Genomic DNA, 55,854 nt, shown 5'->3' with positions numbered 1-55,854 from the left:
CGTCGATCGTGCGATCGACGCGCTGGAAGCGGTGGCGCGCAGCCCCGTGCCGTTGACGCTGGCGCAGCTGGTCGAGACCCTGGAGGTGCCGAAGAGCACGACCCTCAACATCGCGCGCACGCTCGTGCGCCGCCGGCTGCTCGACTTCGATGGTTCGTCGAAGACCTACCGTATCGGGTACTTCCTCGCCGGCCTCGCGTCCGCCATGCCGCAGGGCGGCGATCTGCGCAGCCTCGCCAAGCCGTACCTCGAACGCCTGGCGCTGGACACGCGGGAGGTCGTGTACCTCGGCATGCTCGAGGGCAACGAGATCGTTTTTATCGAGAAGATCGAGTCGTCACAGCCCATCCGCTACATCGCGCAGGTCGGCACCCGGCGTCCCCTGCACTGTACGGCGGGCGGCAAGATGTGCCTGGCGATGCAGCCGGATACCTACATACAGCGGTACATCGCCGAGGTCGGTCTCGAGAAGTACACCGCCCACACAATTACGACGCCCGCGGCGCTACGGCGCAACCTGCAGGAGATCCGCCGGCGCGGCTACGCGGTCAGCAACGGCGAGTTCCTCGAGGATCTCACGGGCCTCTCCGTGCCGATCCTTCACCCTGGGCAGGCAGCCGCCGATCGGCACGCGCTTGTGGTGGCCGGTCCATCCTTCCGCGTTCGCAAGCGCGCCCGAAACATCCTTGCGCTCATGAAGAAGGCCGCCGCCGGGGTGGCCGAGGAAGCCGGCCTATTCGGCGCGACGGTGACGAAAGGAGCCGCACAGTGACGATTCGAGTGTTCGATCCTTCGGTCGAAATGAAAGTCGAGCGGACGGTTCGGAAGACCGTCTCGCACTCGCTCGAGGGCATGCGCGTGGCCGTCCTCAACAACGGTTGGCGCAGCATGGACCTCATGTCGCGCACGTTCGCGAAGTACTTCCCCGAGCGTTACGGCGTGGCGGCGGTGCGCGAGTGGCGCATCCCGACCTCGAACGAGACGCCGGCGGCGCTGCTCGAGGAGGTCGTCGCGACGAGCGACGTCGCGATCGTCGGCCTCGCCAATTGAGGGGCCTGCACAGCGTGGAGTGTCCACGACCAAACAGTGCTCTCGAAGCGCGGCATCCCGGCGGTGGTGCTGGTCACGGAACGGTTCGTGTCGCTGGCGACGGAAGTCCTGAAATCGCGCGGTGTCGATCTCGGCTGCATGGTGACGCTGCCGAAGACCGAGCTCACGGAGTACGGCGACGAGTCGGTGATGCTCGGCATCGCCGAGGCCTCGGTAGCGTTGATCCTCAAGGCGCTGAGAGGCGAATGAGGGGGCGATGACCACAGCCATCGCCTCTCGAGCGTTCGAACTCGCCGATCCCGATGCCGTCTTCGACTTCTATTACCGGCAGGGGTGGACCGACGGCCTACCGATCGTGCCGCCCACCGAGGACAAGATTCTGGCCATGCTCGCCGCGCTTCGGCGCGGACCGGACGAGATCATCGCGGTCGTCGCTCCACGGATGGCCCCGGCGACCGCGGAAAAGGTCGCGATCAACATGGTCATGGCCGGCTGCCTGCCTGCGTACGCCCCCGTTGTCGCCGCCGGTGTGGCTGCTGTGTGCGCGCCAACGTTCAACCTTCACGGTATTCAGACGACGACCAACCCCGTGGCGCCGCTGCTGCTCGTCAACGGGCCCATCCGGAGCGGCGTGGAATTGAACTGCGGCCGCAACGCGCTCGGGCCGGGGCGTCGCTCGAACGCGGCCATCGGCCGGGCGATGCGCTTCATCCTGCAGAATATCGGCGGCGGCACGCCGGGCGAGGTCGACAAGTCCACACTCGGCATGCCGGGCAAGTACACGTTCTGCTTCGGTGAGGACGAGGAGAACAGCCCGTGGACGCCGCTTCATGTCGACCGCGGCTTCGCCGTCGAGGACAGCGTGGCGACGGTCATCGGCGCGCAGGGAACACACAACATCTGTCACCTCGGCCCGCATGGCCGCGGCGCTCTCGACCTCGTTGCGGACGCGATGGCCACCAAGGGCAACAACAACGTGTTCATCGGCGCGGGCAATCCTCTGGTCGTGCTGCCGTCTGGCCACGCCCAGCGCTTGGCGGCGGAAGGGTTCTCGAAGCACGACGTGCAGGCGTACCTCTGGGAGCACTCGGGGATGCCGGAGGCGTCATACGACGCCGCCGAGATCGCGCCGATGTTCACGCCGTGCGTGCACGCAGGGATGGTGCGGGTCACCCGGCGCCCGGAGGACATCCTCGTTGTCGTCGCCGGCGGGCCCGAGCCGTACCACATCACGTATCTGCCGTCCTTCGGAGAGACCGAGGCGATCAGCTGCCGGATTGATGTCTAGGCTCATATTTCGCCAGGGCCTCGAGATGGTGCTGATCGTCTTCGGCGTCTCCACGATCCTGTTCTTCGCCATGCGCTCCACCGGCGATCCGGCCGCGGTGATCGCCGGTCCGAATGCCAGCGGCGAGCAGGTCGAGGCGATACGGCAGCAGCTCGGCCTGACCGCGCCGCTGATGACGCAGTACCGGACGTTCCTCATCGATCTCGTGCACTTCCGATTCGGCGACTCGCTGCTCCTCCAGGTGCCGGCGGTGCGCCTCGTGTTGGAGGCGTTGGTACCGTCTCTCGTGCTCGTCGGCGTGTCAATCGTCGTCACGGTGTGCGTGGCGGTGCCGCTCGGCGTGGTGGCGGCCGTGAATCGCAACTCGCCGCTCGATGGCGCTGTGCGGTTCGTCGTCCTCCTAGGCCAGTCGATGCCGCCCTACTGGCTCGGGCTGCTGCTGATCCTCGTGTTCGCGGTCAAGCTGCGCGTGACGCCGTCCTTCGGGTATGGCGACGCCCGGCATCTGATCCTGCCGGCCGTGACCCTGTCCATGTTCCTGCTCGCCAAGCTCGTGCGTCTGACGCGCGCAAACGTACTGGAGGTGCTGGGCCGCGACTTCGTGCGCACCGCGCGCGCCAAGGGCCTGTCCGAGATGTCGGTGATGTTCAAGCACGCGCTGCGCAACGCGCTCGTCCCCGTCATCATCATCATCGCGGTCGACTTCGGGCAGCTGTTCGGCGGCGCGGTCATCGTGGAGACGATCTTCTCCTGGCCCGGTCTCGGCCAGCGCCTGGTGCAGTCCGTGCTGTCCCGCGACTTCCCCGTCATCCAGGCGACCGTGTTCCTGATCGCACTCATCGTCACCGTGTCGAACACGCTGGCCGAGGTGCTCGCGCGACTCGTCGACCCGCGGTTGCGGGCGTGAGGCGGATCGGTCTTGGCGGCACCCTCGCGCTCCTCGTGCTGCTCATCGACCTCATCTTCGTCGCCGGCGGGCCGCGGCTGATGCTGCTCGATCCGCACGGGCAGAGTCTGCGCGACCGGCTGCTGCCGCCTCTGGTGACCACCGAGGCGGGCCGCCACGTGTTCGGCACCGACCAGCTCGGCCGCGACGTGTTCAGCCGCATCGTCGCCGGCGCGCGGATCACGCTCACCGTGTCCTTCCTGGCCGCGACGACGGCCGCGTCGGTCGGTGTCGTGCTCGGGTTGGTGGCGGGCTACAACGACGGCAGCCTCCGCCACATCATCACTCGGCTGGGCGACCTGCAGCTGTCGTTCCCGTTCATCGTGATCGCCGTCGCGGTGCTGTCGGTCGTCGAGCGCAGCGTGTGGAACTTCGTCATCGTGCTCGCCTCGTGGGGCTGGGCGCCCTTCGCCAAGGTCACCAGCGCGGAGGTGCAGGGCCTGCGCAACACGGAATTCGTGGTCTCGGCGCGGGCGATCGGTGGCTCCGCCGGCCGGGTGCTCTTCCGCCACATCGCGCCCAGCGTGATGCCGTCGGTCGTCGTGCTGTGGAGCTTTCAGCTCTCGCTGATGATCATTGCCGAGAGCGGGCTGAGCTTCCTCGGCCTCGGCGTGGCATTCCCACAGATCTCGTGGGGCGAGATCCTCAGCAGCGGCCGCGAATACCTGGAGCGCGCGTGGTGGCTGGCGACGTTGCCCGGGTTGGCGATCATGGCCACCGTCCTTGCCGTCAACGTGCTCGGTGACCGGTTCCGCGACTGGCTCGATCCCCGCAAAGGGCTGACCGTCTAAGGAGGCGCAAGAGTGACCAACAAGACGAAGGAATCGCCGCTGGCCGGCGTGCGCGTGCTCGACATTGGCCACGCGCTCGCGGCGCCGATGGCGGCCACGCTGCTCGGCGACTTCGGCGCGGACGTCATCAAGGTCGAGCGGCCCGACGGCGGCGACGCGATGCGGCGACTGGGTCCCTTCAAGGACGGCGTGTCGCTGTGGTGGAAGGTCTCCGCGCGCAACAAGAAGTGCGTCACGCTCAACATCCAGTCGCCGGAGGGCAAGCAGCTCCTGGAGCGCCTGGTCGAGCAGAGCGACGTGCTGGTCGAGAACTACCGCCCTGGGACGCTCGAGCGCCTGGGGCTGGGCTGGGACCGCCTGCACGCCATCAACCCGCGCCTCGTCGTGCTCCGCATCTCCGGCTATGGCCAGACGGGACCGCGCCGTAAGTCACCGGGCTTCGGCCGCGCCGGTGAGGCGATGAGCGGCGTGGTGCACGTCACGGGCTTCGCCGAGGGCGCGCCGATGCACATCGGGTTTTCGCTCGCGGACACGGTCTCGGGGCTCATGGGCGCCTACGGCGTGATGATGGCGCTCTACTGGCGCGATCAGGGCGGCGGCGAAGGCCAGGTGATCGATCTGGCGCTCTACGAGACGCTCTTCCGCCTCATCGAGTGGCAGGTGATCAGTCATCAACAGCTCGGCGTGCTGCCGATGCGCCAGGGGAACAACTTCCCGTTCCCGCTGTCCACGGTGCTGTCCAACGTCTACCGCACGCGCGACGAGCGCTGGGTCACGGTCTCCGCGGCCACGCCGCCGGTGGTGCGTCGCGTCGCGCGGATGCTCGGCGTGCCGATCGACGAATCGATCCTGCCGGACATCAAGGCGATCGATCAGATGCTGGTGGGTTGGATGGCCGAGCGCTCGCTGGAAGAGGTGCTCACCGAGTTCGAGCGCGCCGATGCGGTGGCCGCGCCCGTCTACGACATGGACATGATCGTCAAGGATCCGACCTACGAGGCGCGTGGCAACCTCATCACCGTGGACGACGACGAGCTCGGGCCGGTGCGGATGCAGAACGTCGTGCCGTCGATGTCGCGCACGGCCGGCGAGGTGCAGTGGACGGGCCCGGCGCTCGGTGCCCACAACGACGAAGTGTTTGGATCGCTGCTCGGGCTGGCCGCGCCCGCGCTTGCGGAGTTGCGCGCCCGCGGCGCGATTTGAGGGGGAGACGACCGCATGCAGCTCTACCGAACGATGCTCTTCATCCCGGCCCAGAAGGACCGGTGGATCGCCAAGGCCGGCGGGCTCGGGGCCGATTCCATCATCCTCGACCTCGAGGATGCGCTTCCGGACGATCTCAAGGCGCCGACGCGGGCGCGAATCGGCGCCGCTATCGACGCCGTCGCCGACGCCGGAGTCCCGTGCTTCGTACGGACGAATGCGATGGCGACAGGAATGCTCTTCGAGGATCTCGACGCGGTGGCCACCCCTGCGCTCACGGGCATCGTGCTCGCCAAGGTCGACACACCAGAGGAGGTGCGGATCATCGACACCTTTCTGTCCGACCTCGAGCGCCGGCGCGGTATTCCCGACCGGCGCATCGAGCTGGTGATCACCGCGGAGACGGCCAACTGCATCGAGCACGCGTACGACATCTGCGCCGCCTCGCCGCGCGTGGGGACGATCATGGGTGGGACCGCGCGCGGCGGCGACATCAACCGCGCGATCGGGTACGTGTGGACGCGTGACGGCATCGAGAGCCTCTACCTGCGCTCGCGCATCGTTGTCGGCGCGCGCGCGGCCGGTATTCAGTATCCGATCTCGGGTATCTGGACCGATATCGAAGACCTCGACGGCCTGCGCGCCCACGCGCTCCGCAACCGGCAGCTCGGATACCGCGGCGAATTCGTCATCCATCCGTCCCACGTGCCGATCGTCAATGAGGTCTACACGCCCTCGAAGGACGACATTGAGTACAGTCGCGGGGTCCTCGAGGCCATGGCCGCCGCCGAGCGTGCCGGCTCGGCCGGCGTGCGATTCCGCGGCGAGCTCATCGACTACGCCCACGTCCGGTCCGCGCGTGACACGCTCGCGCTCGTTGACCGGTTCCGCACCGTTCAACCGCTCGAAAGGAGACGCCTGTGATCCGTCGCGCCGTCACGCTTCTGTCCGTCCTGCTCATCACCGTGGGGCTGCTCTGGCCCACCGCCGCCGGTGCCGACCGCGACACCCTCTCGATCGGCCTGTCCGGCATCCCGGACACGATGGATCCGCACTTGCTCTGGAGCACCACCTGGATGCCGTCGTACTACGCGCTCTACGACGCCCTCACCGTGATCGGCGACAATAACGACGCCCAGCCCAACCTGGCCGTGTCGTGGAAGCGCCTGAATCCCACCACCTGGGAGTTCAAGCTGCGCGACAAGGTGAAGTTTCACAACGGCGAGCCGTTCACCTCGGAGTCGGTGAAGTTCACGCTGGACCGCGTCATCGACCCGGCGACCAAGGCGGCCGTGAAGAACCGGGTGCCGACGATCAAGGCCGTCGAGGCCGTGGATCCGCTCACGGTACGTATCGTCACCGCCGCGCCCGATCCGAACATCGCGAAGACGGTGTCGGTCGTGTTCATCCTGCCCGCGAAGTACGCCAAGGAGAAGGGGCCGGCCGGCTTCGCCGAGGCGCCGGTGGGGACTGGGATGTTCCGGCTGGCAGAGTTCCGGCGCAACGGGCACGTGAAGCTCGAGGCCGTGGACAACGGCTGGCGTCCGATGCCAAAGGTCAAGACCGTGATCTTCAAGCACCTGCCGGAGAACGGCACGCGGATCGCCGCGCTTCGCAGCGGCGACGTCGATTTCATCAACCCGGTGCCTCCTGACGAGGCGGCCGGTCTGGAGAAGGACGGGTTCAAGGCCGCCGCGTCCTACACGGGCTGGAGCTACGTCATTCCTCTGAAGGGCTCCACGCAGGCCGGCAGTCCGCTTGCGAATCCGAAGGTGCGACAGGCGCTCAACTACGCGGTCGACAAGGACGCCATCATCAAATACGTGCTGCACGGCTACGGCAAGCCGCTCGCTGGCCAGAACGTCGGGCAGGACGGGTTCGGCTACAACCCAGCGCTCAAGCCGTTTCCGGCCGATGCGGCGCGGGCGCGGGAGCTCCTCAAGCAGGCTGGCTACCCGAATGGCTTCGAGGCGACCTGGTTCGGCACCGTCGGTTTCTATCCCAATGACAAGCAGGTGATCGAGGCGATCGTCGGTGACCTCGCCAAGGTCGGAGTGCGCGTCAAGCTGCAGACCGTCGACCAGGGCTCCTTCGCCAAGCACCTCTATGGCGGGACACTCAGCGACCTCGTGCTGCTCCGCTGGACATACTTTCCGTCGCTCGACTTCGACTTCGTCGTCAACCTGAACCGCTGCCAGAACAGCACCAAGCTCTTCTGCGACGAGCGCGTGGACCGCATGCTCGACGAGTCGCGCCAGGCGTCGACGCCAGTTGCGCGCGAGAAGATGTTGCAGAAGATCTCGGAGCTCCTTTACGAGGGCCCGAACGCTATCTACCTGTTCCAGCCCGGCAGCGTGTCGGCGATGACCGGGTCAGTGAAGGGCTTCCGTCCCCGCTCGGAGGCGATCCTCTGGCTCGACACCGTCGAGAAGGAGAAATAGCCGTGGAGACGACCATTACCGTTCTCACGCCCGTCCCCGAGTGGCGCCAGTCGGCGGCGGCGGGGCGATCTCTGCCGGCCAGCCTGCAGGGTAAGCGCATCGGCTTTCTCGACAACACGAAGGCCAACTTCGCCGAGCTGGCGCGGCAGTTCGGCGATGTACTGGTGGAGCGGTACGGCGCCGCCAGCGTCACGGTGCGACGCAAGGCCAACGCCGCCACGCCGGCGGCGCCGGAGATCATCGAGGCACTCTCGAAGGAGTGCGACGTCGTCTTTACGGGCTCCGGGGACTGAGGGGCGTGTACGTCGTGGAGTATCCACGACGCAGCGGAGTTGCACGGCAAGGGCATCCTTGCGGCCGCCATCTGCACCCATCCCTTCGAGCCGATGGCGCGGCGGGAGCGCGAGGGCTTGGGGCTGCCCGACCTGCCGGTGCTCTTCATCGGACATCCATTGGGAGGGCTTCGCGCCGAGGAGGTCGGCACGCGGGTGGCCGAGACGGTCGAAGCCTTCGACAAGCTCATGCCGCAGAAATGAGGAGGGCAGCGTGAATCTCGTCTCGAGCCGGGTGCAGGTCAGCGACCGCTACGAGGAGTTGAACGAGTACTTCCGCTCACGCCGATGGACCGACGGCCTGCCGATCGTGCCGCCGACCGAGGAGCGGGTGGCCGCGATGCTGTCGGCCGTCGACCTGGATCCGGCGGTTTCCCTCGGCAAGATTGCACCGTCATGGGAGGAGGCAGTGCTGGAGAAGGTCGCCGTCAACGCCGTGATGGCGGGCTGCGCCCCCGCCTTCATGCCGGTGGTCGTGGCGGCAATCCAGGCGATGTGCGATCCGAAGTTCAATCTGTACAGCGTGCAGGCCACCACCCATCCCGTCGCGCCGCTGGTGATCGTCAACGGGCCGATCGCCCGCCGGCTCGGGATGAATTCCGGCTCGGGCGTGTTCGGTCCCGGCTACCACGCCAACGCCACCATCGGCCGTGCCATCCGGCTTGTGCTCCTCAACATCGGCGGTGGGTGGCCCGGCGAGGGCGACATGGCGACGCAGGGGCAGCCGTCGAAGTACTCGTACTGCATCGCCGAGAACGAAGCGGCCAATCCCTGGGAGCCGCTGCACGTCGAGCGCGGTTTCGCGCGCAATGACAGCGTGGTCACCGTGTTCGGCGGCGAGTCGCCCCACAACGTCAATGATCACGTGAGCACGACCGCGGCTGGTGTACTGGGCGTGATAGCCGACACGCTGACGTCGCTCGGCGGCAACACGAAGTGGTACTTCGCCGAGAGCGAATGCGCGGTCGTCCTCGGCCCCGAGCACGCGGCGACCATCCATCGTGACGGCCTGACGAAGGCCGACGTCCGCCGGATGCTGTACGAGACCGCCCGCCGCTCGTTGCGTGATCTCAAGCGCGGCGGTATGTGGCAGATGCACGACTGGCCGCGCTGGATGCAGGCCATTGCAGACGATGAGGCGCGGCTGCCGATCATTCCCGGCCCGGAGGCCATCCTGTTGCTCGTCGCCGGCGGTCCTGGCAAGCATTCCGCGGTGATTCCGAACATGGCCGTGGGGCTGGCCGTGAGCCGGCAGGTCGCCGCGTCTTGAAGAGGGACGCGTTTCGTCGGGACCGGCGCGAAGCGTCGCCTGGGCGGTCACAACTCGTTTTCCTCCAGCACGTGCTGCAGCAGCCGTTGGATGCCCTGCCGCGCGAACGCCTCCAGGGTCTCCCATTCGGGTCTTGACTCCGCTGCCTCCGCGATGCTCGGCCCCTTCATGGGCGGTGTCTCCTTCTCTGGCGTTCGCGCGCCGGGGGTTCGTTGGTCGCGAACCGAAGGCTACACCGCCCTCTCTGCGTTTACATACCCAATGACCTTACCTCCCGGCGAAGAAGATTCGGCCGTCCATAAGCCGGGATAACTTTCGCCCTTGACTTGTGCCGGTCGATCGCCTTACCTTCGCCGCAGACGGTCGACAAAAAGGATGACAAGACGGTTGACCAGAAAGAAGACAAAGAAGACATCGAGACTACCCGCCTCATCGCGGGCGTACGAGCTCGCGGCCCGGCTGGAGGGCGAGATCATCACCGGGAAGCGAAAGCCGCGTGAGCGGCTCGTCGAATTGGAGCTGGCCACGGCCTTCGGGGTCAGCCGGGCTCCGATCCGCGAGGCGCTGCGGATGCTGGAGCGTGAGGGACTCGTGTCCAACGGCCCTCGGGGTGTGCAGGTGGCGGCCATCACCTCCGAGGAGGTCACCGACACGTTCGAGATCCTAGCTTATCTGGAGGATCTCTACACGAGCCGGGCCGCTCCCCACATCGGGTCCGACGGCGTCGAGCGCATGCGCAGGATCCTCGAGGACATGGGGCACGCGGTCGAGGTGAACGACGTTCACCACTACTACGACCTCAATCTCCAGTTCCACCAGGTCATCCGCGATGTGTGTCCGAACCGGAAGTTGATCCACCTCCTGGAGAACTTGGGCAAACAGACGCTGCGGTACCGCCACCTCGCCATGTCGCTGCCGGGTCGGCTCCGGGTCTCGCTCGACGAGCATCGGGGCATCCTCGACGCGCTCGTCCAGGGAGATGCCGCCGCGGCCGGCCGCCAGGCGAGGCTGAGTGCGGAGCGCGCCTACCGGGCGCTGGCTGACCTTCTCAGACAGAACCCCCAGCTCGCGTGAGCCGGGGACACAAGGAGATACCATGACCGCCAAGCCTACCGACTCGACGACGAAGCCGCTCGCCCGCCCGCAGGAGACGCGCACCGAAGCGCAGTGGCTCGAGATCGCGCGCGAGTACAGCTTCCGAGGCCGCATGGACAAGGGCAGCTTCAGCGGTCCCGTCCTCGCGGAAGGCCGGGGCTCAGTGGTCCGTGATGTCAACGGCCAGGAGTACCTGGACTTCAACTCGGGGCAGATGTGCTCCGCCCTCGGCCACAGCAACCCCACGGTCGTGGACGCCATCAAGGAGAGCTGCGACACGCTGATCCACGCCAGCAGCAGCTATTTCAACGTGAAGGAGATCGAGCTGGCCCGCCGGCTCGGCGAGATTGCTCCGCCACCGCTGAAGAAATCCATGTTCCTCGGCTCGGGGAGCGATTCCAACGAGGCGGCCGTCGCCATCGCCAAGAAGTACACAGGGGGCTTCGAGGTGGCGAGCCCGCACGTGAGCTTCCACGGGATGTCGGAGGCAAGCCGATCGCTCACCTTCGCGGGCTGGCACCAGGGCTACGGACCCATGACCCCCGGCAGCTACGCCATCATGGCTCCCTACTGCTATCGCTGTCCGATCGGCCTCACCTTCCCCAAGTGCGAGATCGCCTGTCTCAAGGGGAGCATGGAGGTCCTGGACGCCCAGTCCACCGGCAGCCTGGCTGCCGTCATGACCGAGCCCCTGTTCAGCGCGGGCGGCGTCATCGAGCCCCCTTCCGGCTGGCTGGGCGCCCTCAAGCAGGCCTGCCGGGAGCGTGACATGCTCCTGATCTTCGACGAGTCGCAGACCGGGCTCGGCAAGCTCGGCAGCATGTTCGCCTGTGAGCAGGAGGGCGTGATTCCGGACCTGCTCACCATCGCCAAGCACTTCGGCGGCGGCATCGAGATCAGCGCGGTGCTCACGACCCCCGAGATCGAGGAGGTCGTGGCGGAGCGCGGGCTCGTCATCGGGCACTCGCACACCAACGACCCGCTGCCCTGCAACGCCGCCATTGCCAGCCTCGACGTGATCGTCGGCGACAACCTGCCCGAGCGCGCGCAGGAGGTCGGGAAGTACTGGCGGAGCCGGCTGGAAGAGCTGGCCGCCAAGCACGAGGTGATCGGCGACGTCCGCGGCCGGGGATTGATCCAGGGCATCGAGCTGGTGCGGGACCGCCACTCGAAGAAACCGTACTTCGAGATGGGGAAGGCTCTCTCCCGCCACTGCCTCACCGGCGGTCTCCTCTTCAGCGTGCGCCGGAACGGGAGCGTCATTCGCTTCGTGCCTCCCTTCTACTCGACCCATGGCGAGCTGGACCGGGCCGCCGACATTCTCGACCGCGGGCTCACCGCGGCCGTCGAGGAGCTGAGCCGCTCTCGGTGATCGAGTTCCACGGGGTGAGCAAGTGGTACGGCGCCCACCAGGTCCTGAGCGATATCGACCTCAAGGTCGCCGCGGGCGCGGTGGTCGTGATCTGTGGGCCCTCCGGCTCCGGCAAGAGCACCCTGCTTCGGTGCATCAACGGCCTCGGTCACGTCCAGCAGGGCGAGGTGATCGTGGACGGCCGGGTGCTGGGTGCCCCCGAGACCGACCTGGGCCGGCTCCGGGCGGAGATCGGCGTGGTATTCCAGTCCTTGAACCTCTACCCGCACATGACCGTGCTCCAGAACATCGCCCTGGCGCCGGTCATCGTGCGGCGCCAGCCGCGCGCCGAGGCCGAGCGCGCGGCCCGGGCCTTGCTCGCGCGGGTGGGCATGCCCGAGAAGGCGGAGTCCTTTCCAAGCCAGCTCTCGGGAGGCCAGCAACAGCGCGTGGCCATAGCCCGCGCGCTCGCCATGCAGCCCCGGATCATGTTGTTTGACGAGCCCACCTCCGCGCTCGATCCGGAGATGATCACCGAGGTCCTGGACGTCATGGTCGGCCTCGCGCGCGACGGGATGACCATGGTGGTGGTCACGCACGAGATGGGGTTCGCGCGGAAGGTCGCCGACCGCATCGTGTTCATGGACGAGGGCCGCATCGTCGAGGAGGGGCCGCCCGAGGCCTTCTTCGCTCGTCCGGCCAATCCCCGTACACAAGCGTTCCTCGGCAAGATCCTGGTTCATTGATGGCCCACCGCCCTGAAAGGGCATCCCACAAGGAGGGAACGACGATGCGAGTGACACGGGTGCTCACGGCGGTGTTGGTGGCGGCTCTCATGGTGGTCTGGGCGGGCTCGGCGACGGCGCAGGAGTCCACGCTCGAGGTCGTGAAGAAGCGCGGGACCCTGATCGCGGGTGTCAAGGCCGACTATCCCCCGTTCGGCTACACAGACAAGGACGGGCAGCTCGTCGGCTTCGACATCGAGATCATGAACTACGTGGCGAAGAAGCTGGGGGTCAAGCTCGACCTGCGTCCGGTCACGTCCGCGAACCGCATCCCGATGCTGTCGAGCGGCACCATCGACGTGCTGGCCGCGAGCTTCACGATCACGATCGAGCGCGAGAAGGTGGTGGACTTCACGATCCCGTACTTCCTGAGCGGCGGCAGCTTCCTTGTCAAGAAGGGCAGCGGGATCAAGGGCTACGCGAGCCTGGCCGGGAAGACCGTGACTTTCACCCAGGGCACTCCGTGGGAGAAAAAGACCCTGCAGGAGCAGCCGCGGGCCAAGACGCTCGTCTTCCAGGACAAGCCGCAGGCGGTGCTGGCGGTGAAGCAGGGCAAGGCCGATGCGTACGTGGACGACGACATTCCCCTTTACCTCTTCGCGAAGGAGCATCCCGAGCTGGAAGTGGTGAGCGGCGCGACGGCCAAGCAGCCGATGGGGATCGCCGTCCGCGAGAACGACTCCAAGTGGCGGGACTTCATCAACTTCACGCTCATCGAGATGTGGGAGGACGGGACCTACAAGGCCGTCCACCGAAAGCTCTTCGGCGTCGATCCCGATCACGACCTGCGGATCTTCCCCTGGAAGCTCTAGCGCCCTAGCGATCTCGGGCGCCCGCGAGGCGGCCCCATGGCCTACAAGTTCGACTGGGGCGTGCTCCTGGTCTACCGGCACCTGCTCTGGCAGGGGCTGCTCCTAACAGTGCAGATCTCCGCCCTGAGCATGGTACTGAGTCTCGTCCTGGGTGGGGTGCTCGGGCTCGGGCGCCGGGCGGGGGTGATGCCCGTCCGGTGGCTTTGCGGTGCTTACGTCGAGTTCTTCCGGAATATCCCGCTGATTGTCCAGCTCTTCTTCTGGTACTTCGCGGTCGGTCTGGAAGCCTTCCCCGCCGCCGTGATCGGGTTGACCGTCTACACGAGCGCGTACATCGCCGAGGTGATTCGCTCGGGCCTGCAGTCGATTCCCCGCACACAGATCGAGGCCGCGCGCTCCTTCGGCATGACGCCGTTCCAGGCCCTCCGCCATGTCGTCCTGCCGCAGGCCCTGATGCGGGTCATTCCACCTCTCGGCGTCGAGTTCATCAACGTCATCAAGAACTCGTCCATCGCCATGACCATCAGCGTGACGGAGCTGACGTTCCAGACCCAGCAGATCGAGTCCCTGACGTTCCGCGGCTTCGAGGCCGCCACCGCCATCACGATCCTCTACGTACTCCTCGCCTCCTCGATCGTGCTGCTCATGGCCGCGATCGAGCGGTTGGTGCGGCTGGACCTCCGGGTGGGTTGATCGCCGTGGATCTCCGCGTCATCGTCGAGAACCTGCCCTACATGCTCACCGGTCTTCGGTGGACGATCATCCTAGCGGCGGTCAGCATGGCGGGGAGCTTCGTGTGCGGAGCCGCGTTCGCGATGCTGCGGCTTTCCCCGTGGTGGTGGGTGCGGTGGCCGGCCATTCTCTATATCGACATTGTCCGCACCGTGCCCCTGATCATGGTGATCTTCTGGGCGTTCTTTCTCGTGCCCGTGCTCACGGGTCACGCCACGACCCCCGTGAAAGCGGCGCTCTTCGCCCTCATCCTGTTTAACACGAGCTACATGGCGGAGGTGATCCGAGCCGGGATCCAGTCGATCCCGAAGGGACAGGTGGAGGCGTCCCGCGCCATCGGGCTCACCTACCTCCAAGCCATGCGTCATGTGGTGCTGCCCCAGGCGTTGCGGCACATGAGCCCGGCCCTCGTGAGCCGGTTCATCGCGCTGTTCATGGGCACCTCGCTCGTCTACATCATCGGCGTGACGGAGTTCTTCCGCGCAGCCAACAATGTGAACAACCGCGTGTACCGTTCGTACGAAATCTATGGGTTCGTGGCCATCGTCTACTTCGTCTGCTGCTACGCACTCTCGCTCGCGAGTGCCGCGTTGGAGCGCCGCTTCGCGGTGCCCGACGGCGCGGGATCGGAGACGCGAGCGGGTGCCCTCACGGTGCGTGACCGGCCCTGGGGCGTGCGGACGGTCACCAGCGTGTTCGGCCGAGTGACAGGGTCCGACTTCCGGCGCCCGGAGTGAGTAATCGTCCAGCGGCGCCTGAGATCCGCGAGAGGATTCTGCGGTAACGTGGCCTTGATCGTCGATCTCCGAGAGCATCACGACTTGAGGCGACATTGAGCGTTTCGATATCCAGCGACGTGTCCTCCGCCGCCATTGGTCCCACTCGGACATTGCCCAACTGACCAGACGTGCTGACACGGTAGCCTCGTATCAGCCGTATCAGAGAAGACCGGGCTGCGCATCAGCTCGCTGGCAAAGCGGCCTCTCGTGACCCCTCGGATGACTCCCGGTCGCCGCCCTCCCGGTCGGCGTCCTTGCCACTCGTGGCTGTTGAGGATCTCACCCAAGCCTCAGGGCCCGAAGACGGTACGAGGCCTGCCACACCCCGGCCGGTTACGTCGGCGAACACCCTCGCGAGCCCCATCAGCAGTTCGTGTTGCACGGCCGGTGTCCCGCCAAAGCCCATCCGAACCCGGCCTTCCCTGTGGCATCGCGCGCGGATCCCGGCAGCGCGCATGGGACAAGTCAAACCCGGCCTCCAAAGAAGAAGACAGGAGCGGGTTAGTAAAGCGCGTTCCACTAGGATCTTGGAGGAAGGGGTCCGCGACGGCCTAAACCACTGACGTGCGTTGCAATGCGCTGGAGTGTGCCTGCCTTGGGCACAAATCTGGGCACAAACTCAATCCAGGGGGAATTTCGAAGCGGCCAACCTTTTGAAAAAATGGTGGGCAGTGCTCGACGACAATTACATCTGCGCTCCTCACATGTAGTTGACGTCGAGCAGGGCAGGGACGGGATTGAACCGCCGACACCAGGATTTTCAGTCGATCGGACGGGTCCAGACCATACCCGGCCATCGTCACACATCGTTGACAATCAAGCGGATAGTGGGCGGTAAGCGTCGCCCATCATAGCGTTCGCGGGGCATGGTCGCCGATAGTTTCGGCAAAGCTACTGCCGCAGAAATGTTTCGCCGATCGTTGGCAACCGCGGCCCTCGTCCCTGGCGAAAGCTATCGGTCTGACAAGCGGCGGCGCCAAAGCCTGGGTGTGGAGGGCCGCGGGCAACTGCTGTCGAACCGAGAAATCGGCGACCCGCTGATCAAGAGGCCTATCCCGGACCAGACACCGCTAGACTCGGATGGCCTAAGTTCCCAACAACTCGAACTTTGGCCGTGAGACCTTTGCTTCCTTGCTATTTGCGTCACACAGAAGCGACTGTTGTTGAGAACCACCTTCCAGGTGGGGAAGCCCTACTACCAGGCCGAAACCGCCCTCCGGGTCCTGGATCTCATCGAGGCCCCGGCTGAAACAAAAGGGCCCGCAGCGCGCTTACGCTGCGGGCCCCGAATGGTGGAGGCGGTGGGAATTGAACCCACGTCCGGAAACCCTCCGCGACAGGCATCTACATCCATAGCCGGTTGTCTTGTGCTCTCGCCACCCATCCCTCCAACCGGCTGGTTGTCAGGGCGGCCAGCTCCTAAAAGTCTCGCCCCTCACCCAAGAGCGGGGTTCGGAGCCAGTCCCCGGAATATGACGTCCGAACCCGCACCCCGTTGACCCGATGCGGAGGACGCTGGCGGGTGTTAGGCCGCCAGAGCTAGCTGGTTGTCGGCAGCTATGACCGTGCCCACAGTTTTACGAGGAGCGAGCACCTCGGGATGCCACCTGCGCTTCATTGATCCCCGTCGAAACCGGTCGCCCCCCTTTCAGGCGCGCTGCCGCGCCCGTGCTTCTTTCGCCATCTCGCGCTTCGCCTCGCGCTCGCGAAGGCTCGCGCGCTTGTCGTGGAGCTTCTTGCCGCGCGCCAGCCCCAGCTCGCACTTGGCGCGCCCACCTTTGAAGTATAGACGAAGCGGGATCAGGGTCAACCCGCGCTCGGCGACCTTCCCCAGAAGCCGCCCGATCTCCTTCTTGTGCAGCAGGAGCTTGCGCCGCCGCTCCGGGTCGTGGTTGGCGTCGGTGCCGTGGTGGTACGGCGCGATGTAGCAGCCGATCAGCCATGCTTCGCCGTTGTCGACGGCGGCGTAACAGTCCTTGAAGTTGACCTGGGACTCGCGGAGCGACTTGACCTCGGTCCCGCGCAGCACGATGCCGGCCTCGTAGGTCTCAAGGACCTCGTAGTCGTGGTAGGCCCTGCGGTTCGTGCTGATGACCTTGTCAGCGGCCATGGTGTCCCGAAACCCGCGTGCCCCTTGACTTCACGGGCTCGCTCGGTATTCTAGTGAGGCTTCCCAAGCCGAAGTGGCGGAACTGGCAGACGCGCATGGTTCAGGGCCATGTGCCCGCAAGGGTGTGGGGGTTCAAATCCCCCCTTCGGCACCAAAGATTGCTCAGCGGGCGTGCCGCTTAGTGTACTCGGTCGGCCCGAACGTCAGCGGGAGTATTTCGGGAGTACCGCAGCGGCCGCCTCCGCAGGGTTCGTGCTCGTCTCCATCCCCTCCATGCCTCGCACGGGAGCACTGCCGTCCCGCCGCGTCCGGTTCGGGATGTAGCGCGCGTACACGCTGAACGGCATCTGGGGGCTGGCATGCCCCAGCATGAGCAGCTTTCCCCGAACCGTTCCGGTTACCGTACGGCTCACGCTGAGCCGTTCAGCGGCTATCGCCCAGGAAATGCCGCCGCGCATTGCCCTCAGGATCGGCGATCGCCGGCCCGGCAATCTCCCGGTATCCCCCGGTCCCGGCCTTCTCTCGTCTCTTCGGGACGGTAGACCAGTGAGCCTCGCTCGGGTCAAGGCGCTGGCGTTCGCGATCTTCGGCACCGTCGTCGACTGGCGGTCGGGCCTCATCCGCGAGGGCGGGGCGCTCGGCCGCGCCAGGGGCCTCGGCTGCTGAGCCGTGGGTGGCGGCGCCTACTTGATCGCGCCGACCGTAAAGCCGGCGATGAAGCGGTCCACGAAGAAGTTGTAGAGGATGGCGATCGGCACGCTCGCGATGAAGCAGCCCGCCATCAGCGAGCCCCAGAAGTACACGTCGCCGTGGACCAGGAAAGTCGGCACGCCCACGCTGACCGTGTAGTTCCGGGCGGCGGTGATGAAGGTCAGCGCGTAGACGAACTCCTGCATCACCAGCGTGAGCGTGAAGATGATGACGGTGAGGATGCCCGCCATCGAGAGCGGCACGACCACCTTCACAAAGGCCCCGAGCCGGCTGTGGCCGTCGATCATGGCCGCCTCTTCGAGGTCGGGCGGGATCGCCTTGAAGAAGCCCATGAGCAGCCACGTACAGAACGGCACCGTAAACGACGGGTAGACCAGCACGAGAGACCACAGCGAGTCCTGGAGCCCGAGGTCGCCGATCACGCGCGACATCGGAATGAACAGGAGCGTCGGTGGCACCAGGTAGGTGAGGAAGATGCCGATGCCGAGAGGCTCGCCCCAGCGCCCCGCCAGCCGGGCCAGCGCGTACCCCGCGGGCAGCGCCAGGACGAGTGTGATCACGACGACCAGGAGGCCGACGAAGAGCGTATTGGCCAGCCACCGCCCGTAGAGCGTCTCCTCGAACAGGACGCGGATGTTCTCGAGCGTCGGCGGCTCGTTGTAGACGAACGGGTTGTTGGCGCGCTTGAGCAGGTCGCTCTCCCGCTTGAACATGGTGATCAGCATCCAGTAGAAGGGGAAGGCCGTGAAGACGGTGAAGAGGCCGACGATCCCGAAGTGCCCGGCCCGGAACCCCCAGCGCCGCGCCCGCTCGGCCGCCATCACATCACCTCGGTCCGGCGGGCGGCGCGGAGGAAGGCGATCGCCACCGCCACCAGCAGCGGGAACAGGAAGACCGCGATTGCCGCACCCTCGGCCATGTCGCCTCCCTGGATGCCCGTGAAAAAGGCCAGGCTTGCCAGCACCTGGGTGGTGTCGTAGGGACCGCCGCGCGTGAGCACGAAGATCACGATCATGTCGGTGAAGGCGAAGACGAGGCCGAAGAGTCCCGCCACGAGCATGATCGGGTGGATGAGCGGCATCGTGATCTGGAACAGGTGCCGGAAGAAGCCGGCACCGTCCACTTGGGCGGCGTCGTGGATGTCGTGGGGGATCGAGGTGAGTCCCGCGAGCAGGATGACGGTGGCGAGCGGGAGGATCCGCCACACCTGGATCAAGATGACAGACCCCATGGCCAGATACGGCACGCCCAGCCACATGTACCAGCCGTCGGCGCCGATGAGCCCGAGCGCCTCCAGGGTCCAGTTGATCACGCTGTAGGTGGAGTCGAGGATCCAGAGCCAGCCGATCGTCCCCAGCGAGATCGGCGCCACCCAGGGCAGCAGGATCAGCAGGCGTACGAACCACTTGCCCCGGAAGTCGCGCGAGAGCGCGAGCGCGAGCACCGTGCCCAGCACCACCACGAGGATCTGGGACACGATCGCGAAGACGAACGTGTTCTTCAGCGAGGTCTGGAACTTCGTCGTCTGGACGACGCTCGCGAAGTTCTTGAGCCCCACGAAGCCGAGCGTGCGGCTGCCCATGCTGATATCGCTGACGCTGTAGTAGAGCGCGAGCAGGAACGGCACGCCCAGGACGAGGACGATGTAGAGCACGGCCGGCCCGATCATGAAGGGCCCGAGCCACTCGTCCCGATCCAGCAGGAAGCTCAGCCTGCGCCGCCCGCTCACAGGGGCCGGGCCGCGGTTCGGAGGCCCGTCGCCTTGTCGAAGAACTTGAGATCTCGCGCCCGGACGCCGAACTCCTGCGTGCGCCCCGCCTGCACCGTCACCTCCACCGTGGTGGCGAGCCGCGCGATGACCCGCGCGCCCTCGAAGCGGCCCTCGAGGACGCCGTAGAGGAGCCGGTCGGCGCCGAGATACTCGATGCGCGTGATCCTGAACGGCAGCGCGGTGAGGCTCGCGGCATCCGTGAGGGCGGCCCGCGGCAGGAAGTGCTCGGGGCGGAAGCCCACCAGCGCGTCGGGCACCTCCACGAGGTTCATGGGCGGTGAGCCGAGGAAGCCGGCCACGAAGGTGTCGGCCGGCTCGTCGTACACGTCCGTCGGCGTCCCGATCTGCCGCACCCGGCCGCCCTGCATGACCGCGATACGGTCGCCGAGCCCCATGGCCTCGATCTGGTCGTGCGTGACGTAGATCGTGGTCGTGGCGATGCGCCGCTGGAACTGCTGCAGCTCGTCCCGCGCCGAGGCCCGGAGCTTGGCGTCAAGGTTCGAGAGCGGCTCGTCCAGCAGGAACACGGCAGGCTCGCGCACGACGGCGCGCGCCAGCGCCACCCGCTGGCGCTCACCGCCCGAGAGCTGTCGCGGCTTGCGCTCGAGCAGCCGCTCGATCCCGAAGAGCGCCGCGGCCCACTCGACCTTCTTCGGGATCTCGTCCCGCGCCAGGCCCTGGGCCTTCAGGGGAAAGGCGATGTTCTTGAACACCGACATGTGCGGGTAGAGGGCGTAGGACTGGAACACCATCGCGATCTTGCGGGCGCGCGGGGGCAGGTCGTTGACGGCCTGCCCCCCGATCAGGATCTCGCCCGCCGTCGGCCGCTCCAGTCCGGCGATGATCCGGAGCAAGGTCGTCTTCCCGCACCCCGACGGCCCCAGGAGGACGAGGAACTCGCCCTCCTTGGTGGACAGGTCCACCCCGTCCACCGCCCGAACGTCACCAAACCGCTTGCTGACCCCCCTGGCCTCGACGATCGCCACCGGCGCTTTAGACCAGCCCCTTCTCCTTCCACTTGGCGAAGATCCGCTTGCAGGCGGTGTCCGCTTCCTTGAGCGCCTCCTCCGGCGTCGCCGAGCCGCTGGCCGCCTTCGCGAACATCACGTTGAGCACCCAGGTGCCGAAGATCTCGTCGATCGCGGCGTTCGCGTAACCCGGATAGCCCACGTTCGTTGCCCACTCGAGGACGTCCTCGAGCACCTTATACTTGTCGGGCGGGTGGCCCTTGGGGTCCTTGGCGATCAGCCTGGAGAGGTCCGGAACGGTCTTGGGGAAGCACGGGAAGTCGTAGAACTCGCCGGCGACGAAGGCCTGCCGGAAGTCGGTCGTGTAGTCAACGAGGAACTTCTTGGCGCCCTCGATGTTCTCGGCGAACTTCCAGACCACGTAGCACTGCATGACGTGCTCGAGGCCGATGGCGCGCACCGGCCCGCGCAGCGCCTTCGTGAGCTGGATCTTCTTGGAGATCTCGGGGTCCTGCTTCTCCGCGGTGCGGGTGATCGAGATCGCGTTGAGCGCGAGCGAGATCTTGCCCGCGATCATCGCGCGGTTGTTCGAGGAGGCGTCCCAGGTGAACACCTCGGCGGTCATGGCCTCCTGGAAGAGGGCCTTGACGAACTTGATCGCCTCGAGCGTCTCCTTCGAGTTCAGGGTCAGATTGCCGGCCGCGTCCTGCTCGTGGGCGCCGAACGCGTACATGATCGTGCGCATGGCCATGCCGGTGTCGATCTCGTTGGCGAGGCCGATGCCCACGGGGTTGTTGAACTGCTTCTTGATCTTCGCGCCCGCCGTGCGCACCTCGTCCCAGGTCTTCGGGCCGTTGGGCAGTCCGACCTCCCCGAAGAGGTCCTGCCGGTAGTTCACCGGGTCCGGCGTGAAGGACGGCGAGAAGGCGTAGTATTTCTTCGTCTTCGGATTGTAGGTGCTCTTGACCCCGAGGTCGATGGGTTTGCCGGCCTTCCGCTCGACCTCCTGGTAGACGTCCTTCATGTCCACCGTCTGCTCTTCGAAGGTGGGCGGCGGCCAGTTGAAGAGGAAGAGGTCGTGGCCCCTCTGGGCCGAGATCTCGGCCGCCGCGCGCGGGTTGATGCCCGCGATGCCGATGTTGTCCACGGTGACCTCGGTGTCGTTCTTCTTCCCCCACTCCACCGCGTACTTCTTGTTGAACCAGTCGTCGTAGGCCGGGACGAAGTGGACCCACTGGAGGATCCGGAGCTTCTTCGCCGCGTGGGCGCGGCCGGGGATGATGATGTTGGCGCCGAGCCCGGTAGCGAGCGCCCCCGCCCCCGCGCCCGTCACCTTGAGAAACCGCCGCCTGTCGACCGTCTGCTCTGCCATGATCTTCGCCCTCCTCGAGGTTAAGGACCGCACCACGAAGGCACTGTTAGCTTCCCGCCCGGGACGATCCTAAGTCGCGGGCGGGGACCTGTCAACAGCGCGGTGCCGGCGCGCCTCATGGTCGAATGGGCGTCGAGCCATGGCCCCGCGCCCCGCCGAGACCCGCATCCTGCGCGGGATCTTCTCCATCGTCCTCGCCACCGTCTTGTTCGTGATGATATAGGCCGTGTTGGCGAAGAAGAGCAGAAGTCCCGCCACGTTGAGGACCCCTCCCCACTGGGCGAGCCGGGGGCAACGGGATGAGGTCGCCCGTCACCCGCAGAACGAGCGTGGAAAGGACGAGCGCACCGGCAGCGAGGAAGGCGTCTCGGCTCCGGAGATCGCAGGGGTGGCGGCCGCCACGTCCTCGGGAGCCATGGCTTCGGTGGCGCAGTCACCCGGCCCAGCCGCGGCGCTCCATGGCCGCGTCGACATCATCGACGTCTCCCAGGCAGGCTCCCAGACCAGCTCGACGCTCACGGACTTCACTCCAGAGCCGTTTTGCCAGATCGCCCCTTCGGCACCACCCCCAGCGAGCCCACCTCCGACAACAGCACCCGCCGGCCGAGCCTAGACGACTCGTGGGCGGCTTCCACGACCCTGAGCGCGGTGAGCCCCGCCTCGACGTCCACAGCCGGCGGCGTCCGCGTCGCCACCGACTCGAGGAACAGCGTGAGCTCGTGGCCGAGCGGCTCCTGTCCCGACGCCTTGTGGGTCTCGACGGCACCCTCCGGCGCCTGCCAGCCGCCGCCTTCCTTGATGTGGACATTCTGGAGCACGCGCACCTCGCCAGTGCCGAAATCGCCCGCCAGCGTTGCCTTCTCGCCCACGATAACGCAGTCGCGATACGTGCCGGGCGCGAAGTAGCCGGCTTCGATGAAAGTCGGGACGTGACCATACTCGACGGAGCAGAACGAGAGATCGTCCATCCCGCGGCCGAGGAAGTCCCGGAGCGTGGCGGTGACCGCCGTCGGCGCGTCGCCGAGCATATAGGCGAAGAGATCGAAGTAGTGGATGCCGTCCGTCTGGGTCACGCCCACGTCCGTGCGCGGCCGCTTGAAGCCCGCGAAGCGCCCCGTGCAGTAGCGCACGGCGCCGACCGCGCCGCTCCGAACCCGCTCGCGCATGAACTGGGTCACCGGGTGAAAGCGGAAGATGTGGCCGACCTGGAGGATGCGCGTGGTCGAGCCCACCACGTCGGCCAGCGCGCGCCCCTCGGCCACGGTCAGCGTCAGCGGTTTCTCGACGAAGCAGTCCTTGCCGGCGTGCAGGCACTCGCTCGCGAGCGCCAGATGGTTGTCGGCCGGCGTGACGAGGTCGACCGCGTCCACGTGAGGCAGCGCGGCGCGGAAATCGGCGACCGCGCGCGCCTCGGGCACGCCCGTCTTGACGGCGAAAGCCCGGCGCTCCGCCGACACGTCGGCGACCCACACCTCGCAGCCCAGTTCGCCCAGCACACGCAGGTGCTTCTCACCCCAGCGCCCCAGCCCGATCAGCAGCACCTTCACTCGCGCGTTCTCCTCTCGTCGCTCGGGCCCTCGCCGCCCAGGTCCTCGGCGATCTCGTAGCGCAGCAGGCGGTCCTTCATCCAGCGCACCGCCAGGAGATCCTTGAAGGCGCTCCAGGCGCGGTTGCCGATGCCGTACTTGGACTCGCCGAATCGGCGCGGCCGGTGGTTGACCGGCACCTCCAGCACGCGATAGCCGCGCATCTTGAGGAGCGTCGGGACGAAGCGGTGGAAGCCTTTGTAGAGGACCAGGTCGCGCAGGCACTCGCGCCTGAAGGCGCGGAAGGTGCACCCGCTGTCCTGGACCGTCTCCTCGGTGAGCGCGTTACGGACCCTGTTGGCAACGCGTGACGACGCGCGGCGGACCCACGAGTCACCGGTGCCCCGGTTGACCCGCCAGCCCGTCACCGCGTCCCACTGGTCCAGGTGCGCGAGCATGCCCGGAATATCGTGCGGGTCGTTCTGGAGGTCGGCGTCCATGACCACGACCCATCGGCCGCGCACGGATTTGAAGCCGGCGTCGGTCGCCGCGGTTTCGCCGGCGTTGGCCTTGAGCCGCACGAGGCGCGCCCGAGGATCCTGCTCGTGGAAGGCCCGCACGATCTCCGCGCTCCGGTCCCGGCTGCCGTCATCGACGAAGATGACCTCGTAGCTGAGCTTTGTCGGAGCGAGGACTTCGCGGATCTCAGGCCAGAGGAGCGGCAGGTTCTCCTCCTCGTTGTAGACCGGGACCACGATGGAGAGATCGAGCGCGGCCGCAGGCACGCGAGCGAAGCCGGAGGCGATGCCGCTCACCCGCGCTGCGGCGGGTCGATGCGCCGGTTGGTACCCTGCCACTCCGTGACCAGTTGCTGTGGCAGGCCGAGCCTGTCGAGGACACGCGCGAGCGTGTGATCCACGAGGTCCTCGATCTGCTTGGGCCGGTTGTAGAAGGCGGGCATGGGCGGCAGGATGACCACGCCCATCTCCGCGAGCGCCACCAAGACGCGCAAGTGGCCCAGATGAAGCGGCGTCTCGCGCACCACCAGGATGAGCGGGCGCCCCTCCTTGAGCGTCACGTCCGCCGCGCGCGTCAGCAGGTTGTCTGCTAAGCAGTGGGCGACGGAGGCCGCCGCTTTGACGCTGCACGGCACGATGACCATGCCGTCGGTCTTGAATGACCCCGAGGCGATGGCCGCGCCGATGTCCTTGTTGTCGTAGTGGCGCGTGGCCAAGGCTAGGACGTCCTTCACCGCCCAGTCGGTCTCTTCTACGATGGTGCGCTTGGCCGGGTCCGACACGACCAGGTGCGTCTCCACGTCGGGCAGCCCGCGCAGGAGCTCGAGGAAGCGGATGCCGTAGACGGCGCCAGAGGCCCCGCTGATCCCGACCACGATGCGCTTCACAGCCTGAGCCTCCGCTTGTAGACCTCGTCGCGCGTCTTGTTGTAGAGGACTTCCCACTCTGCGCTGCCCTCGGGCGCCGGCCGCGAGTAGCTTCCGAGCGTCTTCCGGACCTCCTGGTCCACCGTCTCCTCGAGGCGGCCCTCGTCCTCGAGCACCCGGAAGATCTCGGTTCTCAAGTGAGTGCGGACCTTTTCGTCGGCGATCTGCCGGATGACGACGCCCTCGACGGCCGCGAGGTCACTAACGATGCGCTCGGCCAAGCCGAAGAGGCGCTCGCGGCTCATCCGCATCACAGGATGAACCCCCGCTCGCGGGAGAGCTTGGTTTTGGCCAGGGTGACGAGGCGCTTGTAGTCGGAGGCCGAGTCCTTGATCAGCTTGGCGTTTTCGAGGAGCAGGGCCTTGACCTCGGCCTCGATCTTCTCCTCGGCCAGGAAGTTCTCGGCCAGGATCTGGCGGACCACTTCCCGGGCCCGGGGCTCGTCCTTGATATCGGCGAGCTTCCGGGTGACCAGCCGCTTCACGACGGCCTCCGCCATCCTTCCCGCGATCTGGTCACGCCTGGACATAGGCCCGCTTGAGACTACACGCACGCCTCGGAAGGTGTCAAGCGAACTGGCCGAAAAATCGGCCAAATCCGGGCTTTTCAGGCCGGCAGAAGCACCCGGAAGCGCGAGCCCTTCCCCGGCAGGCTCTCGACCTCGACGAGGCCCCCATGGGCGTGGGCCAAGGCCCGGACGAGACTCAAGCCGAGGCCAAGCCCGGGGGCCGCCGCGGTCTCGGGGTGGGCGATCCGCACGTAGGGCTCGAAGATGCGAGGCAAGGCCTCGGCCGGGATGCCGACGCCATCGTCCTCGACGGCCAGCTCGACCAGGCCCGGCCGATCCGCCGCGGGTCTTGCCTGCACGAGGACGCGGCCGCCGCGCGGTGAGTACTTCACGGCATTGGACAGGAGGTTCTTGAGCATCCGGTCCACCGCATCGCGGTCGGCGCAGAGCGGCGGCAGCGACGCGGCCACGCTCAAGTCGAAGCGATGGAGCGCGTGCTGGCACGCGAAGACCTCGACATTGCACTCGACGAGCTCGCGGAGATCGAACGGCTCGCGGCGCAGCGAGAGCCCGCGGCCGGACTCGATCCGCGAGAGGTCGAGGAGATCGGCGACAATGCGCCCGAGGCGCTGCGACTCGGTCTGGACGTGGTGGAGATAGCGACGCGCGCGGTCGGGCGGCACGTCGCGGGCGAGGAGCAGCTCGCTGAACCCCTGGAGCGCGGTCAGCGGCGTGCGAAGCTCGTGCGAGACCACCGAGAGAAACTCGCTCTTGGCCTGGTCAATCTCGCGCAGCCGTTGCGTGGCCCGGGCGACTTTGTCCTCGAGCTCCTCGGCGAATCGCCGCTGGCGCTCCGTCAGCCGCGCGTTCTCGACCGCCAGCGCCACGTGGAGCGCCAGCGCCTGCGCGGCGCCGCGGGTGGAGGCTCCGAGATCCCTGTTTCGCTCGATGGTGAGCGTGCCCACCGGACCTTGTCCCGCGTCGAGCGGCAGGACGAGCCGCCGGCAGGGCGTCGCCGAACCGCTCGATGGGCTGTCCGCGGGCTGCGATGCGTCGGGAGCGCTCGCCGTCAGCGGGGCGCCGTCTCCTGCATCCAGGAGGAGCCTCACCCTGTCCACGCCGAGGGCCCGACGCGTGAGGGCGGCGACCTGGGCCAGCCGCGCGCCGAAGGTCGTCTCGCCGGCCAGGCTCCGCTGGATCTCGAGGAGGGCGCGGAGCTGGGCCCCGCGGCCGCGCGATTGATCGACCAGGCGGCCCACGGTCAGCCCCATCGCGAGCGGGATGGTGAGCGAGACGAGACCGTCTACTACGGGTCTCGACAGGCCGGCCCGCTCGATCAGGGGAAAGATCAAGGGCGCCTGGAGAAACCCGGCCAGGAGCCCGACCAGCGCGCCGCCGTGAGCGCCTCGGGCCCATGCGGCCCAGAGCGCCGGAAGCAGATAGAGGTGGCGCAGCGGCGATCCGTCGTCGCCTGTCCCTGCGGCGATGGCCGCAGCGATCAGCGCCACCAGTCCGAGCGGGCCCGCGATCACACGAAAAGCGCCCGGTAGGCGGCGAAGAAGGCGATCGTGGCGAAGTAGCCGGGCACGAGGCTGCCGCTCCACGCGCGTAGCGCGCAGCAGGCGAGCCCCAGAAGCGACAGGTAGAAGGTCGCGCCGGCCATGGCCTCGATCGCCTGAGGGAGCGCGGGGTCGAGGAGATAGCGGACGAGCGCGCACGCGGTAGAGACCACGGCGGCGGGCCAGAAACTCCACCGCCGCCAAAGGGCCGAGAAGATCGCGCCGCGGAAGAGCCACTCGGCCGTGAGCGCATTGACCCCGACGTCGTAGGCGAGCGCCGCCAGGTAGCGGCCTCCGTCGGGCACGGAGACCGCGTACCCCAGCGTGAGCGAAGCGGCGATGATCAGGTGAAGCCCGAGGAAGGTCCCCGCCGCCGCTCCCAGGAGGATGGCGCGCGGTGCGTGAGGTAGGCGCCAACCGATCCGCTCGAGATTACGGCGCCACGCGCCGGCGTCACGGGCGAGGACGAGCGGCACGAGCAGATACGCCAGCGCGCCCGCGAGAGAGACCCGGGCGGCCAGCGCGGCCAGGACGAGCGCCGCCGCCCCGCGGAGCGCCGGTCCGCGCCAGCCCTCCCGTCCGTCGAGAGCCACCACCCACCCGGCGGCGAGAAATCCCGCATGAAGCGACGCGCTGGCGAGCGCATGGCCGATCCCGCCCGCCGCGCCAAGCCCAGTCTCGGCCGCCAGGCCCGCGCCTACGCCCAGCGCCGCCGTGGCGGCGACCACGGCGAGCGGGCGCGCGATCGACGGCGCGCGCGCCGCCCGCTCAGTCTCGAACGGGCCAGTCAGGAGGCGCATGGGCGACCATGTCGGAGAAGAGCCTCGTGAGCCGCGCGTCGAGCGTACGCCCCGCCTCGGCCGCGAGCCGCTCGAGGGCCTCGGCGTGGGTCAGGCCGCGCCGGTACGGCCGCTCGGAAGTGAGCGCGTCGTAGACGTCGGCCACGGCGACAACGCGCGCGCCGAGCGGTATCGTCTCGCCGGAAAGCCCGTCGGGATAGCCGCTGCCGTCCTCGCGCTCGTGGTGATGGCGGACGATGAGGGCGCCCTCCGCGAAGGACTCGAGCGGCGCCACAATCTGGGATCCCGTGACCGGATGCCGCCGCATGACGGCCCATTCCTCCTCGGAGAGTGGCCCGGGCTTCCTGAGGATGTGCTCCGGCACGCCGATCTTGCCCAGGTCGTGGAGCAGACCGGACTGGGCGATCACTTCCGCCTGCCGCACGGTCAACCCCGCTTCGAGCGCGAGCCGGCGCGCCAGCGCCGCCACGCGGTCCGAGTGTCCGCGCGTATACTCGTCCTTGGCCTCGAGCGCGTTGGCCAGCCCGAGCAGGCTTTGGAGGATGGAACGCTGCAGCCGCCGGTGTGTCTTCTTGAGATCGACGGCGTAGGCGAGCGACTGCTGGTAGGCGGCGCGGAGCTTGTCGTGGGCGCGCACCGTCTCCTCCTCGCGCACCCGCGCCACCTCGTAGAGATTCTTGAGGTCGCGCGCGTAGGCCAGAGCCTGAGCCAGCGCTACGTCGGCCGCCACGACCGCGTCTCCGGCAGGAGCGCCTCGACGAGAGCCAGGAGCGCCAGCGGCGAGAATGGCTTGGTCAGGTACTCGTCGGCGCCGGCGCCGAGGCCGCGGGTTCGGTCTGCCTGCTGGCCGGCGGCCGTGAGCATGATGATGGGCGTGCGCGCGAAGGCGGGCTCACGCCTCAGCTGCCGGCATACCTCGAGGCCGTCGAGCCGCGGCATCTGCACGTCGAGGAGCACCAGGTCCGGCTTGATCCGGCGCGCGAGAATGAGCGCCTCGGCGCCGTCCGAGGCCTCGACCACCCGCACGTCGGCGTCTTCGAGCGTAAAGCGCACCAGTTCCACGATGGAGGGCTCGTCGTCCACTACCAGGATGGTCGTCATGGCCGCGTTGACTTGCGAGCGGCATGCCATGCGCGAGACCGTTATGCGGCGGAGGGTTGCGTAGCGGCGGGCGCCGCTTCTGCCTCGGGAACTGGGCGGTCAGACGTTCCGGCTGCACCGCCTGCGGGGCATGCCGCTACTGCGACTGGGAGCGCGAAGCCACGAGTAGGCGCGTCAGGGCGCGGGCCAGGGCCGTCAGCGCGCGGGCGAAATCGATCTCCGCCGCGGAGCCGTCGGGGCCCTTGCCCTGCAGGCGCATCTCGGCGCGCTGGCGGGCGCTCTCGGCACGCTCCCGGTCGATCTCCTCCGGCCGCTCCGCGTGGTCGGCCAGGATGATCACGCGCTCGGGGCGCACCTCGGCGAACCCGCCCGCCACGGCCAGGTGGTGCTCCTGCTGGCCGCTGCGATAGACCACCTCTCCGGGAGCCAGCGTGGTCAGAAAGGCCGCGTGTCCGGGCAGGACGCCAAAGTAACCCTCGACGCCCGGCGCGACAACCTCGTCAACCTCGGCGGTGACGAGCATCCGCGTCGGAGTCGCGAGCTCGAAGAGCATTCTACTCAGCGTCTCGGCTCGAACGACATTACTTCACTTCGGCCATCTTGCGGGCCTTCTCGCGCGCTTCCTCGATGCCGCCGACCATGTAGAACGCCTGCTCGGGCAGGTCGTCGCAGAGGCCGTCCACGATCTCTTTGAAACCCTGGATCGTGTCGGCGAGCTTGACGTAGCGCCCCGGCTGGCCGGTGAAGGTCTCGGCCACGTGGAACGGCTGCGAGAGGAAGCGCTGGATCTTGCGGGCGCGCGACACGGTGAGCTTGTCCTCGTCGGAGAGTTCTTCCATGCCGAGGATGGCGATGATGTCCTGGAGGTCCTTGTAGCGCTGGAGTATCAACTGCACGGCACGGGCGATTGCGTAGTGCTCGGCGCCCAGGATGACCGGGTCGAGGATCCGCGAGGTCGAGGCGAGCGGATCGACGGCGGGGTAGATCCCCAGCTCGGCGATCTGGCGCGAGAGCACCGTCGTCGCGTCCAGGTGGGCGAACGCCGCCGCGGGCGCCGGGTCGGTGATGTCATCGGCCGGCACGTAGATCGCCTGCACCGAGGTGATGGATCCCTTCTTGGTCGACGTGATGCGCTCCTGGAGCGCGCCCATCTCCGTGCCGAGCGTGGGCTGGTAGCCGACGGCCGAGGGCATGCGGCCGAGGAGCGCGGAGACTTCGGAGCCCGCCTGGGTGAAGCGGAAGATGTTGTCGATGAAGAGGAGGACGTCCTGGCCCTCTTCATCGCGGAAGTATTCGGCGGAGGTCACGCCCGTGAGCGCCACGCGCAGGCGCGAGCCCGGCGGCTCGGTCATCTGGCCGAAAATGAGCGCCGTCTTCTCGAGGACGCCCGACTCCTTCATCTCGTGGTAGAGGTCGTTACCCTCGCGGGTGCGCTCCCCTACCCCGGCGAAGACGGAGATGCCGCCGTGCTGTTTCGCGATGTTGTTGATGAGCTCCATGATGAGCACGGTCTTGCCGACGCCGGCGCCGCCGAAGAGACCCGTCTTGCCGCCTTTCGTGTACGGCTCGAGCAGGTCCACGACCTTGATGCCGGTCTCGAACATCTCGACCTTGGTCGATTGCTGCTCGAAGGAGGGCGCCGGCCGGTGGATCGGCCGGGTCTTGGTCGCCGTGAGCGGCCCCGCCTTGTCCACGGCTTCACCCGTGATGTTGATGATGCGTCCCAGCGTCTCCTTGCCCACGGGAATCGTGATCGGCTGCCCCGTGTCGTTGACCGGCATGCCGCGCGTCAGCCCGTCGGTCGCCGCCATGGCGACGGCGCGAACACGGCCTTCGCCCAGGTGCAGCGCCACCTCGAGGACGAGCTTGGCCGAGTATGCGAAGACGTCGGTGCTGCCCGCGTTGGGCACCTCGAGCGCGTTGTAGATGGCCGGCAGCTTGCCGGGCTCGAACTCGACGTCGACCACCGGGCCGATGACCTGGACGATCTTGCCTTGGCTCATGACCGATCCTTTCTCTGCTTCTCGCTACGCTTCGACTGACTGGCGAAGGGCTTCCGCCCCGCCGACGATATCCAGGAGCTCCTTGGTGATGCGCTCCTGGCGGGCCTTGTTGTACTGAATGGTCAGGATATTGATCATCTCGCGGGCGTTCTTGGTCGCGGACTCCATAGCCGTCATGCGCGCGCCGTACTCGCCGGCCACCGACTCCATGAGCGCCCGGTGGACCTGCGTGGTCACGTGGCGCGGCAGGAGCGAGGCCAGGATGGCCTCGGGACCGGGCTCGTAGAGGTACTCCTCCTGCGGCCCCGCGTCCTCGCCGCCGCCATCCTCGGCCTCGATCGGCAGGAGCTGCTGGCGCACGGGGCGCTGCACGGCGACCGAGCGGAACTCGTTGTACAGGAGGTGGACCTCGTCCATCTCCTCCGCGAGGTAGTCCTGCATGAGCCCGCCCGCCAGCTCCTGGGCATGGGAATAGGCCAGCCGGTCGAAGAAGCCCAGCATCTCGGTCTTGACCGTGAACTGGCGGCGGCGGTAGAAATCGCGGGCCTTCTTGCCCACCACGACGAGCGTTACCGAAGCCTCCTCGGCCCCGCGCAGGAAGCGCAGCGACTCGCGGAGGATGTTGGAATTGAACGCGCCGCAGAGCCCCTTGTCCGCCGTGATGATCACGAGCCGCTTGCGCCCCGCATCGCGCCGCGCGAGCAGCGGATGGATCTCGTCTCCAGAGTGTCCGGCGAGACCTCCGAGGAGCTCACGCATCTTCGCCGCGTACGGGCGCGCCGCGAGGATGCGCTCCTGCGCGCGGCGAAACTTCGACGCGGCCACGAGCTTCATGGCCTTCGTGATCTTCTGCGTCGACTGGACGGATCGGATCCGCCGCTGGATGTCCCGGAGCGTCGCCATGGGTCGGGAGCCTTACGCCGCCTTGATGCCCCGCGCGACGATGAACTCCGCCTTCGCCTCGTTGATCGCTGCCGTCAGCGCGTCTCGGAGCTCGTCCGTCAGTTCCTTCTTGTTCGCGATGTCGGGCAGGAGCTTCGGGTGCTTGCGCTCGAGGTGCGGGTAGAGGAACTCCTCGAAGGGCCGCACCTGCTCGACCGGCAGGTCGTCCATGAGGCCCTGGCCGCCGGCGAAGATGATGGCGATCTGTCTCTCGATCGGCAGCGGGGCGTACTGCCCCTGCTTGAGCAGCTCCACCATGCGCCCGCCGCGGGCCAGCTGCTGGAGCGTCGCCTTGTCGAGGTCGGAGCCGAACTGCGCGAAGGCCGCGAGCTCGCGGTACTGGGCGAGGTCGAGACGGAGCTTGCCGGCGATCTGGCGCATAGCCTTGATCTGCGCCGATCCGCCGACGCGCGAGACCGACAGACCCACGTTCACGGCCGGCCGCATGCCCGAGTAGAACAGGTCGGACTCGAGGTAGATCTGGCCATCCGTGATCGAGATGACGTTGGTTGGGATGTAGGCCGACACGTCTCCCAGCTGCGTCTCGATGATCGGCAGCGCCGTCAGCGACCCGCCGCCCAGCTGGTCGTTGAGCTTGGCCGCGCGCTCGAGGAGCCGCGAGTGGAGGTAGAAGACGTCGCCCGGGTATGCCTCGCGTCCCGGCGGCCGGCGCAGCAGTAGCGACATCTGCCGGTAGGCCGTAGCGTGCTTGGAGAGATCGTCGTAGATGCACAGCGCGTGGCGGCCCGAGTCCCGGAAGAACTCCGCTATGGCGCAGCCCGTGTACGGCGCCAAGTACTGGAGCGCCGCCGGCTCCGACGCCGAGGCCACGACGACGGTGGTGAAGGCCATGGCGCCTGTGTCCTCGAGAACTTTCACGACCTGTGCGACCGTGGAGCGCTTCTGGCCGATCGCCACGTAGAAGCAGAAGACGTCCTGCCCCTTCTGGTTGATGATCGTGTCCACGCCGATGGCGGTCTTGCCCGTGCCGCGGTCGCCGATGATGAGCTCGCGCTGGCCGCGCCCGATCGGGATCATGGCATCGATGGCCTTCAGTCCCGTTTGGAGCGGCTGCTTGACGCCGGCCCGGTCAACGACGCCGGGGGCGTAGCGCTCGAGCGGCCGGAACTCCTTGGACGCGATCGGGCCCTTGCCGTCCACAGGCTCGCCGAGGGCGTTGACGACGCGGCCGGTCAGCGCCTCGCCGACGGGCACCTGGGCGATGCGCTTCGTGCGCGTGACGGTGTCGCCCTCCTTGATGAGGATGTCGGAGCCGAGCAGCACGGCGCCGACGGTATCCTCTTCGAGGTTCAGCACGAGACCGAAGACGTCGCCCGGGAACTGGAGCAGCTCGCCGGCCATGGCGCCCTGGAGTCCGTAGATGCGGGCGATGCCGTCGCCCACCTCGATGACGCGGCCGGCTTCCTTGAGGTCGACCTCGGCCTCGTAGCCCTGGAGCTGCCGCTTGATGATCTCGCTGATCTCTTCCGCCTTGATCATGCTATCCCCTCACCAGCCGCTCGCGCATGCGCGCGAGCTGCCCGTCGAGACTGCCGTCGAGAATGAGACTGCCGACCCGGGCGACAAAGCCGCCCAGGAGATTCGTGTCCACGGTTTCCTCGAGGATGATCTGCTTGCCGAGCTCGGTCTGGAGGCGCCGGGCGAGCTGGTCCTTCTCGGCATCGGTCAGCGCCACGGCCGTCCTGACCTGGGCGCGAACCCGGCCGAGGGCGGCGTCCGCGAGGTCTTGATAGGCGGCAACGATGGCCGCCAGGTGGTCCAGGCGGCCGCGCTCGGCGACGAGCGCCACGAAGTCCTGGACGAGCTTGCCGCACCCCGCCCGCTGGGCGAGCGTCAGGGCGGCCGCGCGACGGTCCCCCGGCTTGATCCACGGCCGGGCGAGCACGTCGACGGCCTGGCGGTTGGCCTGGAAAACGTCGAGAAGGGCGGCGAGCTCACGTCCCGCGGCTTCCCCTGCCCCGGCTTCGGAAGCCGCCGCGTGCAGCGCTTTCGCGTAGCGGCGGGCGGTTCCCTCCTGGGCGCGCATCGGAGCTAGTTCTTCTGGCCCATGCGAGCGAGGGCGTCGTCGACGACGCGGCGGTGATCGGCGTCGTTGAGGCTCTTCTTGATGAGCCGCTCGGAGACCGCGATGGCGAGGTCGGCAACCTCCTGGCGAAGCTCCTGGCGCGCGCGGCGGACGTCCTGGTCCATTTCCTGCCGCGCGCTGGCGACGAGGCGTGCCGCCTCGGCGCGCGCCGCGTCGACCAGGCGCCGCTGCTCGTCGGCCGCGTCCTTGAGGGCCGTGGCGCGGATGCCCTGCGCCTCGGCGTGCGCGGCCTGGATCTTCGCGGCGAATTCGTCCCGCTCCTTCCGGGCCTCGGCCCGCGCCGCCTGGGCTTCGTCGAGCGATTTCTGGATGGCCTGGGTGCGCTCGTCCATCTTCGCCAGGAGCGGCTTGTAGAGCAACTTGGTCAATAGGATTAGCAGGATGAGGAAGTTGACGGCCTGGATGATGAGGGATTTGTCCAGGCTGATGAGCCCGCCCTCTCCCCCGCCTGAGGCGAAGGCTACTGCAGGCACGAGACCCGCGAGGACGCATGCGATGGCCCAAGAGCGTGCGAAGGCTATGCTACGACGCATCGTGAATTCTCCGGCTGCGAGATATTGTGAAATAAGGGACAAACGTTAGACGTGTATCACGCCGAGAGGAAAACTGTCAAGCGGCTTCGTGGCTTCGGGCCGCGATAACGCCGCCGCCCACGACGAGGTCGCCCTGGTAAAAGACGACCGATTGACCCGGCGCCGGCGCCCACTGGGGCGCCTCGAATCGCACTAGGACCCCCTGCCCGCAAGGCCTGATGGTCGCGGGAGCGGGCTTGTGGCGGTGGCGAATCTGGGCCGTTACCTCGAGCGGGCCCTCGAGCCCGTCGATGGCGATCCAATTGACCTGCTCGGCCACGAGCGTGTCCACCTCGACCTCCCGCGCCTCGCCCACCACCACCGCGTTGCGCGCCGGATCGAGCGCGGTGACGTAGAGCGTGCGCCCAGTCGCGAGCCCCAGGCCGCGGCGCTGGCCAACCGTAAACGCCGCCAGCCCCTCGTGCTGGCCGAGCACGCGGCCACCTCCATCCACGATCGGGCCTGGTCTGAAGGCCTGCGGGATTCGGCGACGGAGAAAGCCCCGATAGTCGTCGTCCGGGATGAAACAGATCTCCTGACTCTCAGCCTTGTCGGCGGTGACGAGTCCCAGCGCTCGCGCGCGGTCGCGTACCTCCGCCTTGGTGAGGTCGCCGACGGGAAAGCGCGCGGCGCCGAGCTGGGATTGCGAGAGCGGCCAGAGAAAATCCGATTGGTCCTTCTGGGTGTCGACACCGCGCCAGAGAAGATGGCGGCCCGTCGCCGGATCATGCGTGATCCGCGCGTAGTGCCCCGTTGCGACCGCCACCGCGTCCCAGGCGCGGGCGCGCGCGAGCAGCGAGCCGAACTTGACCTCCCGGTTGCAGACGGTGCACGGCACGGGCGTCCGGCCCGCCTCGTACTCGCGCGCGAAGTCGTCGATCACGGTGCGGTCGAACTCCGCCTCACTGTTCAGGAGGTAGTAGGGGATGCCGAGCCGGCGCGCGACCTGGCGCGCGTCGTCCACCGTCGCGGGCGAGCAACAGCTGCCGAAGCGCTGGGACGCCTCCGTGGCCGGCTGCCACGGCCACACGCGCAGCGTGACGCCCACCACGTCGACGCCCTGCTCGACGAGGACCGCGGCTGCGACCGAGGAGTCGACGCCTCCCGAGAGTCCGACGACGATGCGCTCGGCCATAAATTCAGTCTACGCGATCTAGCCGCGGCGGCCGGTGATCAGCTCGGTCAGGCGCTCGAGGTCCTCGGCCGAGGTGTACGTGATCTCGATGCGCCCGGCGCGTTCGCTTCCGACCAGCCGCACGCGCGTGGCGAGGGTCTCCCGCAGCGAATCCTCGAGGGCGGCGATCTCCGCCGAGCGGCGCCCGGCGCGGCGCGGCGCCTGACGCTGCTTGCGCTGGACGCCCTCCTCGGTCGCGCGGACCGACCAGGAGTGGGCGAGGATCTCCTCGCGGAGCTTGAGCTGCTCGGCAGGGGAGGCGAGCGAGAGGAGGGCGCGCGCGTGGCCCATGGTCAGCCGCCCCGCGCGAAGATCGGCCTGAATCAGCTCGGGGAGCTTGAGCAGGCGCAGGCAATTGGCGACGGTGCTGCGGTCCTTGCCGACGCGCTGGCCGAGCTCGTCCTGCGTCCACGCGAACTCGGTGAGAAGACGCTGATAGGCTTCCGCCTCTTCCATCGGGTTGAGGTCCTCGCGAAGCAGGTTCTCGACGAGCGCCAGCTCAAGCGTTTCAGCATCGGTGGCTTCACGGACCACGGCCGGGATGTGACTCAACCCGGCCATCTTTGCAGCTCTCCATCTCCGTTCGCCGATGACGATCTCGAATTGCTGACCATGCCGCCTTACAACCACAGGCTGGAGAACACCGGAGCGCTTCACTGACTGCGAAAGGTCACGTAAACCCTTATCATCAAAGGCTTTTCTTGGCTGTCTTGGATTGGCGACTATGCTGTCGATTGGTAGTTCCTGGACCATGGATGCCCCTGTCTCAGCGGCTGGGCCAGGGGAGGAGGACAAGAGAGCTCCGAGGCCTCGTCCCAAGCCATGCTTAGCGTTCATGGGCAAGAACCTCCTTGGTCAACTCGAGATAGGCTGTTGAGCCCGGGGAGCGGAGATCGTAAAGCATGATGGGCTTGCCGTGGCTTGGCGCCTCGGTGATCCGTATGTTCCTCGGGATTATCGTCTGCATGACCTGGCTTCGCAGATGCCCCTGGACCTCGCTCTTCACCTGGGATGCCAGACTTGTTCGGCTGTCGAACATGGTGAGAACGACCCCTTCAATCTCAAGGTTCGGATTGAGCTTCTCCTTGACTAGGCCGATAGTGCGAAGGATATGGGCCAAGCCTTCCATCGAATAGTACTCGCACTGGAGTGGCACTAAGGCCCGGTCAGCTGCGGTCAGGGCATTGAGGGTGAGCAGGCCCAGGGAAGGGGGGCAGTCGATGATGATGAAATCATAGCTTCCCTTGACGGGCGCCAGCGCCTGCTTCAGCCGCTTCTCGCGGTCATCCGCCGCTACCAGCTCGATCTCGGCCCCCACGAGGTCAATGTCGGAAGGTACCAGCCCGAGAAACTCTAAATCAGTCCCGATTCTGGCATCCTCGATCCGCACCCCTTCAAGGAGGACGTGGTAGATGGTCCGCTGGAGCCCGGCCTTGTCTACGCCCAGCCCCGTCGTCGCGTTGCCCTGGGGATCAAGGTCAATGAGAAGTGTCCGCCGCTCTGCCAGACCGAGCCCAGCGGCGAGGTTCACAGCGGTAGTCGTCTTTCCCACTCCGCCTTTTTGGTTCGCTACCGCGATAATCCTGCCCAAAAGGCCTCCCCACGGTGTTCCACGTGAAACAGCCCAACCCTCGTTCCACGTGGAACAATAACGAAGCCATCAACGAGAATCAATCGCCCTTTGTCCCCATGAAGAACGTCCTAGACATGCCTATCTTGGGAAACTCGGCCCTCTTCCACTCCGACTGGCCCTTCCACATGACCTTCGACAGGGCAGCTCCAACAACTGGAGGACCCGAGGCAAGGAGGCTGCCCCCGGGCCTCAAGTAGGTCATCGCTGTCTCGATCAGCTCCACCCCAAGACCTACCGCTCTGGTCAGTACAAAGTCAAATTTTCCTTCTAATTCAGGTACTTCTATCACTATATCCTCGGCTCTTCCATGGCACACCACGATGTCCGACATGCCGAGCTCACGGGTAAGAGCATGGAGGAAGGACACCGGTTTGCGCTTCGATTCGATAAGAGTGAGCGACAAGCCCGGCTCCACCATGCGAAGGGGGACGCCCGGAATCCCCGCTCCCGCTCCGATGTCCAGGACTCGAAGCGGCCCCTTAGGCAGGAACGCCCTGAAGAGCAGCGAATCGAGAAAGAGCCCTCGCCCGATCTCCGCCCGCGTCTTGAGCGCCGTGAGGTGATGCGTCCGGTTCCAGAGGATCAGCAGATCGGCGTAGCGCCCGAAGGCGTTGCGCTCCACCAGCGTCGCGGCTCTGCCCAGGAGAACAGGGAAGGCCTTGAAGAGTTGCTCGAGGGAGTCGGTCGCCGGGCGGGCCACGCGGTTACTGGAGCGGCCCCGCGGCCAGCGCCAGGCTCACGCCTTCTTCTGCGCGCGCGCGCCGGGCTTGGCGGGCGCTCCGCCGCGCTCCATGTAGCGCTGCTGGGCGATCTGGAACACGTTGGAAAGCGTCCAGTAGAGGACCAGCCCCGACGGCAGATTGAGGAACATGAAGGTGAAAACGACCGGCATGAGCAGCATCATCTTCGCCTGGCGTGGATCACCCATCGTGGGCGTCATCTTCTGCTGGACGAACATGGACACGCCCATGAGGATCGGCAGCACGTACGTCGGGTCCTGAGCCGCCAGGTCGCAGATCCAGAGATCCATACCGAAGAGCCGGCCGAAGCAGATGAACGGGGCGTTCTGCATCTCGACAGCCACGGAGAGCGCGACGTAGAGGGCGTAGAAGACGGGGATCTGCACGACCATCGGCAGGCATCCGCCGAGCGGATTGACCCTATGCTCCCGGTAGAGCTCCATGGTTTCGCGCTGGATCCGCTGCGGGTCGCTCTTGTACTTGGAGCGCAGCGCGTTGATCTGCGGCTGCAGCGCCTGCATCGCTTTCATCGAGCGCAGGCTCTTGATGGTCAGCGGGAAGAAGATCACCTTGGTGAGCACGGTGAGCAGGACGATGGCGACGCCGTAGTTGTGCGTATAGCCATTGAACCAGCGCAAGAGCCATAGGATGGGGACGGCGATCCACTCCATCGGCAGGCCGCCATAGCTCTGGGGCAGGGGGAAACCGCCGAAATGGACCGCCTTCTCGAGCCCGAAGCCGAGGGCCTTCAGCCGGTCATATTCCTTGGGGCCGACATAGACGAGCACGCGCCCGTCCCAGCTCTTGCCGGGCTCAAGAGTGGGAAGCGCGGCCCGAACGGCGACCAGGGCGGTGTCACCAGTTTTGCCCTCGGCCAGCTTGAATCCCGGCGTCTGGGGCACGAGCGCGGCCAGGTACCATTCGCTCTCGAGGCCGATCCACTGGCCGTCGTCGATGAGGTCCGCGATCTTCGCGATGTCCTCGTGCACGGCATGTCCATTGACCGCCCGCACGACGCGCGTCGGGTGCTGCCCCTGGAATTTCTGCGTGACGTCCTTCGGCCACGTGAGCGGCGCGCTCCACCCGATGACGATCTCCGCGGCCTGCGCGGCGCGGCCCCGGTTCTCGACGCGCAGCACTCGCTCCACGTCGTAGCCGTCCGCGCGGAAGCGAAGCGTCTCGGTGATGCGGAGCCCGAAGCCGTCGTCTCCCACGAGCGTGATTTCGCCGCGTGCCGCGGCCCGGCCCAGGTCCAAGGCCTCGGGGGACAGCGAGAAATCCACGATGCGCGGCGGCTGGCCGGCGCGCTCGATGGTGATCCCTCTCGGCCCCATCTGGCCCGGCACGATCATCGGCTTGAGCCCCCGGTAGTCGAGCTCCCAGGCGCTCAGGTCTCCGCCGCGGCTCGAGACCTGGGCCTTGTACAGCGGCCCGTCCACCCGAGCCGTCCGGAGCGGCACTGCCGCCACAGGCACGGGCGACGGCACTGCGGCCGCTGCCGGGGTCGACGCCGGGACTGGAGCAGGAGAGGCGACAGGCTTCGGTCCGGGCGCCTCCGCCTTGGGAGGCGGCGGAGTCTCAGGCGAGTGCATGAAGAACGTCTGGTACGCGATGAGGAGCCCCGCCATCAGCAGGGCTGCGATGATCGCTCGCTTCTCCATCAGGCCCGCGTCTTCTTCAAGATCGACGCCCCTCACTCGGGCGTGTCAGCGCATCGGGCGGCGGATCATACCCGCCCGGATTGAAGGGATGGCATCGCGCGAGACGCCGCAGCGCCAGCCAGCCTCCCCGGATGACTCCGTGGCTGGACAGCACCTCGCGCGCGTACTCCGAGCAGCTCGGCTGAAAACGGCAGGCGGCTGGCAGGAGCGGCCGCAGCAGCAGCTGATAGCCCCGCACGACCCCGCAGGCGATGCGAGCGCCGACGCTCATTCGCCAGCGTTCCGGCTCGCGGCCGCGTGCGCGTGCGCCATCTCGGCCCGGAGCTCGTCGATCGGCGCCTCGAGTGCCCATGCGCGCGCCACGAAAACCGCGTCCACACCACGCAGCTTCGCCGGCCCGAGCCCGCGGTACGCCGCGCGGAGCCTCCGCCGCGCGCGGTTGCGCCGGACGGCGCCCCGGATCTGCCGGCTCACCGCGAAGCCTGCGCGCGCAGGACCGCCGCGCGGCACCCACAGAAGCACAAAGGCGCGCCGCTCCTCTCGCCGGCCCTGCTGAAAGACCGCCTGGATCTCACTGGCGCGCCTGAGGCGGGCATCCCGGGAAAGTCCGAGCGCCCCGACGGCTCGGCTCACAACAGCACCGTTAGACGGTGAGACGCTTGCGTCCCTTCGCGCGGCGGCGCTTGAGGACCTTCCGCCCGCCCGGTGTCTTCATCCTCTCCCGGAATCCGTGCGTCTTCTTCCGGCGGCGCTTGTTCGGCTGGTACGTCCGCTTCATGGAGAAACTCCTTCCGTCGGTCGTTGAACCCGCGTAGTGTACTGACGGCCCTCTGGCAAGTCAAGGCACGGACCCTCTTGCGAGCGTGTTTCGCGATGTGGTAACGTGCCGTCCTCTCGCTTCCCGCGATTTTCGGAATGGCCGGAGACACGCCGGGGAAGCGGCTCGCATCACGTGAGGTTGCTGCTGCGCTTTCATCCGAACCAGATGACACGTAGGCTGTCGGCTTCGCTTGCTTCGCTCGCAACACACCGCGGTCACGGTAGCACCCTCCGTTATCCACACCTGTGGATAACTCTGTGTGTAACTCATTTCAGCCCCGTTCCCGTGCGACTTTAGCGATGCTCGAATCCCTGTGGAGCCGCATGCTCATCGCCTTGGCGACCAAGGTACCCCCGGCGGCGCTCGACTCATGGCTCCGCCCATGCCGGCTGACGGCCGTCGAGGGCGACCACATCAAGATAGCCGCGCCGAACACGTACACGCGCGACTGGCTCCACCAGCACCACACCGAATCGCTCCAAGCCGCGGCCCGCGAAGTCCTCGGCGGCAACCCGCGCGTCTCGCTCGACATCGACCGCGAGGCTCCTTCTCCCGCCGCCGAGCCGAATGAAAGCGCGCCGCCCGTCGCGGCACCGGGTCTCTCCGTCCGCTACACCTTCGACTCGTTCGTGGTCGGCAACTCGAACCAGTTCGCCCAGGCCGCTTGCCAGGCCGTCGCCGAGCTGCCGTCGCGCGCCTACAACCCGCTGTTCATATACGGCGGAGTGGGTTTGGGCAAGACCCACCTCCTCCACGCGGTCGGTCACCAGATCGCCCGGCTCTATCCGCATCTGCGCCTCCTCTACCTCTCGTCGGAACGCTTCACCAACGATCTCATCAACGCCATCCGCTACGACAGGACGGCGGAGTTCCGCGCCAAGTACCGCACCATCGACCTGCTCCTGATCGACGACATCCAGTTCATCTCGGGCAAGGAGCGGACCCAGGAAGAGTTCTTCCACACGTTCAACGACCTCTACGAGGCCCGCAAACAGATTGTCGTGTCCTCCGACTCGGCGCCCAAGGAGATCCCCGACCTCGAAGAGCGCCTCCGCTCGCGCTTCGAGTGGGGCCTGATCGCCGACATCCAGCCGCCCGACTTCGAGACGCGGGTCGCGATCCTCAAGAAGAAAGCGGAGATCGAGCGGGTCCGCCTCCCGGACGACGTCGCCTACCTCATCGCCGGCCGCATCAAGGCCAACATCCGAGAGATCGAAGGCTCGCTCACCCGGATGATCGCCTTCTGCTCGCTCTCCGGCCGCGACATGAGCGTGGAGCTCGCCCAGGAGGTCCTGGCCGATCTCTGGGGCGAGGAGGAGCGCGTCATTACCATGGAGCACATCCAGCGGAAGGTCGCCGAGTTCTTCGGGATCAAGCTCTCGGACATGCGCGCCAAGAACCGCACCAAGTCGGTTGCTTTCCCGCGCCAGATCGCCATGTACCTCTCGCGCCAGCTGACTCACTCGTCGCTCAGCGATATCGGGCGCGCCTTCGGCGGTAAAGACCATACGACAGTCATCCACGCGGTCTCCAAGCTTCAGCTCCTGATCCAGGAAGACCCAAAGCTCAAACAGACCATCGACGCGCTCACCCAGGGGATTACCCTGTGATCCACCGTCGTCCCCATGGTCCGCGCGGCGTTGTCCACCGAGCCGTGGATGGTTCATCTTCTGGCGTATCAGCCCCTTGCGCGTCGTCCACAGCGTCCACCGCCACGACGTCTACTATGACGACGACCTTCTCTCTTTCTTCCTCCAACAACGGAGATTGACATGGAAGTCCATGTGGACCGGGATGCCTTCCTCAAGGGTCTCCAGATGGTTCACAACGTGGTTGAGCCTCGGCAGACCTTGCCGATTCTGGCGAACGTGCTGCTCGAGAGCGAAGGGGAGACGCTGCGGCTGACCGCGACCGACCTCGAGGTCGGCGCGCGGGTTTCGGTGCCGGCCAAGGTTCCGTCGGCCGGCTCGATCACGCTCTCGGCGCGAAAACTCCTCGAGATCGTCAAGGAGCTGCCGGCCGCGCCGCTCACCTTGAAGGTCCAGGACAATGCGTGGGTCGCGCTGCGGTGCGGCGGGGCCTCGTACAAGCTGGTCGGCCTGAGCGCGGCGGATTTCCCGGCCGTGGCAACGGGGGCAGCGGCGGCGGCGTGGATCACGCTCGACGGCAAGCTCTTGCGGGATATGCTGGCGCAGACGATCTTTGCGGTCTCACACGACGAGAGTCGCTACGCGCTGAACGGGGTGCTCTTCGCCGTGCAGGAACGTGAGATCAGGATCGTAGCCACGGACGGCCACCGGCTCGCGCTGGCGGTGCGGCCGTTGGCGAGCGCGGGGGCGGCAGTCTCGGGCATCGTGCCGCGCAAGGCCGTGCAGGAGATCGCGCGCATCGTCGGCTCCGGCGAGGACGTCCAGGTGGCCATCAGCGAGAACCAGTTCATCTTGCAGATGCCCAACGTCCTCCTGATGGCGCGGCTCATCGAGGGCACGTTCCCGAACTACGAGCAAGTCGTTCCGAAGGCGCATCCGCATCGGATTACGGTCTCCCGAGGCGCGTTGACGGCGGCGCTCCGGCGGGTGTCGGTGCTGTCGGAGGAGCGGACCAAGCCCGTGAAGTTCACGCTTTCCCCGGGGTTGCTGAAGCTCACCGCTTACAGCCCGGATTTCGGCGAAGCCGAGGAGCAGATGGAGGTGCCGTACGCAGGGGAGGAGATGACGATCGGATTTAATTCGCGCTACGTGCTGGACGCTCTGGGCGCGCAGGGGGCGGAGCAGGTCGTGATGGAGCTCAAGGACGGATTGAGTCCCGGAATTATCAAAAGCTTCGAGGAGGAAGGATCGCTCTGTGTTATCATGCCTATGAGAATTTGACATTCTCATGGGGGCAGAGATCGGGTGCTCATCCAGTGGATTACGATCGCTGAATTCCGTAGTTATCGTTCTCTCTCCTTCAGTCCCGCCCCCGGCCTCAACGTCCTGAGCGGACCCAACGCCCAGGGGAAAACCAATCTCCTGGAGGCGATGGGGCTCCTGCTCGTGGGACGCTCCTTCCGCGGCGCAAAGCCTGCGGATCTTCTCCGCTGGGGAGCCGACGGGGCGTCGCTGAGCGGAGCCGTGGTGCGCGGCAATGTCATGCGCGAGATCCGGCGCGGCGTCACGCAGCGCGAGGACGGCGGGTGGGTCGTGACGGGCGAGGGGTGCCCGTGGGCGCGCGCCATCCCCTTCGGCTGGCAGGATCTGGCCATTCTTACCGGCGGACCCCAGGCCCGGCGGAACTTTCTCGACGGCTTTGCGGCCAAGGTTCATCCGGCGCATGCGGCGGCCCACAATCGCTACCGGCAGATCCTGGGGCGGCGCAACCTCCTCCTCCAGCGCGGGCAGTATGAGCAACTCCAGCCCTGGGACGAGCAGTTGGCGAAGACCGGAGTCGAAATCCTCGCGCGGCGGCGCCAGGCCGTGGCCGCCCTCGAGGGCGAAGTCGCGAGCCTCTATCCGGAGCTGGCGGGGACGGACCAGACGGTCCGACTCGAGTATCGGTCCGCGCTTGGTTCGGCGGCGACGGAAGGGGAGTTTCTCGAAGCGCTGGCGGCGCGCCGTGAAGACGAGATGCGCCGGCGGTCTACCCTCGTCGGACCGCACCGGGACGATCTCGCGGTGGAGCTGGACGGTCACGACATGCGGAATTTCGGCTCGCGCGGCCAACAGAGGCTCCTGGTGCTGGCGCTGCGCCTGGCCGAGGCCGGGCCGGTGGAGGTCGCCGTCGGGAGCCCGCCCGTCCTGCTGCTCGACGATGCGCTGTCCGAGCTCGATCCCGACGTGCAGGGGCGCGTGCTGCGGCACGCCACCCGGAGCGGGCAGGTCTTTCTGACGACCGCGGAGCCGGGGCTGCCCGAGGCGGGCGGCGCGGCATGGTGGGACGTGAAAGGGGGCATCGTGGCTGAATCCATGGGCGCAGTTGTCGGGGGGACGGCGTGAGCGCCGAAACCTATACCGCGAGCGACATCAAGGTCCTCGAGGGGCTCGAGGCCGTCCGCAAGCGCCCAGCCATGTACATCGGGGACACGGGCGCCTACGGGCTCCATCACCTTGTCTACGAGGCGGTGGACAACGCCGTGGACGAGGCCATGGGCGGCTACTGCGACAGCATCAAGGTCATTCTCCACTCCGACGGCTCGTGCTCGGTCGGCGACAACGGGCGCGGCATCCCGGTGGACACGCATAAGGAGACGGGCAAATCGGCGGCCGAGGTGGTCCTCACGGTGCTCCACGCCGGCGGCAAGTTCGAGCACTCCGCGTACAAGGTGTCGGGGGGCCTGCACGGCGTCGGCATCTCGGTGGTCAACGCGCTCTCCGAGTGGCTCGAGCTCGAGAGCCGGCGGGGCGGCAAGGTCTGGACGCAGCGCTACGAGTATGGCGCGCCTCAGGGCGACCTCGCGCCGGGCGAGAAGACCTCGAAGCACGGCACCGTCATTCGCTTCAAGCCCGACGTGAAGATTTTCGAGGAGACCGCGTTCTCCTTCGACACGCTGTCGAACCGCCTGCGCGAGATGGCCTTTCTCAACAAGGGCCTCAAGATCGTCATCGAGGACGAGCGCGATGAGCGCACGCACACGTTCCTCTACAAGGGCGGCATCATCGAGTTCATCAAGCACCTGAACCAGAACAAGACGCCCGTCCACCCCAAGGTGCTCTTCTTCGAGGGCAAGAAGGACAACATCGAGGTCGAGGTGGCGCTGCAGTACAACGACGGTTACCAGGAGAGCGTCTTCTCTTTCGCCAACAACATCAACACGCGCGAAGGCGGGACGCACCTGACGGGCTTCCGCGCCGCGCTCACGGGCCAGATATCGACCTATGCCCAGGCGCAGGGCTACCTCAAGACATTCAAGGGAGCGGTCACGGGCGATGACGTGCGCGAGGGTCTGACGGCCGTCGTCTCGGTGCGCATCCCGGATCCACAGTTCGAGGGGCAGACGAAGAGCAAGCTCGGGAACTCGGAAGTCAAGGGTCTGGTCCAGCAGATCGTCAACGACCGGCTGGCCGAGGCCTTCGAGGAAGACCCGACGACGGCGAGGAAGATCGCCGACAAGTGCGTGCGCGCGGCGCAGGCGCGTGAGGCGGCCCGCAAGGCGCGGGAGCTCACGCGCAAGGGCGGGCGCGACGACGAGGGGCTGTCGGCCAAGCTCGCCGACTGCTCCGAGCGGGATCCACAGTTCCGCGAGATCTTCCTCGTGGAGGGCGACTCGGCCGGCGGCTCGGCCAAGCAGGGACGCGACCGGAAGGTCCAGGCCGTGCTGCCGCTGCGGGGCAAGATCATCAATGCCGAGAAAGCGCGCTACGACAAAGTCCTCTCGCACCAGGAAATCCGGCTCCTGATCTCGGCGTTGGGGACGGGAATCGGGCCCGAAGAATTCGACATCTCCAAGCTCCGCTACCACAAGGTCATCCTGATGACCGACGCCGACGTGGACGGGGCGCACATCAGGACGCTTCTGCTGACCTTCTTCTTCCGTCACATGGTGGCGATCATCGAGGCGGGACGGCTCTTCATCGCCCAGCCGCCGCTCTTCAAGGTCAAGAAGGGTAAGGCGGAGCGGTATCTGATGAGCGAGCGCGAGATGGAGGAGTTCCTTCTCTCCCAGTGGGTTGAGAAGGCGACCGTGAAGATCCCTGGCAAGACCCAGCCGCTCAAGGAGGAGGCGCTGCTCGAGGCCCTCAAGCGCGCGCTTGAGTTCCGGAGGCTCTTCGCCAAGTTCGCGCGCCGCGGCGTGCCCCCGGCCATCCTCGACGGGCTGCTGAGGAAGAAGTTCAAGGGCACCAAGCGCGGCGTGGGCGACACCGAGATCGGCGCGGCGGTCGCCGAGGTCGCGGGCGAGATCGAGGGATGGAGCGCTCAACTCGTCGGCGGCGACAATGGCGACGCCGCGGTCATCCACGTCGCCGGGTCGCAGCCGGTCGCGTTCAGCCCGGATCTGCTGAAGTCGCCGGACTACGGACAGCTCTTCGAGTGCCACGGCGAGATCGCGGCCCTCCACAAGGGGCCGTGTACCGTGGTGGACGACGGCGGCAAGGAAGTCACCACGCGCACGCTGGAAGAGCTCATCGGGACGATCATGGGTTTCGCCAAGGAAGGGGTTTCGCTCCAGCGCTACAAGGGGTTGGGCGAGATGAACCCCGAGCAGCTTTGGGAGACGACCATGAACCCCGAAAAGCGCACCCTCCTCAGGGTGACGATGGACGACGCGGTCGGGGCCGATGAGATCTTCACCATCCTCATGGGCGACGCCGTTGAGCCGCGGCGCGCGTTCATCGAGAAGTTCGCCCTCGACGTGGTCAACCTCGACATCTAGCCTCCAAAGACCCGCATGAGCCCAGAGCGCCTGACCCCGGTCCCGATCGAAGAGGAGATGCGGAAGTCGTACCTCGACTACGCCATGTCCGTCATCGTCGGCCGGGCGCTGCCCGACATCCGCGACGGCCTCAAGCCGGTACACCGGCGCGTGCTCTACACCATGAGCGTGCTCGGGGTGGCCTGGAACCGGCCCTACAAAAAATCGGCGCGCATCGTCGGCGATTGCATGGGCAAGTACCACCCGCACGGCGACTCGGCCATCTACGAGACGCTCGTGCGGATGGTCCAAGAGTTTTCGCTTCGCTATCCGCTGGTGGACGGGCAGGGGAACTTCGGCTCGATCGACGGCGATCCGGCCGCGGCCATGCGCTACACCGAGGCACGGCTGGCCAAGATCGCCCACGAGATGCTCGCGGACATCGACAAGGACACGGTCGACTTCGTCCCCAACTACGACGAGAACGAGCAGGAGCCCGTTGTCCTCCCGACCCGGATCCCGAACCTCCTCGTCAACGGATCCTCGGGAATCGCCGTCGGCATGGCGACCAATATCCCCCCGCACAATCTGACGGAGATCGTGGACGCGCTCGTCATGCTGATCGAGAACCCCGACGTCACGGTCGACGACCTGATGAAGGTCATCCCGGGGCCGGATTTCCCGACGCGCGGCTTCATTTACGGCCGGGCCGGGATTCGCGAGGCCTACACCACCGGGCGCGGCATCATCACGCTGCGGGCCAAGGCCCACGTTGAGAAGCTGCGCGGCGGCCGCGAGGCCATCATCATCACCGAGCTGCCCTACCAGGTGAACAAGGCTACGTTGATGGAGAAGATCGGCGAGCTCATCCGCGACAAGAAGATCGAGGGCGTTTCCGAGCGCCGCGACGAGTCGAGCCGCGAGGGAATCCGCGTCGTGCTGGAGCTGGGGCGCGGGGATATGCCGCAGATCGTCATCAACCAGCTCTACAAGCACACGCAGATGCAGACGACCTTCGGCATCATCATGCTGGCGCTGGTCGGCCGGCGGCCGCTAGTTGTCACACTCAAGCAGATGCTGACCGAATTCATCTCCTTTCGCCGTGAGGTCGTCACGCGGCGGACGAAGTACGATCTCGCGCGTGCGGAAGAGAAGGCGCACATCCTCGAAGGCCTTCGCAAGGCCATCGATCAGCTGGACCTCGTCATCCGCCTGATCCGGCAGGCGGAGCATCCGGAGGCAGCGAAGGACGCCCTGATGCGGCGCCTCGACCTGTCCGAGATCCAGGCGAAGCACATCCTCGACATGCGCCTGCAGCGGCTGACCCAGCTCGAGCGCCACAAGATCGTGGAGGAGCACGAGCAGACGCTGGCGCTCATCGCCGACCTCAAGGGCATCCTGGCCTCCGAGCAGCGGCTGATGGGCATCATCACGGACGAGCTCGCGGCGCTCAAGAACGACTTCGGCGACGATCGGCGCACGGAGATCCTCGAAGAGACGGCGGATCTGACGATCGAGGACCTGCTGGCCGACGAGGAGATGGTCGTCACGATCACGCGCTCCGGCTACATCAAGCGGACGCACGTGGAGGCGTACCGAAGCCAGAAGCGGGGCGGCAAGGGCGTCACCGGCATGGAGACCAAGGAGGAGGACATCGTCGAGGACCTCTTCGTCGCCTCGACGCACGCGTACCTCCTCTTCTTCACGAACAAGGGCAAGGTCCACTGGCTCAAGGTCCACGAGATCCCCGAGGGCGGCCGCCAGGCGAAGGGCAAGGCCATGGTCAACGTGCTCTCGCTCGCCGAGGGGGAAATGGTCGCGACGTGCGTCCCCGTGCGCGACTTCGCGTCGGGCGGCTACGTCTTCTTGTCCACCAAGCGCGGGACGGTCAAGAAGACCGAGCTCGTCGCCTTCTCGCATCCGCGGGCGGGCGGCATCCTCGCCATCGACCTCGACGAGGGCGACGAGGTCATGGCCGCGCGGCGTACCGACGGTCGGCGCGAGGTCCTGCTCTCGACCAAGGTCGGCATGATCATCCGCTTCCCCGAGGAAGACGTCCGGCCCATGGGGCGGACGGCCGGCGGGGTGCACGGGATCGACGTTGACGAGGGCGACCAGGTCATCGCCGCCGAGGTCGTGCAGGAAGGCGCCACCGTGCTCACGATCACCGAGCGCGGCTACGGCAAGCGCACGCCGCTCGACGAGTACCGGCTGCAGGGCCGCGCCGGCAAGGGCATCATCGACATCAAGACCGAGGGGCGCAACGGCTCCGTGGTGGGGATGCTGCAGATCCGCGAGGGTGACGACATCCTGGTCATCACCACCAACGGCAAAATGATCCGCATCCACGGCGACGACATCACGAGCCAGGGGCGGAATACCATGGGAGTCCGCATCATCGACCTGGACGCCGAGGACCGCGTGGGCAGCGTCGCGCGCGTCGAGGCAGAGCAAGTAGCGGCGCCCGAGTCATAGCGTCACCCCGATCGGGGGCACGAGGCCGCCTGCGGGCGGCCTCTTTTGTTTCACGAGAGTTCCCCTCTCCCCTTAGGGGAGAGGGCGGCAGTTCGAGCTGAGACGCGGCTACCGAGCCGTAGGCTCGGAGAGCGGCGAGGCGAGGGCTGAGAAAAGTGAGGGGGCTTCAGACGTGCTGGACATCAGGCTGATCCGCGAGAATCCCGAGGCCGTCGAGCGCGGCCTGGCGGACCGTGGCGGCGCCGAGCTGATCAGGCCCGTCCTCGCCCAGGATGCCGAGCGCCGGCGGCTCGTGCGGGAGAGCGAGGACCTGAAGGCGCTTCGCAACAAGGCCTCGGAGGCGATCGGCCAGGCCAAGCGCCGCGGCGAGGATGCCGCCGCCGCGCAGGCGCGCATGCGGGAGGTGGGTGAGCGGATCAAGGCGCTCGAGGCTGAGCTCAAGACCGTGGACGCGGAGATCGAGCGCCTGCTCCTTCAGATCCCGAATCTGCCCGACGCGTCCGTTCCCCCCGGGCAGACGGAGGACAAGAACGTCGAGGTCCGCCGCTGGGGCGCGCCGCGCGAGTTCGGGTTCGCGCCAAAGCCCCACGAGGAGATCGGCGAGGCGCTCGGACTCATGGACTTCGAGCGCGCCGCGCGGATCGCCAAGGCCCGCTTCGTCGTGCTGTGGGGTCCGCTCGCCCGCCTCGAGCGCGCGCTGGCCGACTTCATGCTCGATCTGCACACCCGCGAGCACGGCTACACCGAGGTCTGGGTGCCGCACCTGGTGAACGCCACGACGGTGCAGAACAACGGGCTCCTGCCCAAGTTCGAGGAGCAGCAGTTCAAGACCGTCGAGCCGGATGAGGACCGCACGCTCTATCTCATCCCGACGGCTGAAGTGCCGGTGACGGCGCTCCACACGGGCGAGACGCTGCCGGAGGGGACACTGCCCAGGCGCTACGTGTCCTTCACGCCCTGCTACCGGCGCGAGGCCGGCACGTACGGCAAGGACATGAAGGGGATGATCCGCCAGCATCAGTTCGACAAGGTCGAGCTGGTCAAGGTGACGACGCCGGCCCAGTCGCCCGCGGAGCTCGAGGGGATGGTCGGCAACGCCGAGGAGGTGCTCAAGCGCCTCGAGATCCCGTATCGCGTGGTGCTCCACTGCGCGGGCGACATGGGGTTCCAGGCGACGAAAAGCTACGACGTCGAGGTGTGGCTGCCGGGACAGGGGAAATACCGCGAGATCTCCTCGTGCTCGGACTGCGGCGCCTTCCAGGCGCGACGCGCGGAGATCCGCTACAAGCCGGACGGCGGCGGGAGGCCCGAGTTCTGCCACACGCTGAACGGTTCGGGACTGGCCGTGGGACGCACGCTGATCGCGGTCCTCGAGAATTACCAGGAAGCCGACGGCTCCGTGACGGTGCCGGCGGCGCTCAAGCCGTACATGGGCGGGTTCGAGCGGATCGGGCCCGCGTGATTGTGCTGCGGAGGGGTGGCCGAGTCTGGTTTAAGGCGCCGGTCTTGAAAACCGGAATCCCGCAAGGGGTCGGGGGTTCGAATCCCTCCCCCTCCGCCAATTATCATTTGTCATTCATCCTCAACATGGCATCCTCAACCTGGCCAAGCCATGTTGACCGTGGGCGAGAGCATCGTTGGGCGCTCACGACGTGACGGACACCTCCACGATGGACGCGGGTGCGCTTCCGTTCGGCTTCACAACGAGTTGGCGGCCATGGAAGGCGCGGAGCGAACTGCGGTGCCCGATGCTGAGCACGGCCGTGCCGCGCAGGCGGTCACGGACCAGCTGGTAGAGCCGCGTTTCCGCGGCCTCGTCCACCGCGGAGGTTGCCTCGTCGAGGAAGAGCCAGTCGGGTTTCTGAACGAGGGCGCGGGCGAAGGCGATTCGCTGCTGCTCGCCCGGGGAAAGCTGCAGCGCCCAGTGCCCGGCCTCGTCGAGGCGGCCGGCGAGCTCCGGCAGGCCCACCGCTTCGAGCGCCTCGCGCAGGACCTGGTCGTCCAGTTCTCCCGCGGGCAGTTCTCCCGCGGGCAGCCCCGCCGCCGGCGTCGGATAGCTGATGACCTCTCTGAGTGTCCCGATGGGCAGATAGGGCTTCTGGGGCAGGAATAGCATGGGGCCCAGCGGGACACGGATCTCGCCTCGACCGAACGGCCAGATCCCCGCGATGGCCCGGATGAGCGTGCTCTTTCCGGCGCCGGACGGTCCCGAGAGAAGCGCCGATTCGCCGCGCGCGAGCGCGAGATTCACGCCCGAGATGAGCGCGGTGCCTCCGGGCAGGGCGAGGTCGACGTTCTCGACGGCCAGCGTGGGCGCGTCGCCGGCCTCGCGCCGGATTCCGTCGCGGGCGCCGGCCTGGGCGCGCACCCGGTCGAGCGCCTCCTCGAAGCCCACGAGCCGCTGGACCACCGAACGCCACTCGGCGATGTCCGTGTACGACGACACGATGAACGACAGGGAATCCTGAACCTGGCCGAATGCCGAGGCGGTTTGCACGAGCCCGCCCAGGGGAATCTCGCCCCGGAAGTACCGAGGCGCCGCCACCACGAAGGGAAAGATGATCGCCGCCTGGCCGTAGCCCGCGGTGAACCACGTCAACCGTTTCTGCTGGCGCATGATGTCCCACCAGTTGCGGACCACCGAGCCGAAGCGGGTCCTGAAATTCCGCAACTCGTCGGGCTCGCCGTGGTACAGGGCCACGCCCTCGGTGTTCTCGCGGAAGCGCACGAGGCCGAAGCGGAAATCCGCCTCATATCGCTGTCGGTCGAAGTTCATGCGTACCAGGGGCCGGCCGATGCGGTCGGTGAGCCACGTGCCGACGATCGCGTAGAGGAGGGCTGCCCAGACCATGTAGCCGGGGATGGTGACGAGAAAGCCGCCGACGGGCAGGGTCACCGCGCCGGAGAGGCCCCAGAGGATCGCGAGGAAGGAGACCAGGGTGACCACGGCGCGCATGCCCCCGATCGCGAGCACCAGCGTGCCGGTCACGAAGAGCCGCAGGTCCTCGGCGATGCGCTGGTCCGGGTTGTCGGTCTCGCCGCCGGCGAGCTGCATGCGATAGTACGCCGTGTCCCTGAGCCACTCCCCGAGGTACCGCTCGGTCAGCCAACGCCGCCAGCGAATCTGGAGCATCTGGTTCAGGTAGAGCTGGTACACGGCCACGATGATGTAGCTGCCCGCCAGCCACGTGAAGCGGAAGAGCTGCTGGACGAAAACGTCGTAGTTCTTGTCCTGGAGCGAGTTGTAGAAGGTGTTGTTCCACTTGTTCAGCAGCACGTTGATGAAGACGATGCCGAGATTCAGCGTGACGACGGCCAGGAGCAGCCCCCAGGCCGCCCAGCGGTCCTCGGAGAACCAGTACGGCCGGGTTAGCGCCCAGGCGTTCTTGAGCAGTCGGCGGAGGCGACTCATGGTGGGTTCTCCCGGCTGGTTGGGGTTCATTGGGCAAGCATAGGCTGAGATGGAGGTTCTGGGTAGTCGCTGGGTCGCGAATGCCTTATACTCTGTGGGCTTGACTGTACGGAGAGGTGGCCGAGTCGGCCGAAGGCAGCCGCCTGCTAAGCGGTTACAGGGGCAAAACCTCTGTCCCGGGTTCGAATCCCGGCCTCTCCGCCAGACGCGCCCTTAGCTCAGTTGGATAGAGCGTCGGACTACGAATCCGAAGGCCAGAGGTTCGACTCCTCTAGGGCGCACCATCGCGGGCAGGGGGACGGATGTCCGTCCCCCTGCCCATGACCAACGTGGCGGGAATGGACACGACCGAAGCCGAGGATGCGCGGCGCATGGGGCTGGCGCTGGAGGAAGCCCGGCGCGCCGAGGCGGCCGGCGAAGTGCCGGTGGGCGCCGTGGTGGTGCTGGACGGCCGGGTCATCGGCCGCGGGCACAACCGGGTGATCGCGGCGTCCGACCCGACCGCGCATGCGGAGATCGTCGCGTTGAGAGATGCGGTGCAGGCGGTTCGCAACTACCGGCTGGCCGGCGCCGAACTCTACACGACGGTGGAGCCGTGCCCGATGTGCTGCGGCGCCGCACTCAACGCGCGCGTCGCGCGCGTCGTCTACGGCGCGGCGGATCCGAAGGCGGGCGCCGCGCGGACGCTGTACCGGCTGCTGGACGACCCGCGGTTGAACCACCAGGTGACGGTGGTGGCCGGGGTGCGAAGCGCGGAGTGCGGAGCGCTCCTGAGCGGGTTCTTTCAAAAGAAAAGAGCGTAAGTGGCGCGGAGGGGTGGCCGAGCCCGGTTGAAGGCGTCCGACTCGAAATCGGATAGGGGCGCAAGTCCCTCGGGGGTTCAAATCCTCTCCCCTCCGCCATTAAATTTCGGTTTTTGATTTTGCACCTCGAGGCGCCTGCGCTCCGCGAAGGCGCCCGAGGGTCGGGGAGTTCCGTCGTGAGATGGCCTTTATCGGGGAGGGGTGGCCGAGTGGCCGAAGGTGCGGCACTGGAAATGCCGTGTACGGGCAACTGTACCGTGGGTTCGAATCCCACCCCCTCCGCCATTATTTTGGTTGTGAAGCGTCCGAGGTCACGTCGGTTGGCGAGAAGAGCCCAGATGCGAGGCGGCGCCGGAAGGCCGCACGCGAGGCGTAGTCTCTCAACGTTGAGCGTGCGGCCGACGGCGCCAACGAAGCAGATGGGCCCTTATCGGCAGCCGACAAAGGTGGGCCGTGCTAGACGGGGAGGTAGCGGTGCCCTGTAACCCGCAATCCGCTATAGCGGGGTTGAATTCCCTCTTGAGGGCCGTTCGTGTCGAATGAGCCTCGCGGGACGGTGTTGAAGGTTGGGCCCCACGCAACGAGCCGCGTCGAATCCCGCCAGACCCGGAAGGGAGCAACGGTAAGGCGTTTCGCTCGTGTGCCGTGGGAGTACCTGACCGGAGCCGGCTCCGCTTGGAGATCGCGGGACGGGCGGTTCGATGGCGGGTGCACGGTCTTGATTGGCTCCGGGGGGGAGCGAGCAACGCTCCTCCCCCGGCCCCCCCCACCGCTCTTGATCAATTGGTTCCGGGGGGGAGCGAGCGCCGCTCCTCCCCCGGCCCCCCCCACCGCTCTTATTGAGCAACGGGGGGGAGCGCATCCTGCCGCTCCTCTCCCGTATTCCCCCCCACCAGGGGATCTTGCACTCTCGTTGCTCCGCAGTGGATTCGAGCCGTCAACGCGGCAACTCTGCGCCCAATGAGCTATCAGGTGCTGGCGCGGAAGTGGCGGCCGCAGGTGTTCGCGGCCGTCGTGGGGCAGGATCCAGTCACGCGCACGCTGCAGAACGCGCTGGCGTCGGGCCGCGTGGCGCATGCGTACCTCTTCACGGGCCCTCGGGGCGTCGGCAAGACCACGACGGCGCGTCTCCTGGCCAAGGCGCTGTCGTGCACGAATCGCACCGGGCCCGAGGCCTGCGGCGCCTGCCCCTCCTGCCTGGACTTCGTCTCGGGCGCCCCGATGGACGTGATGGAGATCGACGCCGCGTCGAACACGGGCGTCGACGACATCCGCACGCTCCGAGAGAACGTCAAGTACGCGCCGGCCCGCGGGCGCTTCAAGATCTACATCGTGGACGAAGTCCACATGCTCTCCGGCCCGGCGTTCAACGCCTTCCTCAAGACGCTGGAGGAGCCGCCGGCCCACGTGGTCTTCGTGCTTGCCACCACGGATCCGCGCAAGATCCCGGCGACCGTGCTCTCGCGCTGCCAGCGCTTCGACTTCCGGCCCATCCCCCCTGAGCTGCTGACAACGACGCTGACGGAGATCCTGACGAAGGAAGGCGTCCGATTCGAGCCCGGCGCGCTGCCGCTTCTCGTACGCGCGGCCGAGGGCAGCCTGCGGGACGCGCTGTCGCTCGTCGACACGGCCATCGCCTACGGCGGCGGCGCGCTCGACGAGTCGAGCGTGGCACGCCTCCTCGGCTCCTCCGCGCCGGTCCACGTGCGCGGTTTCCTCGCGGCGCTCCTGGCGCGCGACGGTGCCCGCGCGCTCGAGGCTATCGACCGCGCCGCGCGCGACGGAGAAGACCTTGCCTGGCTCTGCCGCGAGGTCGTGGAAGCGGCGCGCCGGACCCTCGTCATCAAGGTCTCCCCCGACGCGCCGTTCGCCGATCTCACGGCAGCCGAGCGCGACGCGCTCGCGGCCACCGCCGAGCCGGTCAGCGCCGACGAGCTGATCTATCTCCTGCGCGCCTTCATGGAGGCCGACACCGAGATGCGCCGCTCGCCGCACCCGCGGGTCGAGCTCGAGATCGCAGCCGTGCGCGCGGCGCGCCGGCCCCAGCCCCAGGCCATCGAGGCGCTGATCGCGAAAGTGGACGAGGCGGTGAGCCGGCTACGGGGCGCACCCGCCGCGCGGCCCGTGGCAGCCCAGCCGAGCCTGCTCGATGCGTCAGCAAAGCGCGTCGCCGTACCCCCGCCGGTCTCCGGAGCGAGCGCCCCCACATCCCCCGCCCTCGCGCCCGCGCCACCGAAGGAAGCGCCGGCGGAGCCCGCGGCGGATCTCGGAGAGGGATGGGCCCGCGCGGTGGAAGAAATTCTGAAGAAGAAGGCGCTCCTGGGCTCGGTCGTCCAGCACGGCGTGCCGCTGAGGCTCGAGGGCCCCGTGCTGACCATCGGGCTCGTCGCGAGTCCCTTCCACCGCGAGATGTTGAACGACCGCGCCAACCGCGAGATC

The 55,854-nt window shown here is 67.2% G+C and carries 59 protein-coding genes, 6 tRNA genes and 2 other RNA genes (1 of these 67 only partly in view); 33 read left to right on the top strand and 34 right to left on the bottom strand.

Annotation, left to right across the window (positions count from 1 at the left end):
• The 12 genes in view from Q7W02_22950 to Q7W02_22895 are tightly spaced (at most 39 nt apart) and all read left to right on the top strand, a layout consistent with a single transcriptional unit that may run on beyond the window.
• Window positions 1-772, top strand: the 3' portion of a protein-coding gene (locus Q7W02_22950; protein MDO8478996.1) for an IclR family transcriptional regulator. Its footprint begins 35 nt before the window's first position; only the last 772 of its 807 coding nucleotides appear in the window; the start codon falls outside the window, past its left edge; the stop codon is at window positions 770-772.
• Window positions 769-1,050 (top strand): hypothetical protein, encoded by a 282-nt coding sequence (locus tag Q7W02_22945; protein ID MDO8478995.1) that lies wholly within the window; start codon window positions 769-771, stop codon window positions 1,048-1,050. The genes Q7W02_22950 and Q7W02_22945 overlap by 4 nt, the downstream gene beginning before the upstream one ends.
• Before the next feature lie 36 nt (window positions 1,051-1,086).
• The gene (locus Q7W02_22940; protein MDO8478994.1) at window positions 1,087-1,299 is read left to right on the top strand and encodes a hypothetical protein; all 213 of its coding nucleotides are present in this window, start codon (window positions 1,087-1,089) and stop codon (window positions 1,297-1,299) included.
• Between the two features lie 7 nt (window positions 1,300-1,306).
• The gene (locus tag Q7W02_22935) at window positions 1,307-2,338 is read left to right on the top strand and encodes a hypothetical protein (protein MDO8478993.1); all 1,032 of its coding nucleotides are present in this window, start codon (window positions 1,307-1,309) and stop codon (window positions 2,336-2,338) included.
• A complete protein-coding gene (locus Q7W02_22930; protein MDO8478992.1) occupies window positions 2,331-3,245 on the top strand; it encodes an ABC transporter permease in 915 nt (304 codons plus the stop codon). The genes Q7W02_22935 and Q7W02_22930 overlap by 8 nt, the downstream gene beginning before the upstream one ends.
• Window positions 3,242-4,075, top strand: coding sequence for an ABC transporter permease (locus Q7W02_22925; GenBank protein ID MDO8478991.1), 834 nt, complete (start codon window positions 3,242-3,244; stop codon window positions 4,073-4,075). The genes Q7W02_22930 and Q7W02_22925 overlap by 4 nt, the downstream gene beginning before the upstream one ends.
• Window positions 4,076-4,087: 12 nt before the next feature.
• Complete coding sequence (locus Q7W02_22920) at window positions 4,088-5,278, top strand: CoA transferase (GenBank protein ID MDO8478990.1); 1,191 nt, start codon at window positions 4,088-4,090, stop codon at window positions 5,276-5,278.
• Between the two features lie 15 nt (window positions 5,279-5,293).
• Window positions 5,294-6,202, top strand: a complete 909-nt coding sequence (locus Q7W02_22915) for a CoA ester lyase (protein ID MDO8478989.1) — start codon at window positions 5,294-5,296, stop codon at window positions 6,200-6,202.
• On the top strand, window positions 6,199-7,719 hold the full coding sequence (locus Q7W02_22910; GenBank protein MDO8478988.1) for an ABC transporter substrate-binding protein: 1,521 nt from the start codon (window positions 6,199-6,201) through the stop codon (window positions 7,717-7,719). The genes Q7W02_22915 and Q7W02_22910 overlap by 4 nt, the downstream gene beginning before the upstream one ends.
• A 2-nt stretch (window positions 7,720-7,721) precedes the next feature.
• Entirely contained in the window at window positions 7,722-8,012 is a 291-nt protein-coding gene (locus Q7W02_22905) for a hypothetical protein (protein ID MDO8478987.1), read from the top strand.
• A 39-nt stretch (window positions 8,013-8,051) separates the two neighbouring features.
• Window positions 8,052-8,255: a hypothetical protein gene (locus Q7W02_22900; protein MDO8478986.1), complete on the top strand. Its 204-nt coding sequence runs from the start codon at window positions 8,052-8,054 to the stop codon at window positions 8,253-8,255.
• Window positions 8,256-8,265: 10 nt separating this feature from the next.
• Window positions 8,266-9,321: a hypothetical protein gene (locus tag Q7W02_22895; GenBank protein ID MDO8478985.1), complete on the top strand. Its 1,056-nt coding sequence runs from the start codon at window positions 8,266-8,268 to the stop codon at window positions 9,319-9,321.
• Window positions 9,322-9,368: 47 nt separating this feature from the next.
• Here Q7W02_22895 and Q7W02_22890 read toward each other — a convergent pair whose 3' ends face one another.
• Complete coding sequence (locus Q7W02_22890; protein MDO8478984.1) at window positions 9,369-9,491, bottom strand: hypothetical protein; 123 nt, start codon at window positions 9,489-9,491, stop codon at window positions 9,369-9,371.
• Between the two features lie 217 nt (window positions 9,492-9,708).
• Here Q7W02_22890 and Q7W02_22885 point away from each other — a divergent pair, with 217 nt between their 5' ends.
• From Q7W02_22885 to Q7W02_22860, 6 genes are read left to right on the top strand one after another with little or no spacing between them, the layout of a single operon-like run.
• Window positions 9,709-10,395, top strand: coding sequence for a GntR family transcriptional regulator (locus Q7W02_22885; protein ID MDO8478983.1), 687 nt, complete (start codon window positions 9,709-9,711; stop codon window positions 10,393-10,395).
• Between the two features lie 22 nt (window positions 10,396-10,417).
• Complete coding sequence (locus tag Q7W02_22880) at window positions 10,418-11,788, top strand: aspartate aminotransferase family protein (GenBank protein MDO8478982.1); 1,371 nt, start codon at window positions 10,418-10,420, stop codon at window positions 11,786-11,788.
• Window positions 11,785-12,513, top strand: a complete 729-nt coding sequence (locus Q7W02_22875; protein MDO8478981.1) for an amino acid ABC transporter ATP-binding protein — start codon at window positions 11,785-11,787, stop codon at window positions 12,511-12,513. Before Q7W02_22880 ends, Q7W02_22875 begins: the two co-directional genes overlap by 4 nt.
• Window positions 12,514-12,557: 44 nt before the next feature.
• Entirely contained in the window at window positions 12,558-13,364 is an 807-nt protein-coding gene (locus tag Q7W02_22870) for a transporter substrate-binding domain-containing protein (GenBank protein MDO8478980.1), read from the top strand.
• Between the two features lie 36 nt (window positions 13,365-13,400).
• Window positions 13,401-14,057 (top strand): amino acid ABC transporter permease, encoded by a 657-nt coding sequence (locus tag Q7W02_22865; GenBank protein ID MDO8478979.1) that lies wholly within the window; start codon window positions 13,401-13,403, stop codon window positions 14,055-14,057.
• A gap of 5 nt (window positions 14,058-14,062) precedes the next feature.
• Window positions 14,063-14,833 (top strand): amino acid ABC transporter permease, encoded by a 771-nt coding sequence (locus tag Q7W02_22860; GenBank protein ID MDO8478978.1) that lies wholly within the window; start codon window positions 14,063-14,065, stop codon window positions 14,831-14,833.
• Window positions 14,834-16,165: 1,332 nt separating this feature from the next.
• Here the strand turns inward: Q7W02_22860 and ssrA are convergent.
• Both ssrA and smpB read right to left on the bottom strand, forming a co-directional pair.
• Window positions 16,166-16,520, bottom strand: a transfer-messenger RNA (tmRNA) gene (gene ssrA, locus Q7W02_22855).
• A gap of 3 nt (window positions 16,521-16,523) precedes the next feature.
• Entirely contained in the window at window positions 16,524-16,985 is a 462-nt protein-coding gene (gene smpB, locus Q7W02_22850) for an SsrA-binding protein SmpB (GenBank protein MDO8478977.1), read from the bottom strand.
• Window positions 16,986-17,052: 67 nt separating this feature from the next.
• Between smpB and Q7W02_22845 the strand changes: the two genes are divergently transcribed.
• Window positions 17,053-17,139: transfer RNA gene (locus Q7W02_22845), tRNA-Leu, on the top strand.
• A gap of 49 nt (window positions 17,140-17,188) precedes the next feature.
• Here the strand turns inward: Q7W02_22845 and Q7W02_22840 are convergent.
• The 30 genes from Q7W02_22840 to rpmH form a co-directional block, all read right to left on the bottom strand.
• Window positions 17,189-17,398 (bottom strand): hypothetical protein, encoded by a 210-nt coding sequence (locus Q7W02_22840; protein MDO8478976.1) that lies wholly within the window; start codon window positions 17,396-17,398, stop codon window positions 17,189-17,191.
• Between the two features lie 270 nt (window positions 17,399-17,668).
• Complete coding sequence (locus Q7W02_22835) at window positions 17,669-18,517, bottom strand: carbohydrate ABC transporter permease (GenBank protein ID MDO8478975.1); 849 nt, start codon at window positions 18,515-18,517, stop codon at window positions 17,669-17,671.
• Window positions 18,517-19,365, bottom strand: a complete 849-nt coding sequence (locus Q7W02_22830; protein ID MDO8478974.1) for a sugar ABC transporter permease — start codon at window positions 19,363-19,365, stop codon at window positions 18,517-18,519. Before Q7W02_22830 ends, Q7W02_22835 begins: the two co-directional genes overlap by 1 nt.
• Before the next feature lie 56 nt (window positions 19,366-19,421).
• On the bottom strand, window positions 19,422-20,453 hold the full coding sequence (locus tag Q7W02_22825; GenBank protein ID MDO8478973.1) for an ABC transporter ATP-binding protein: 1,032 nt from the start codon (window positions 20,451-20,453) through the stop codon (window positions 19,422-19,424).
• Between the two features lie 7 nt (window positions 20,454-20,460).
• Window positions 20,461-21,807: an extracellular solute-binding protein gene (locus tag Q7W02_22820; protein ID MDO8478972.1), complete on the bottom strand. Its 1,347-nt coding sequence runs from the start codon at window positions 21,805-21,807 to the stop codon at window positions 20,461-20,463.
• 69 nt (window positions 21,808-21,876) lie between these two features.
• Complete coding sequence (locus Q7W02_22815) at window positions 21,877-22,065, bottom strand: hypothetical protein (protein ID MDO8478971.1); 189 nt, start codon at window positions 22,063-22,065, stop codon at window positions 21,877-21,879.
• 54 nt (window positions 22,066-22,119) lie between these two features.
• A complete protein-coding gene (locus tag Q7W02_22810; protein ID MDO8478970.1) occupies window positions 22,120-22,326 on the bottom strand; it encodes a hypothetical protein in 207 nt (68 codons plus the stop codon).
• A gap of 5 nt (window positions 22,327-22,331) precedes the next feature.
• Entirely contained in the window at window positions 22,332-23,354 is a 1,023-nt protein-coding gene (locus tag Q7W02_22805; protein ID MDO8478969.1) for a Gfo/Idh/MocA family oxidoreductase, read from the bottom strand.
• A complete protein-coding gene (locus tag Q7W02_22800; GenBank protein ID MDO8478968.1) occupies window positions 23,351-24,148 on the bottom strand; it encodes a glycosyltransferase family 2 protein in 798 nt (265 codons plus the stop codon). The genes Q7W02_22805 and Q7W02_22800 overlap by 4 nt, the downstream gene beginning before the upstream one ends.
• Window positions 24,145-24,738 (bottom strand): UbiX family flavin prenyltransferase, encoded by a 594-nt coding sequence (locus Q7W02_22795; GenBank protein ID MDO8478967.1) that lies wholly within the window; start codon window positions 24,736-24,738, stop codon window positions 24,145-24,147. Before Q7W02_22795 ends, Q7W02_22800 begins: the two co-directional genes overlap by 4 nt.
• Window positions 24,735-25,022, bottom strand: coding sequence for a DUF507 family protein (locus Q7W02_22790; GenBank protein ID MDO8478966.1), 288 nt, complete (start codon window positions 25,020-25,022; stop codon window positions 24,735-24,737). The genes Q7W02_22795 and Q7W02_22790 overlap by 4 nt, the downstream gene beginning before the upstream one ends.
• Window positions 25,023-25,027: 5 nt before the next feature.
• Window positions 25,028-25,276: a DUF507 family protein gene (locus Q7W02_22785; GenBank protein ID MDO8478965.1), complete on the bottom strand. Its 249-nt coding sequence runs from the start codon at window positions 25,274-25,276 to the stop codon at window positions 25,028-25,030.
• A gap of 107 nt (window positions 25,277-25,383) precedes the next feature.
• Entirely contained in the window at window positions 25,384-26,817 is a 1,434-nt protein-coding gene (locus Q7W02_22780) for a histidine kinase dimerization/phospho-acceptor domain-containing protein (GenBank protein ID MDO8478964.1), read from the bottom strand.
• On the bottom strand, window positions 26,814-27,644 hold the full coding sequence (locus Q7W02_22775; GenBank protein ID MDO8478963.1) for a hypothetical protein: 831 nt from the start codon (window positions 27,642-27,644) through the stop codon (window positions 26,814-26,816). The genes Q7W02_22780 and Q7W02_22775 overlap by 4 nt, the downstream gene beginning before the upstream one ends.
• Window positions 27,613-28,374, bottom strand: a complete 762-nt coding sequence (locus tag Q7W02_22770; protein ID MDO8478962.1) for an HD-GYP domain-containing protein — start codon at window positions 28,372-28,374, stop codon at window positions 27,613-27,615. Before Q7W02_22770 ends, Q7W02_22775 begins: the two co-directional genes overlap by 32 nt.
• A complete protein-coding gene (locus Q7W02_22765) occupies window positions 28,359-28,745 on the bottom strand; it encodes a response regulator (GenBank protein MDO8478961.1) in 387 nt (128 codons plus the stop codon). The genes Q7W02_22770 and Q7W02_22765 overlap by 16 nt, the downstream gene beginning before the upstream one ends.
• 136 nt (window positions 28,746-28,881) lie before the next feature.
• A complete protein-coding gene (locus Q7W02_22760) occupies window positions 28,882-29,298 on the bottom strand; it encodes a F0F1 ATP synthase subunit epsilon (GenBank protein ID MDO8478960.1) in 417 nt (138 codons plus the stop codon).
• Window positions 29,299-29,326: 28 nt separating this feature from the next.
• On the bottom strand, window positions 29,327-30,748 hold the full coding sequence (gene atpD, locus Q7W02_22755; protein ID MDO8478959.1) for a F0F1 ATP synthase subunit beta: 1,422 nt from the start codon (window positions 30,746-30,748) through the stop codon (window positions 29,327-29,329).
• A 24-nt stretch (window positions 30,749-30,772) separates the two neighbouring features.
• A complete protein-coding gene (gene atpG, locus Q7W02_22750; protein MDO8478958.1) occupies window positions 30,773-31,651 on the bottom strand; it encodes an ATP synthase F1 subunit gamma in 879 nt (292 codons plus the stop codon).
• Between the two features lie 12 nt (window positions 31,652-31,663).
• Entirely contained in the window at window positions 31,664-33,190 is a 1,527-nt protein-coding gene (atpA, locus tag Q7W02_22745) for a F0F1 ATP synthase subunit alpha (protein ID MDO8478957.1), read from the bottom strand.
• Window position 33,191: 1 nt separating this feature from the next.
• A complete protein-coding gene (atpH, locus tag Q7W02_22740) occupies window positions 33,192-33,737 on the bottom strand; it encodes an ATP synthase F1 subunit delta (GenBank protein ID MDO8478956.1) in 546 nt (181 codons plus the stop codon).
• Window positions 33,738-33,742: 5 nt separating this feature from the next.
• Window positions 33,743-34,330 (bottom strand): F0F1 ATP synthase subunit B, encoded by a 588-nt coding sequence (gene atpF / locus Q7W02_22735; GenBank protein ID MDO8478955.1) that lies wholly within the window; start codon window positions 34,328-34,330, stop codon window positions 33,743-33,745.
• A 76-nt stretch (window positions 34,331-34,406) separates the two neighbouring features.
• Window positions 34,407-35,504, bottom strand: coding sequence for a tRNA 2-thiouridine(34) synthase MnmA (gene mnmA / locus Q7W02_22730; protein ID MDO8478954.1), 1,098 nt, complete (start codon window positions 35,502-35,504; stop codon window positions 34,407-34,409).
• An 18-nt stretch (window positions 35,505-35,522) separates the two neighbouring features.
• Window positions 35,523-36,296 carry a ParB/RepB/Spo0J family partition protein gene (locus tag Q7W02_22725; GenBank protein MDO8478953.1) on the bottom strand — a complete coding sequence of 258 codons (774 nt, stop codon included), beginning with the start codon at window positions 36,294-36,296 and terminating at the stop codon, window positions 35,523-35,525.
• Window positions 36,297-36,369: 73 nt separating this feature from the next.
• Window positions 36,370-37,134, bottom strand: a complete 765-nt coding sequence (locus Q7W02_22720) for an AAA family ATPase (protein ID MDO8478952.1) — start codon at window positions 37,132-37,134, stop codon at window positions 36,370-36,372.
• 79 nt (window positions 37,135-37,213) lie between these two features.
• Window positions 37,214-37,876 (bottom strand): 16S rRNA (guanine(527)-N(7))-methyltransferase RsmG, encoded by a 663-nt coding sequence (gene rsmG / locus Q7W02_22715; protein ID MDO8478951.1) that lies wholly within the window; start codon window positions 37,874-37,876, stop codon window positions 37,214-37,216.
• A 36-nt stretch (window positions 37,877-37,912) separates the two neighbouring features.
• The gene (yidC, locus tag Q7W02_22710) at window positions 37,913-39,577 is read right to left on the bottom strand and encodes a membrane protein insertase YidC (GenBank protein ID MDO8478950.1); all 1,665 of its coding nucleotides are present in this window, start codon (window positions 39,575-39,577) and stop codon (window positions 37,913-37,915) included.
• A gap of 16 nt (window positions 39,578-39,593) precedes the next feature.
• The gene (gene yidD, locus Q7W02_22705; GenBank protein MDO8478949.1) at window positions 39,594-39,848 is read right to left on the bottom strand and encodes a membrane protein insertion efficiency factor YidD; all 255 of its coding nucleotides are present in this window, start codon (window positions 39,846-39,848) and stop codon (window positions 39,594-39,596) included.
• A complete protein-coding gene (gene rnpA / locus Q7W02_22700) occupies window positions 39,845-40,210 on the bottom strand; it encodes a ribonuclease P protein component (protein ID MDO8478948.1) in 366 nt (121 codons plus the stop codon). Before rnpA ends, yidD begins: the two co-directional genes overlap by 4 nt.
• 10 nt (window positions 40,211-40,220) lie before the next feature.
• Window positions 40,221-40,355, bottom strand: coding sequence for a 50S ribosomal protein L34 (gene rpmH, locus Q7W02_22695; GenBank protein MDO8478947.1), 135 nt, complete (start codon window positions 40,353-40,355; stop codon window positions 40,221-40,223).
• 341 nt (window positions 40,356-40,696) lie between these two features.
• Between rpmH and dnaA the strand changes: the two genes are divergently transcribed.
• The 7 genes from dnaA to Q7W02_22660 all read left to right on the top strand — a co-directional run bounded on the left by dnaA (window position 40,697) and on the right by Q7W02_22660 (window position 50,761).
• Window positions 40,697-42,007 (top strand): chromosomal replication initiator protein DnaA, encoded by a 1,311-nt coding sequence (dnaA, locus tag Q7W02_22690; protein ID MDO8478946.1) that lies wholly within the window; start codon window positions 40,697-40,699, stop codon window positions 42,005-42,007.
• Window positions 42,008-42,169: 162 nt separating this feature from the next.
• Window positions 42,170-43,267, top strand: a complete 1,098-nt coding sequence (dnaN, locus tag Q7W02_22685; protein ID MDO8478945.1) for a DNA polymerase III subunit beta — start codon at window positions 42,170-42,172, stop codon at window positions 43,265-43,267.
• A gap of 24 nt (window positions 43,268-43,291) precedes the next feature.
• Window positions 43,292-44,371, top strand: a complete 1,080-nt coding sequence (gene recF / locus Q7W02_22680) for a DNA replication and repair protein RecF (protein ID MDO8478944.1) — start codon at window positions 43,292-43,294, stop codon at window positions 44,369-44,371.
• Complete coding sequence (gene gyrB, locus Q7W02_22675; protein ID MDO8478943.1) at window positions 44,368-46,746, top strand: DNA topoisomerase (ATP-hydrolyzing) subunit B; 2,379 nt, start codon at window positions 44,368-44,370, stop codon at window positions 46,744-46,746. The genes recF and gyrB overlap by 4 nt, the downstream gene beginning before the upstream one ends.
• Before the next feature lie 15 nt (window positions 46,747-46,761).
• Window positions 46,762-49,200, top strand: a complete 2,439-nt coding sequence (gene gyrA / locus Q7W02_22670) for a DNA gyrase subunit A (GenBank protein MDO8478942.1) — start codon at window positions 46,762-46,764, stop codon at window positions 49,198-49,200.
• Between the two features lie 172 nt (window positions 49,201-49,372).
• A complete protein-coding gene (serS, locus tag Q7W02_22665) occupies window positions 49,373-50,662 on the top strand; it encodes a serine--tRNA ligase (GenBank protein MDO8478941.1) in 1,290 nt (429 codons plus the stop codon).
• 9 nt (window positions 50,663-50,671) lie between these two features.
• A tRNA-Ser gene (locus Q7W02_22660) sits at window positions 50,672-50,761 on the top strand.
• Window positions 50,762-50,845: 84 nt separating this feature from the next.
• Here the strand turns inward: Q7W02_22660 and Q7W02_22655 are convergent.
• A complete protein-coding gene (locus Q7W02_22655) occupies window positions 50,846-52,612 on the bottom strand; it encodes an ABC transporter ATP-binding protein/permease (GenBank protein ID MDO8478940.1) in 1,767 nt (588 codons plus the stop codon).
• Between the two features lie 110 nt (window positions 52,613-52,722).
• On the opposite strand from Q7W02_22655, the gene Q7W02_22650 reads away from it, so the two are divergent.
• The 7 genes from Q7W02_22650 to dnaX form a co-directional block, all read left to right on the top strand.
• Window positions 52,723-52,816: transfer RNA gene (locus tag Q7W02_22650), tRNA-Ser, on the top strand.
• Between the two features lie 3 nt (window positions 52,817-52,819).
• A tRNA-Arg gene (locus tag Q7W02_22645) sits at window positions 52,820-52,896 on the top strand.
• An 18-nt stretch (window positions 52,897-52,914) separates the two neighbouring features.
• Window positions 52,915-53,415: a tRNA adenosine(34) deaminase TadA gene (tadA, locus tag Q7W02_22640; GenBank protein MDO8478939.1), complete on the top strand. Its 501-nt coding sequence runs from the start codon at window positions 52,915-52,917 to the stop codon at window positions 53,413-53,415.
• A 7-nt stretch (window positions 53,416-53,422) separates the two neighbouring features.
• Window positions 53,423-53,514 (top strand) — tRNA-Ser (locus Q7W02_22635).
• A gap of 96 nt (window positions 53,515-53,610) precedes the next feature.
• Window positions 53,611-53,700: transfer RNA gene (locus Q7W02_22630), tRNA-Ser, on the top strand.
• A gap of 166 nt (window positions 53,701-53,866) precedes the next feature.
• Window positions 53,867-54,131, top strand: an RNA gene (gene ffs / locus Q7W02_22625) — signal recognition particle sRNA large type.
• A 244-nt stretch (window positions 54,132-54,375) separates the two neighbouring features.
• A partial coding sequence (gene dnaX / locus Q7W02_22620) for a DNA polymerase III subunit gamma/tau (GenBank protein MDO8478938.1) occupies window positions 54,376-55,854 on the top strand: 1,479 nt, incomplete at its 3' end.

It is taken from the genome of Candidatus Rokuibacteriota bacterium (assembly GCA_030647435.1).
In the GTDB taxonomy this organism is placed as follows: Bacteria; Methylomirabilota; Methylomirabilia; order Rokubacteriales; family CSP1-6; genus AR37.
The sequence above is the reverse complement of the archived record's forward strand: the minus strand, read 5'-3'. Positions and strand labels throughout refer to the sequence as shown.

Excerpts from the sequence above, each read along its gene's own strand:
- Q7W02_22935 (MDO8478993.1), top strand. The coding sequence starts at position 1,307 with ATGACCACAGCCATCGCCTCTCGAGCGTTCGAACTCGCCGATCCCGAT.
- Q7W02_22930 (MDO8478992.1), top strand. The coding sequence starts at position 2,331 with ATGTCTAGGCTCATATTTCGCCAGGGCCTCGAGATGGTGCTGATCGTC.
- Q7W02_22915 (MDO8478989.1), top strand. The coding sequence starts at position 5,294 with ATGCAGCTCTACCGAACGATGCTCTTCATCCCGGCCCAGAAGGACCGG.
- Q7W02_22890 (MDO8478984.1), bottom strand. The coding sequence starts at position 9,491 with ATGAAGGGGCCGAGCATCGCGGAGGCAGCGGAGTCAAGACCCGAATGG.
- Q7W02_22880 (MDO8478982.1), top strand. The coding sequence starts at position 10,418 with ATGACCGCCAAGCCTACCGACTCGACGACGAAGCCGCTCGCCCGCCCG.
- Q7W02_22870 (MDO8478980.1), top strand. The coding sequence starts at position 12,558 with ATGCGAGTGACACGGGTGCTCACGGCGGTGTTGGTGGCGGCTCTCATG.
- Q7W02_22865 (MDO8478979.1), top strand. The coding sequence starts at position 13,401 with ATGGCCTACAAGTTCGACTGGGGCGTGCTCCTGGTCTACCGGCACCTG.
- smpB (MDO8478977.1), bottom strand. The coding sequence starts at position 16,985 with ATGGCCGCTGACAAGGTCATCAGCACGAACCGCAGGGCCTACCACGAC.
- Q7W02_22835 (MDO8478975.1), bottom strand. The coding sequence starts at position 18,517 with ATGGCGGCCGAGCGGGCGCGGCGCTGGGGGTTCCGGGCCGGGCACTTC.
- Q7W02_22830 (MDO8478974.1), bottom strand. The coding sequence starts at position 19,365 with ATGATCGGGCCGGCCGTGCTCTACATCGTCCTCGTCCTGGGCGTGCCG.
- Q7W02_22820 (MDO8478972.1), bottom strand. The coding sequence starts at position 21,807 with ATGGCAGAGCAGACGGTCGACAGGCGGCGGTTTCTCAAGGTGACGGGC.
- Q7W02_22790 (MDO8478966.1), bottom strand. The coding sequence starts at position 25,022 with ATGAGCCGCGAGCGCCTCTTCGGCTTGGCCGAGCGCATCGTTAGTGAC.
- Q7W02_22785 (MDO8478965.1), bottom strand. The coding sequence starts at position 25,276 with ATGGCGGAGGCCGTCGTGAAGCGGCTGGTCACCCGGAAGCTCGCCGAT.
- Q7W02_22775 (MDO8478963.1), bottom strand. The coding sequence starts at position 27,644 with ATGCGCCTCCTGACTGGCCCGTTCGAGACTGAGCGGGCGGCGCGCGCG.
- Q7W02_22765 (MDO8478961.1), bottom strand. The coding sequence starts at position 28,745 with ATGACGACCATCCTGGTAGTGGACGACGAGCCCTCCATCGTGGAACTG.
- Q7W02_22760 (MDO8478960.1), bottom strand. The coding sequence starts at position 29,298 with ATGCTCTTCGAGCTCGCGACTCCGACGCGGATGCTCGTCACCGCCGAG.
- atpD (MDO8478959.1), bottom strand. The coding sequence starts at position 30,748 with ATGAGCCAAGGCAAGATCGTCCAGGTCATCGGCCCGGTGGTCGACGTC.
- atpG (MDO8478958.1), bottom strand. The coding sequence starts at position 31,651 with ATGGCGACGCTCCGGGACATCCAGCGGCGGATCCGATCCGTCCAGTCG.
- atpA (MDO8478957.1), bottom strand. The coding sequence starts at position 33,190 with ATGATCAAGGCGGAAGAGATCAGCGAGATCATCAAGCGGCAGCTCCAG.
- atpH (MDO8478956.1), bottom strand. The coding sequence starts at position 33,737 with ATGCGCGCCCAGGAGGGAACCGCCCGCCGCTACGCGAAAGCGCTGCAC.
- atpF (MDO8478955.1), bottom strand. The coding sequence starts at position 34,330 with ATGCGTCGTAGCATAGCCTTCGCACGCTCTTGGGCCATCGCATGCGTC.
- mnmA (MDO8478954.1), bottom strand. The coding sequence starts at position 35,504 with ATGGCCGAGCGCATCGTCGTCGGACTCTCGGGAGGCGTCGACTCCTCG.
- Q7W02_22725 (MDO8478953.1), bottom strand. The coding sequence starts at position 36,296 with ATGGTCCAGGAACTACCAATCGACAGCATAGTCGCCAATCCAAGACAG.
- yidC (MDO8478950.1), bottom strand. The coding sequence starts at position 39,577 with ATGGAGAAGCGAGCGATCATCGCAGCCCTGCTGATGGCGGGGCTCCTC.
- yidD (MDO8478949.1), bottom strand. The coding sequence starts at position 39,848 with ATGAGCGTCGGCGCTCGCATCGCCTGCGGGGTCGTGCGGGGCTATCAG.
- rpmH (MDO8478947.1), bottom strand. The coding sequence starts at position 40,355 with ATGAAGCGGACGTACCAGCCGAACAAGCGCCGCCGGAAGAAGACGCAC.
- dnaA (MDO8478946.1), top strand. The coding sequence starts at position 40,697 with ATGCTCGAATCCCTGTGGAGCCGCATGCTCATCGCCTTGGCGACCAAG.
- dnaN (MDO8478945.1), top strand. The coding sequence starts at position 42,170 with ATGGAAGTCCATGTGGACCGGGATGCCTTCCTCAAGGGTCTCCAGATG.
- gyrA (MDO8478942.1), top strand. The coding sequence starts at position 46,762 with ATGAGCCCAGAGCGCCTGACCCCGGTCCCGATCGAAGAGGAGATGCGG.
- Q7W02_22655 (MDO8478940.1), bottom strand. The coding sequence starts at position 52,612 with ATGAGTCGCCTCCGCCGACTGCTCAAGAACGCCTGGGCGCTAACCCGG.
- tadA (MDO8478939.1), top strand. The coding sequence starts at position 52,915 with ATGTCCGTCCCCCTGCCCATGACCAACGTGGCGGGAATGGACACGACC.